Below are 57,671 nucleotides of genomic sequence, written 5' to 3'. Positions count from 1 at the left end.
CATCCAGTAGGTGCGGCCGGCAAACGCGCATGCCTGTTGAATTCATCACACACTCAAGTCTTGTTCGGTAATACCGTAACACCGGCATGGCCTTTGCTATGTCAAAGAACAGAAAACAGGACGGAGACACCGACATGAACACCCTGCACTTTCACTTCCAGTTGGGCACCGCGCTGCGGGCAATCCTGGCCTGGCTGGCCGATACGACCCAGGAGAGCCGTTCCGCGCGGCTTTCGACCATGGGCATGGCGGCCTGCCGGCGGGATGGCTACGGCTTCGAGCACCCGGGCGAGGACCACCGCTTCCGCTGAGGGATGCACCTGTATGGGGCGGCGGGCACTCGATATGGGCGCCGGCCTGCCCGGGTTCTCCCGTAGGTCGGACTTCAGTCCGACACCTGGCGGGCAGATCAACCCGTGAAGTCGGACTGAAGTCCGACCTACGGAATCCGAAAACGACAAAGCCGCCCGCGGGCAGCTTTGTCGTTGCTGGCGCGGGAGCGCTCAGTTGGCAGCGTCGTCCGCGGCAGCCGCCGCGTCGTCGGTGTTCTCGACCGGCAGGGTGACGGTGAAGGTCGTCCCCTTGCCCACCGTGCTGGCCACGTCGATGGTGCCGTGGTGCTTGCCGATGATGCCGTAGGCGATGGACAGCCCGAGCCCGGTGCCCTTGCCGATGGGCTTGGTGGTGAAGAAGGGCTCGAAGAGATGGGCGAAGTTCTCTTCGGGGATGCCCACCCCGTTGTCGCTCACGTGGATGCGCACGGTGCCGGTGGCGTCGTGCTCGGTGGTGATGACGATCTCGCCCTTCTCGGGGATGGCGTGGGCGGCGTTCACCAGCAGGTTCATGAACACCTGGTTGAGCTGTGACGCGATGCAATACACCTGGGGCAGCGCCGGGTCGTAGTTCTTGACCACGGTGCACTTGTACTTGATCTCGTTCCAGATGATGTTGAGGGTCGAGTCGATGCAGGCGTGCAGGTCGGCCCAGCCCCAGCCGGCGCCGCCGACGCGGGAGAAATCCTTGAGGTTCTGGACGATGTCCTGCACCCGGGTGAGGCCGTCCTTGGATTCGCTGAGGAGCTGGAAGATGTCCTCGTGCACGAAGTCGAAATCCTTCTGCTTCTTGAGGGCTGCCAGCTCGGCGGCGTCGGGAGCGGGCAGCGCGGCGGCGGCCTTGTCGTCGTAGGCCCGGAGGATCTCGAAGATGCCTTGGAGGTAGCCTTCGAGGGTGGTCACGTTGGAGCGCACGAAGCCGATCGGGTTGTTCAGCTCGTGGGCGACACCGGCGGCGAGCTGGCCCAGCGAGGCCATCTTCTCGGACTGCAGGAGCTGGTTCTGGGCGTCTTCGAGCTTGCGGTTGAGCTCGCGCTGGTGGGCCAGCGATTGCGCAAGCTGCTCGCGCTCACGGCGCAGCTCGATCTCGGCGGCCACCTTGTCGGTCACGTCGTTGGCGTAGACCACCACCCGCGGCGGGTTGCCCGGCACCGGATAGACGGTGACGTGGAAGATGCGCCCCCGGTTGGCGGCGTCGATCTCGGAGCTGTGGCCGGTGGCGAGCACCTCGGCGATCTGGTCGGCCAGGCGGATGCCGAACTCGGGCGGCAGCAGGTCGAACAGGTTCTGCCCCGACAGCCGGGCCGGGGTCGAGCCGAAGAACTCGGCGCCGATGCGGTTGATCGCCATCAGCGCGCCATCGGGGGTGATCATCGCGATGAGCTGGTCGGCGCTGTCGAGGATCGCGCCGAGGGTTTCGGTGCGCTCCATCACCCGCGATTCGAGGGTCTCGTTCTGGGTGCGCAGCTCGTCCTGGGCCTGCTTGAGCTTGAGGTGACTCTTCACCCGCGCCAGCAGGATCGCGGCGCGCAGGGGCTTGGTGATGTAGTCGGCGGCGCCCAGCGACAGCCCGTGCTGCTCGTCCTCGTCGTTGACCCGGGCGGTCACGAAGATCACCGGGATGTCCCGCGTCACCGGGTTGGCGCGCAGGCGCTGGATGACCTCGTAGCCGTCCATCTCCGGCATCATCACGTCGAGCAGGATCAGGTCGGGGCGCGGATGGGCGGCGGCGATGCCGAGGGCCACCGGGCCGGATTCGGCGGTGAGCACGTTGAAGTGCCCCTCCAGCATCCGGCTGACGCCTTTCAGGTTGATCCGGGAATCGTCCACCACCAGGATGGTGGGCGCCCCAGGCTCCACCGAGGGCTTCTGTCGTTCTGGGGTCGCCAGCATCTTGTCGTCTCCCGAGGTCTTGCGCGCACCGGCTCTCTCCGGGCACAGGCTTCGTCACATCCGGTCATTACGGAAGCCCGTCCACACGACTTGATAGCCCGCCAAAAATATCCTGCCTGCAAGCGCCGGGCCGTGGGGCGGCGCCGGTTTACCCGGATGGGCCGCTGTCATCCTTTTCTGGGATCATCCGGTCTTTGCCCATCCGGAGCCGCTTCCGATGCCTGACTCCTCCAGCACCCTGTTCACACCCTTTTCCCTCGGCAAGCTCAGCCTGCCCAACCGCATCGTCATCGCGCCCATGTGCCAGTACTCGGCCGACGGCGACGGCAACGCCACCGACTGGCACCTGATCCACCTGGGCAGTCTGGCCCTCTCGGGTGCCGGCATGCTGATCATCGAGGCCACCGCCGTGTCGCCGGAAGGCCGCATCACCCACGACTGCCTGGGCCTGTGGTCCGACGCCAACGCCGCCGCCCTGGGCCAGGTGCTCGACAGCGTGCGCCACCATTCGTCGATGCCGCTGGCGATCCAGCTCGCCCACGCCGGCCGCAAGGCCTCCAGCGCAGTGCCCTGGGCCGGCGGCCAGCTGCTGTCGGTCGAAGACGGCGGCTGGCCCTGCGTGGCCCCGTCGGCGGTGGCGTATTCGGATGCCGAGCCGGCCCCCACGACCCTCGACGCCGCCGGCCTCGTGCGCATCCGCGAGGCCTTCGTGGCCGCCGCCCGCCGCGCTGCGCGCATCGGCATCGACTGCGTCGAGCTGCACGGCGCCCACGGCTATCTGCTCCACGAGTTCCTGTCGCCGCTCTCCAACATCCGCGACGACGCCTACGGCGGCAACCTCGAAAACCGCATGCGCTTCCCCCTCGAGGTGTTCGACGCGGTGCGCGCGGCCTTCCCGGCCGACCGCCCGGTGGGCATGCGCATCTCCGCCACCGACTGGGTCGAGGGCGGCTGGGATCTGGAGCAGAGCGTGGCCTTCGCCCAGGCCCTCAAGGCCCGCGGCTGCGATTTCATCCACGTGTCCACCGGCGGGCTGTCGCCGCTGCAGAAGTTCGCGGTGGCGCCGGGCTTCCAGGTGCCGTTTGCCGAGCGCATCCGCGCCGCAACCGGCATGCCCACCATCGCGGTGGGCCTCGTCACCGAAGCCGAGCAGGCCGAGGAGATCGTCGCGAAGGGTCAGGCCGATCTGGTCGGCGTGGCCCGGGTGATGATGTACGAGCCCCACTGGCCGTGGCACGCCGCCGCCAGGCTCGGCGCCAAGGTGAATGCGCCGCGTCAGTACTGGCGCAGTGCCCCGCGCGGTGCCGGCGACCTCTTCACCGGCGCAAAGATCGGCATGCGCTGAAGCGGCGTCAGGCGCTGGCCGGGCGCCGGTGACGCAGGATCGAGCGCACCATCGCCTCCGGCTCGATGGGCTTGGCCAGGTGATCCACCATCCCGGCCGCCAGGCAGGCCGCCCGCTCCTCGTCGAGGGCGTGGGCGGTCTGGCCGATCACCGGCAGGTCGGGGGCGATCCCGCCCAGCAGGCGGGTCGCCGTGTGGCCGTCCATCACCGGCATCTGCACATCCATCAGCACCACGTCGAAGGCTGACGCGCCCCGCGCCTGCACGCAGTCGATGGCCGCCTGGCCGTTCTCGACCAGCGTCACCTCGGCGCCTTCGCTGCACAGGTGGTCTTCGAGCACCATCTGGTTCACCTCGTTGTCCTCGGCCACCAGCACGCGGATGCCCGCCAGGCGGGTGCCGGGCTCGCCGTCGGCGCCTTCCGGCACGGCCTCGGCGTGCGCGGCCACCAGCGGCACATAGGGCAGCCGCACCTCGAAAGTGCTGCCCTCGCCTTCCACGCTTGATGCCCGCAGGCTGCCGCCCATCAGCCCGACGATGCGGTGGGTGATGGTGAGCCCCAGCCCGGTGCCGCCAAACTTTCGGGTGGTGGAGTTGTCGGCCTGCTCGAAGGGCGCGAAGACCTTGTCGATGTCGGCCTGACGCATGCCGATGCCGGTGTCGCTGATGCGCAGCACCAGTTCGTCGCCCTCGGCCCCCGCGTAGAGCGTGACGCTGCCGTGCTCGGTGAACTTGATGGCGTTGGAGAGCAGGTTCACCAGGATCTGCCCGATCCGCAGCGGATCGCTGATGCACGCCGCCGGCAGCGACGGCGCCCGCTGCAGGCGGATGCTCAGGCCCTTGTCCTCGGCGCGCTCCTCCATCAGCGCCAGGGTGTCGCCGATCACCTTGACCAGATCCACCTCGATGGCCTCGATGCGCAGCTTGCCGGCCTCGATCTTCGAGAAATCCAGGATGTCGTTGATGATGCCCAGCAGCAACTGGCCCGACGACAGGATGCGCCCGAAGGTGTTCCGGGCCGCATCCCGCCCGACGCTCTCCCGATAGCCCATCCGCGCCAGCCCCAGCACGCCGTTGAGCGGGGTGCGGATCTCGTGGCTCATGTTGGCGAGGAACTCGCTCTTCACCCGGGCCAGGCGCTCGGCCTCGGCGCGGGCGGTTTCCAGATCGGCGGTGCGCGCGGCGACGAGCTCCTCGAGGCTGTCCCGGTAGCGGGCCAGCTCTTCATCCTTGCGGATCCGCTCGGTGACGTCCTGCAGGATGATGATGCCGCCCGTGATGTCGCCATCCGCATCCCGCAGCGGCGCGCAGGACACCGACACCAGCAACTCCTTGCCGGCGTAGGAGGTGCGATAGCCACCCTCGTATTCGCCCAGCTCGCCGGCCAGCGCCGCGCGCATGGCGGGCACGATGCGCTGGTCCTTCAGCGTCTTGCAGTCGAGGCTCAGCATGTACTCGTGGGGCACGGCCATGATGTTGGCGAACTGCAGGTTGCAATAGACCACCTTCAGATCGGTGCCGTACTGCAGGATGCCCACCGGCGAATACTGCAGCAGCAGGCGGTTGCGCTCCTCGCTCTCGCTGCGGGCCAGCTCGGCCAGCTTGCGGTCGGTGACGTCGGCCTGCACGCCCTCCCACAGCACCGCACCGTCGTCGAGCCGCGTCGGCCTGGCGATCACCCCGACCCAGCGGACCTCGCCTCTCACCCGGACGCGGCCCTCCCAGGTGAAATCGCGCTCGCTGTCGAAGCTGCCCGCCCGCGCATTCTTGAGCGCCGGGCGATCGTCCGGATGAACCTGGGAGAACACCTGCCGCGCGTCGGCCATCGCCGCCTCCACCGTCACCCCGAGCTGCGAGCAGAAGCGCGGGCTCACATAGGTGAAGCGCGAAAGCCCGTCGGGCTGCCAGCGGAAGCCGAACACGCCGGTGGGGATGCGCGCCACCAGCTTCTCGTAGTCGGCCACGGCGCTCTGCAGCGAGTCCTCGACCTGCTTGTATTCGGTGATGTCCTGCACCGCACCGTGGACGCTCAGCGGGTGGCCGGCGGCGTCGCGCTCCATCAGGCCAACCCCATGCACCCAGCGGATCGCCCCGTCGCGGCAGATGATGCGGTAGCTCTGGTCGAAGGGTTCGCCGTTCTGCACCAGCCCGACCATGAAGCGCTCGATCACCCGGCGGTCGTCCGGATGAACCAGCTCGATCCAGTCTTCCGGCACGAAGGGCCGCTCCCGCGGAACACGGAAGACATCACGCAGGGTGGGCGAAGAGGTCGTGACCTTGTTGCTCAGGTCGATGGAGTAGACGCCCAGCTTGCCGATGCCCTCGGCCGCGGCCAGGGCCCGGTCCCGCACGCGCAGCTCGCCCAGGGTGGCGGCCAGGCGCACGTTGGACTCCCTCACCTGGCTCGCATCGTCCTGCTGACGCCGGTAGAGATGGCCGATCAGCAGCGCCGAACCGCCCGAGACGATCAGGAAGGCCGTCAGCAGGATGCCGGTCTGCCAGGCTTCCCGATACCACTGCACGAGATAGTCGTGGCTCGACAGGCTCACCCCCACCACAAAGGGCAGGCCATCGACCCGCTGCACGGCCAGGAAGCGTTCGCTCCCGTCGCCACCATCGCCGCTGTCCGTGGCGCGGAACACCGCGGCGTTCTGGCCAGCGCCCAGGCGCTCGCGCACGCCCTCGGCCGACCACACCTCGCCGATCTCGCCGGCCGGGCCGGTGACGGGCGGGTAGCGGGTGATGAGGCTCAGATCCTGATAGCGCAGCATCGCGCTGCCGCCGGGCCCGAGGCTCGGGCGGGACAGCATCGCGGTGAGGTACTCGACCGGCACGATGGCCACCACCACCCCGGCGAAGCTCCCGTCGGCGCGGTTGTAGCGGCGGGCAAAGGGTACGATCCAGATCTTCACGACCCGCCCGATCACCGGCCGCGACACCGTAAGCCCGGCCGCGGGATTGGCCTTCAGCGTGCGGAAGTATTCCCGGTCGGAGATGTCGGCCTTCAGCACCGGACCAAGGGCCCCTTCCCAGCGCAGCGCGCCGTTGGCGTCGTAGACGCGCACGCCCTCGATCTCCGGCAACCAGCCCTTGTAGCGCATCAGCATTGCGCGGATCTCGTCGGCGGTGAGGTAGGACTGCCCTTCCGCCTCCTCCCGTTCGAGCTCGTCCGCCAGCGCCCGCAGCGCCAGATCGATGGTGCGACCGCTGTTGGCGAGGCCCTGATCAAGGGCGCCGGCCAGGTTGCGGGCGTTCTGGGCTACCAGGGCCTCCGTCTGGGCGCGGCTGCCGATGAGGCTGAACACCCCCAGCCCGATCGCCAGCAGGTTGCTCAGGACCACCGCCATGATCAGCACGACGACGAAACGTCGCTGTCGCTCCGGCGCGAGGAGGGTGGAGAGGAAACGGGACAACACGTTCATGGGCGGCGACGACCTGGATCGGCATGCGGACTCGACCTTTCGCAACCCGTTGCGAAGGCCTGTCGCTCTCTATCGGCATCCAGCTGCTGCCCTGAAGGCTGGACGCGGTGACGGGCCCTATCGGCGGGCGAAGATCGGGGCGCTGAGGATCACCTGGCGCTGGATTCCCACCAGCCGTTCGACGATCACCCGCCACGCCAGACTATCCACCCGGGCCCGCGCCGCCAGATGCAGGCTCGCGCGAAGGTCGGGAGATTCGGCCAGCGCCACCGCCCCGGCCACGAAGCCGGGCTCGTCGCCGGGCTCGGCCAGCCAGCCGTGCACCCGGTGGTCGATCAGTTCATGGGCAGCAGCATCCCGATAGGCTACCACCGGCAGGCCGCTGGCGAGCGCCTCCGCAACCACGTTGCCATAGGTTTCGGTAAGACTTGGAAACACGAACAGGTCGGCGCTGGCGTAATGCGCGGCCAGCAGCACGCCGGTCTGGGCGCCGACGCACACCGCCTCCGGCAGGCGCGCCCGCAGCTGCGGCAGGGCCGGGCCATCACCCACCAGCACCAGCCGCGCCCGGGGGTGACGGGCTCGGACGGCCACGAAGGCCTGCTCCAGCAGGGCCAGGTTCTTCTCGGGGGCGACGCGACCCACGTACAGCACCGCCAGATCATCGGGCGCCAGCCCCCACTGGCGGCGCAGGGCGTCGCTGCGCCGGGCGGGATCGAAGAGGGTCGTATCCACCCCGCGGGAGACCACATCCACCCGCGGGATGCCCTGCCCCGCCAGCTCGGCGCACAGGGCGCGGGTGGGCACCAGGGTCAGGTCGGCCCGGTTGTGGAACTTGCGCAGGTAGGCCGCGATGGGGCGCTTGAGCCAGCCCACGCCATAGTGGCCGGTGTAGCGATGGAAGTTGGTGTGGAACTCGCTGATCACCGGCAGGCGCAGCTTGCGCGCCGCGGTGAGCGCCGACCAGCCCAGCGGCCCTTCGGTGACCACCTGCACCACGTCCGGCCGCTGGTGCGACCAGCGCCGCAGCAGCACCTTCTGGGCCGGCAGGCCGAGCTGCAGGTTGGCGTATTTCGGGATCGGGATGCCCCGGGCGAGCATCTGCTCCACCCCGTCGGCGGCGATGACGGCCCCTTCGTGGGCCTGGCGCGGGCGGATCAGATCCACCCGGTGGCCGGCGGCGACGAGCCCCTCCACCATGCGGCCGGTGGTCATCGCCACCCCGTTGATTTCGGGCGGATAGGTTTCGGTCACCACGGCAACCCGCAGCGGGCCCTTGTGGCTGACGATTTCCTGGCAGACGAGTCCGGCGTTGTCCATCCGCGCAGTGTCGCCGGCGGATGCTGCACGGGCGTTACCGCCAGGTGATGGCCGGATGACGCCCGCGCCGGTCAACGAAAAATCGGCGAGTCTCCACCCGGCTGGCTGCCCCGGCCGGGTGGAAACTCGCCGATCTCTCAGGAGGGCGACCACTGCCGCCCTCCCCCTCCCAGCCCTTGCTGGCGCTTACTGGCCGCCCTGGTCGGTGGTGCCGATGACCACGGTGGTCACCTTGCCGCCGATGGTCAGCAGCAGGCGCACCGGCAGACCGCCCGGCGGCACGTTGGTGGCCGACACGCTCATGCTCTGCGGATCGTGCTTGATCCACGCCGGCACCGGGCTGCCGTTTTCCATGCGGATGGTGCTGGCGGCAAGGGCAGACTGCCCTTCGCCGGCATACACATCCTTCGGCACGTTGAACACGAAGGTGGACTCGCCGCGCGGGATGCTCACCCGCACGAGGCCCGTCTGCGTGGCCGCCGGTGCCTGCAGGAGCTGCACATTGACGCCGGACTGGCTGCCCTCGGAAGCCACCGCCGCCGACGCCCCCGAACCGCTGCCAGCGGCCGGCGCCGAAACCGCGCCGGACACACCGCCGCTTCCTGCGGTGGCCGGAGCCCCCGCCTGCACGCCGCCGCTGCCCGCCGTACCGGAACCGGAACCGATGCCGGCGCCCGAGGCGATGCCGCCCGAACCAACCGAGCCCAGGCCGGACGACGCGGTGCCACTGCCACCCAGACCTCCGCCCGCACCGCCAAGACCGCCTCCCGTGGCGCCGGTGAGGCCGCTGCTGGCGCTACCGCCAGCGAGACCGCCGGAAACGCCACCCGAGCCACCCACCACGCCGGTGGAGCCGCCCGTGCCCGGCAGGGCCGAATCGAACACCTGCGCCTGGGGTTGCACCGGCGTGTAGGTGGTGACCGGGGTGGCCGGAACCGGCGGCGGCGGGACGACGCTGTCCAGCGCCGAGATGTTGCCGGTGGTGCTGGCGGTGGTGGCAACGAGGCGGTAGTTGCCCGCGTCGGCACCGGCCAGGGCAATGCCCTGCACCTGGATCGGCTTGCCGAGGCCGACCTCTGCCGTATCGAAGCTGGCGCTGGTGTAGGACAGGTTCAGCAGATCGCCGGCCAGACGATTGTCGGACAGGCTGACCGGGGCGCTGGTGCTGCCGTCGTACAACTTGCCGGTGGTGCTGGCAGCAACCGTCAGGGCACGGGCGGCCACGTCGGCAGTGGCGCCGGAGAGGTCGCTGACCGTGTAGTTGCCGGCGTCGGCGCCGGTGAGGCCCAGGCCGGCGATGGTCACCGCCTTGGCATTGCCAGCCTGCTTGTTGGCAAAGCTGCCGGTGACGCCACTGGCGTCGATGCCCACCGTGTCGCCCATCACCACGCCGGCCAGCACCGCAGCGCCGGTGTCGAGGCTGGCCACGCGGGTGCCGTCGTACACCTTGTTGGCGGCAACGATGCCGCTGGCGGTGAGGGCCTTGGCGGTGATGTCGGCAAACGCCGCCGCATCGCCGATGGTGTAGTTGCCTGCATCGACGCCGCCCAGGGCCAGGCCGCTGACGGTGACCGCCTTGGCCACGCCCACGTGCTTGCTGGCGAAGCTGCCGGTGGCCCCGGTGGCCACCAGGCTCACGTCGTCGGCACCCTGCACGCCACTGGTGAGGCGGCCGGCAGCGGTGTCGAGGGTGGCCGCGGTGGTGCCGTCGTACACCTTGCTGGCGGCGCTGATGCCACCGGCGGTGAGGGCCCGCGGGGTGATGTCGGCAGTCGGTGCCGCGCGGGTCGTCACCGTGTAGTTGCCGGCGTCGGCGCCGTCGAGGACGAGGCTGGTGATCGCCACCGGCTTGGCCGTGCCGACGTTCTTGTCGGCGAACTGGCCGGTGCCGCTGACGCCCACGCTGTCGCTGCCCACCAGGCCGCTGAAGCTGGCGGCGCCGGTGTTGAGGGTGGCGGCGGTGGTGGCGTCGTACACCTTGTTGCTGGCGGTGATGCCGCTCACGGTGATCGCCTTCGGGGTGATGTCGGCGGTGGTGGTGGCCGTGCCGGTGAAGACGTAGTTGCTTGCGTCCGCACCGCCCAGCACCACGTTGCCGATGGTCACCGTCTTGCCGGTGCCGGCGTTCTTGTCGGCAAAAACGCCGCTGGCGCTGGCCACGCTCAGCACGTCGCCCGCCAGCTTGCCGCTGAAGCCCGCCGCGCCGGTGTTGAGGGCGGCCGCCACGTTGCCGTCGTACACCTTGCTGGCGGCGGTGATGCCGGTGACCGCCGTCAGGCTGGCCGGGGTGATGTCGGCGGTGAGGCCGACCGGCAGCTGCAGCGTGTAGGAGCCCGCGTTGGCGCCCGAGAGCGCGATGCCGGTAACGGTGACCGCCTTGCCGGTGCCGGCGTTCTTGTCGGCGAACACGCCGCTGCCGAGGCCCACGCTCACCACGTCACCGTCCAGCAGGCCGGACAGCACGGCACCGCCGGTGCCGAGCACAGCCGCGGTGGTGCCGTCATACACCTTGCCCAGGGCCTGCACGCCGGAGATGGTGAGCAGGCGGCCGAGGATGTCGGCGGTGGTGATGGCGGTGGTGTTGAAGGTGTAGTTGCCGATGTCGGCGCCGGTCACGCTGATGCCGTTCACCGTCACCGTCTTGCCCAGGCCGCCGTTGGCGTCGCTGAAGGCGGCGCCGGTGTAGCTGACGGCGAGGCTGTCGCCGCTGGCCCGGTTGTCGGACAGGGTGACGCTGGCGGCGGCGGTGCCGTCGTAGGCCTTGTTGATGCCGGCGGCCGACACGTTCAGCGTGGCCTTGCTGATGTTGGCGAAGGCGGCGGTGGTGGTGTTGGCGGTGTAGTTGCCTGCGTCGGTGCCCGACAGGCTGATGCCGGAAACCCCCACGTACTTGTTGAGGCCGACGTTCTTGTCGAGGAAGTTGGCGGTGTAGCCGAGGGTCAGCACGTCGCCGTTCACCCGGTTGTCCGCCAGGCTGACGGTGGCCGTGGTGGTGCCGTCGTACACCTTGTCGACGCCGGTGGCGGACACCGTCAGGGCACGCGGGGTGATGCTGGCGTGCATGCCGGTGGGCTGGATCAGGTTGTAGTTGCCGCCATCCGCGCCCGACAGCACGAAGGCGCTGCCGTTCACCAGCTTGTTGGTGCCGACGTTCTTGGTGTCGAAGCTGCCGGTGATGGTGCCGATGCTCACGTCGTCGGCGCCGATCACGCCGGTGAGGCCCGCCACGCTGGTGTTGATGGTGGCGGTGGTGGTGCCGTCGTACACCTTGTCCATGGCCACCACGCCAACCACGTTCACGTTGGCCCTGGCGATGCTGGCCGTGCCGGTGGCGGTGGAGGCCACCTGGTAGTTGGTGGCGACGCCACCGTTGATGCCGTCCAGCAGGCCGATGCCGGTGATGGTCACGGTCTTGCCGGTGCCGGCGCTCTTGTCGACAAAGCGGGGGGTGCCGGCGGAGACCGGGATCACCGTCTCGCTGCCCACCAGGCCGACGAGGCTCATGCCGTTGAGGGTGGCGTTGATGGTGCCGTCGTAGGTCCGGTCGGCCACGTCGGCCACCACCGTCAGCTGGGCGCGGTCGATGGTGCTGGTGGTGTTGCTGGCGTAGGTGACGGCGTAGTTGCCGCCGCTGGCGCCGTCATTCACCGTCACGCCGCCCACCGTCACCGTCTTGCCGCTGCCGGCGTTCTTGTCGGTGAAGGCGTAGGTGCCGCCCGACAGGCTGTCGAGCGCGCCGCCGTTGCTGGCGTTGCTGTAGAGCGTGCCGGACAGCACGACCGGGGTGCCGTTGGCCGACAGGCCGCCGTCGTAGGCCTTGGTCACGTCGCTGGTGCCGACGGTGATCGCCGCCTTGTTGATGGTGCTGGTGGTGTTGCTGGCGTAGGTGACGGTGTAGTTGCCGCCGCTGGCGCCGTCATTCACCGTCACGCCGCCCACGGTGACCGTCTTGTTGCCGGTGCCCGCGTTGGCGTTGGTGAAGGCGAAGCTGCCACCCGAGAGGTTGTCCAGCGCACCGCCGTTGCTGGCGTTGTTGAAGAGCGTGCCAGACGTGACCACGGCCGTGCCGGCGGCGCTCAGGGTGCCGTCGTAGGTCTTGGTGACGTTGCTGGTGCTGACGGTGATCGTCGCCTTGTCGATGGTGCTGGTGGTGTTGGCCACGTAGCTGACGGTGTAGTTGCCGCCGCTGTTGCCATCGTTCACCGTCACCGCGCTGGTGTTCACCGTCTTGTTGGTGCCGGCGTTGGCGTTGGTGAAGGCGAAGGTGCCGCCCGACAGCGTGTCGCCGCCGAAGAGCTGGGTGCCGCCCGCCGCGACCACCGCCGTGCCGGACGCCGCGAGGCTGCCGTCGTAGGTCTTGGTCACGTCGGAGGTGGTCACCGACAGATTGGCCTTCGTCACGTTCACCGTCTGGGTGCCGCCCACGAAGGTGTAGTTGCTGGCGAGGCCGGCGCCGGCGGTGCCGTCACCCACCAGGGAAAGGCCGCTCACGTCCACCGTCTTGCCGGTGCCCACGTGGCGGGTCGCCACGCTGCCGGCGCCCGACAGGGTGAGGGTTTCGCTGCCCACCAGCGTGCCAAGGGTCAGGTCGCCCGTGCCCACCACGGTGGTGCCGTTGTACACGCGGCTGCCGGTGAGGCTGACCGCGTAGGGGTTGATGGTGGCGGTGGTGCTGGCGGTGGTGTCGGCCAGGGCGTAGTTGCCGGCGTCGGTGCCCGTGAGGGTGATGCCGGTGATGTTCACCGTGCCCGAGGTGGCGCTGGCGTTCTTGCTGGCGAAGTGGCCGGTGGCGGTATCGACCGCCAGCACGTCGCCGGCGTACTTGCCGGTGAAGCCGGCCGAGCCGGTGGCGAGGGTGGCGCTGTCGTTGCCGTCGTAGGTCTTGTCGCTGGCGGTGATGCCGGTGACGGCGCTGAGGGTGGCCTTGGTGATCTTGCCGATGTTGGCGTCGATCGCGGTGGAGCCGCTGGCGAGCTTGTAGCCATACACCACGATGCTGCCGGCGCTGGCCGAGTCGATCACCGGGCTGACCGAAACCTTCTTGGCGCTGCCGACGTTCTTGTCGTCGAAGCTGCCGACGGTGCCGAAGACGACCGCGTCGCTGCCGACGAGCCCGGCGGTGACGTTGTAGTTGCCCTGGACGAGCGTGGCGGCGGTGGTCGAGTCATAGACCCGCTCGACGCTGCCGGTGAGGGCCACGGAGAGCTCCGGCGCCAGGGTGTAGAGCAGGCCGTTGCCGGTGCCCAGCACGCTGGTGGTGCCGTAGGTGGCGTCGTACTGCTTGAGGTCCGGCGCGAGGCCGCCGAGGGTGTCGGCTGCCGGGTCGGTGGACCACACCTGCCAGTGGCCGGCATCCACCGTCAGCGCGGCGGCGCCGGCGTGGTTGGTGAAGTTGGCGGCCGAGGCCAGGGTGATGTCGGACGCGCCGCTGACGGTGATGCCCTTGTCGAGCACGATGTCGCCGCTGGTGGTGCGCAGGGTGACCGGACCGCTGGCGGTGATGCCGTCGATGCCGCCGGCGGTGCCCACCGCCAGGGTCTGGGCGTTGGCGAGGGACAGCGCGCCGGAGACGCTGCTGGCAGCCACGGTGCCGATGCGGTTGGCGTTGTCGAGGGTGACCGACTGGGCGCCGGTGATCGCCAGCGTGCCCACGCGGACCGCGGTGTTGGCAGCCTGGGTGAGGTTGCCGGTGCTGCCCACCGCCAGGTTGGCGGCGGTCACCGAGCCGAGGGCCAGATCGCCGCTGGCGTTGAGGGTGGCGTTCATGCCCACCGCGGTGGCGGCCACGCTGCCGCTGAACTGGTTGCCGGCGTTGGCGAGGTTGAGGGCACCGGCGCCGCTCACGGCGGAACCGGCGTTGGCGGCGCTCTGCTGGACGATCAGGCTGACCGAGCCCAGATCCAGCGCGCCGGACTGGTTGATGCCGGTAATGCCCGACGAGCCGGAGTCGCTGAAGGTGCCCTTGGTGGTGATCTTCAGCAGGCCGCCGATGTTGTTGCTGTCGCCCAGCACGATGGCGTTGCCGCCGGCGACCGCCGAGATGGTCTTGCCACCGGCGTCCGACACCACCTGCAGGCCGCTGGCGAGCTTGGCGCCGGCGACGCTGGCGGTGGAGGTGGTCACCCCGTTGAAGGCCGAGGCCTGCAGGGTGGTGCCGCTCATGCTGAGGGTGATCACGCCGAACAGGCGGATCTCGTTGCCCGACACGGCTGCCGAGCCACCGCCGATGAGGTTCTTCGACGAATTGCCGGAGCTGAACTGGCCTGCGCCGACCAGATCGAAGCTGCCGCCCACCTGCAGGAAGGCATCCTCGGCCGGCGGGGTGCCGGCCTTCTGGGTGACGGCGCCGGTGCTGTCGAGGGTGAAGGCGCCGGCGATCAGGGAGTCGTCGAGCACGGTGCCGGCGGCGTGGACGTTCTTGACGGCAACGTCGGCGGCTTCGTATGCGGAGGTGTCGAGGGTCAGGTTGCCGCCGATCAGGATCGGGGAGCCCACGGCCTGGGTCAGCGGGCCGCCGAGGGTCAGGCTGACGTTGGAGCTGCCGGCGGTGTTGGTGATGCCGACGATCTGCAGCGCGGCGGTGTCGACGGTGCCGACCTCGACGCCGTCCTGATCCACGAAGGCCAGGCTGGCGCCGCCGGAGAGCAGTGCGGCGAGCACATCCACGTCGTTGCCGGTGTTGGTGAGGGTGACGTTGCCGGCCGACTTGATGGCCAGCTTGGCGGCCTTGATCGGCGCGCCACCGCTCTGGGTGATGACGCCGGCCGATTCGAGGCGCAGCTCGTCGAGGGCGTGGGTGCCACCCAGCGCGGCAACAAAGTTGAGGCCGCCGCTGCCGGTGGCGAGGCGCAGGGTGCGCGGGGTGCCGGCGGCGTCGCTATCGACCGTGCTGGCGAACTGGATGGTGCTGGTGCCGCCGCCGGTGTTGATGCTGACCGGGCCGGTCAGGGTGGTGGCGGACGCGAAGGTGACATCGGCGCCGTTGGTGATGATGTCGCCCGCGGTGCTGATGCCGCCACCGGCGGTGATGTGGACGGCCCCGTCGGCGTTGATGTCGCCGGACGCCGACAGCGCCGTGGTGCCACTTTGATTGAGGGTGACGCCGCCCGCGTTGGTGGTGGTGATGCCGGCGTTCACCGCGAGATGGGTGCCGGCGAGGCTGACCCCGGCGGCGGTGTCGGTATCGACGGCGCCGTTCAGGGTGGTGGTGCCGCTGCCGGCGGTCTGGACCAGCGCGCCGGCGCTGATCGCGTTGGCGGTCACGTCGTGGGCGCTGGTGACGGTGAGGGTGCCGAGGCGGCCATTGGCCGCGCCGCCTACCGCACCGGTGAAGCCCACGTCGCCGCTGCCCGCGACCACGGTGAGGTTGTTGCCCTCGCCGGCTTCGGAGTTCAGCGTGCCGCCGAAGCTGACCGCGCTGTTGGTGGTGGTGACGGTGACGCCCGTGAGGAGCTCGACCGCGTCGTTGTAGGTCTGGGCGCCGCTGGTGGTCACGTTGCCGCCGAGGCGGGTGGTGCCGCCGACGTTGGTGGTGACGCTGGCCGCGTGCACCGCGTCGGCGAACAGGGTGGTGCCGGTGCTATCCACCGCCAGGGCGCCGAGGGCGGTGGTGCCGCCGACCAGGCCGCTGAAGGTGACGTCGGCGCTGCCGCTGCCCACGGTGAGGGCCGCCGTCTGGCCGGCGGCCGAATCGACGGCCTTGTCGAAGGTGACCGCGCTGTTGGTGGTGGCGAGGCTGACGCCGGTGAGCACCTCCACGTCGTCCTGGAAGTGCTGGGCGCCGGTGGTGGTGATGTTGCCGCCGAGCTGGGTCTTGCCCGGGGCGTCGGTGGTGACGCTGGCTGCCGTGACGGCCGCGTTGAACAGGGTGGTGCCGCTGCTGTTCACCACGATCGCGCCCGGCGCGCCCTTCACGGCGCCGCCGACCACGCCCATGAAGCTCACGTCGCCGGAGCCGGCATTGACGGTGAGCGGGTTGGCTTCGCCCACGCCGCCGGTGACCTGGGAATCGACGGTGCCACCGAAGGTGACCGCGCTGTTGGTGGTGGCGAAGGCGAGCGGAGCCTGCAGCTCGACCGCGTCGTTGTAGGTCTGGGTGCCGGTGGTGGTGATGTTGCCGTTGATCTGGGTGGTGCCGCCGGCGTTGGTGGCCACGCTGGCCGCAGTCACCGCCGCGTTGAACTTGGTGGTGCCGGTGCTGTTGACCGTGACCGCGCCGAGGGCGGTGGTGCCGCCGACCACGTCGGTGAAGGTGACGTTGCCGCTGCCGGTGCTGACCGTGAGGGCGTTGGTCTCGCCGGTCTGGGAATCCACGGTCTTGTCGAAGGTGACGGCGCCGTTGGCGGTGCCGAGGGTGATGCCCGAGCGGACTTCGACGATGTCGTGATAGACCTGCGCGCCGCTGGTGGTGGTGACGTTGCCGTTCAGCAGGGTGGAGCCCGGCTCGTCGGTGGTGACGCTGGCGGCGCTCACCGCCCCGTCGAAGCGGGTGGTGCCGGCGCTGTTGACCACCAGCGCGCCGAGGGGGCTGGTGCCGCCAACCGCGCTGCTGAAGGTGGCGTTACCGGTGCCCACCGATACGGTGAGGCCGCGCGGGGTGCCGTCAGCGTCGAGGCTGCCGTTGAAGACCACGTCGCCACTGCCTGCGCCGGTGCTGAGCACGCGGTCGCCCCCGGTGACCTGGGCCGCGCCGGTGATGCTGATGTTGCCGCCGGCCGCTGCCGAGGCGGCCACGCCGCCGCTGGTGTCGATGGAGCCGGCCAGATGCACGCCGCTGCCGCCGGTGAGATCCACCGCGCCGCCGGTGCCGGTGCCCTGGCCCAGCGCGGTGATGGTGGAAGTGGTGAGCACGCCGTCGGCGTTGAGGGTGACGCTGCCCGCCGAAGCGCCGCTGGCACCGGCGCTGCCGCTGGTGATCAGGGTGCCGGTGTGGACGTTGCCGCCGCTGGCGGTGGTGGCGACGTGGATCGCCCCGCCGTTCTGGTAGGCGCCGGCGGCGTAGGTGATGTCGCCGAGGGTGGAGATGGCGACCGAGGACGAATCGAAGCTGCCCACGCCGGTGGCGCTGAAGCTGCCGCCGCGGGTGGTGACGGCTTCGCTGACGGTGACGGCCACCGGGCTGCTGCCCAGGTCGATGGCGCCGCCCTGGGTGCTGATGCCGGTGACGACACCGTCGCCGCCGCCCACGGCGTAATCGGCGCCGCTGCGGTAGGTGAAGCCTTCGCCGACGCCGGTGATCCTGGCTGCCACCAGATCGACGGCGTTGGTGGTGTCGAGCAGGCTGGAGGCCTTGGCGGCGTTCACCAGCAGCTTGCCGGCGTTGATCTCGTTGCTGCCGTCGGCCTGGCTGACTGCGCCGGCCGCGGCGTTGAGGCGCACCGTGCCGCTGTTGCCGATGGCCCCAGCGCCGTCGCCGGCACCGCCTCGGGCGGTGATGGTGCCCGCCACGGTGAGGGTGTCGCCGGCGGTGGTGAGGGTGATGTTGCCGGCATCGCCGCCGGCGCCGCCGAGGCCGATGTCGGCATCGGAACCCGAGGTGATGATGTTGCCGGTGCGCAGGTTGCCGGTGCTGCCAGTGGCGGTGGTGGTGAGGCTCACCGAACCGCCGGCAGTGCCCGGGGTGGCGCTGCGGGTGTCGATGGTCTGGCCGGCCGAGTCGATGCCCGGGGCCGACAGGCTGATGGACGCGCCGCCGGTGGTGATGCCGGTCGGATTGACCGAGCCGATGGTCAGCGCGAGCTTGCTGGACAGGTTGACCGCGCCGGTGGCGTCGGAGGCGAAGGTGCTGACCTCGTTGAGGGGCACGCCGGTGTTGGCGGCGTTGAGGGTGTAGCTGCCGCTGCCCTGCAGGCCGAGCTTGGCCGACAAGATCGCGCCAGTCTGGGTGACCGGGCCGGCGGAACTCAGCACGGTGCTGCCCAGGGTTTCGACGCTGGTCACCGAGAAGCCGTCGGCGTCGGTGAAGCGGATGGTGCCGCTGGGGGTGGACGTGCTGCCGGCGATGGCCGCGTCGGCGGCGTCGCGCACCTTGACGGTGAGGCTGTTCACGTCGTTGCCGGCGGCGTTGAGGATGATGTCGGCGCCGCTGTTGCTGAGGGACTTCACCGTGAGGGTGTCGGCCACGACGGTGCCGGGGAAGCCGCTGCTGTCGGTGGAGATCGCCCCGTGGGCGGTGAGCGTGGCGGCGCCGGTGGTCTCGATCTGGCGCACCGCGAAGCCGTTGGCGTCGTTGTAGGTGATGGTGCCGCTGCCAGCCGCCGCGCCCCCGGCGTTGCGGCTGCGGAGGCTCAGCTTGGCCACGTCGTTGGTGGCGTTGGTGAGGGTGATGCTGCCGTTGTTGGCGGTGGTGACGGCGAGGGAATCCGACGCAATGGTGGCGCCCGCCCCGACCTGCTGGACGAGGCCGACGGCATCCACCGTGACGGCACCGCTGGAGCTGATGTTGGCCAGATCCGCGGTGGAGCCGGAGGTGATGGAGATGGTGCCGGTGCCCGCCTGGTAGCTGTAGTACTGGCCCATCACGAAGCCGCCGGTGCCGGAGGCGGTGACGTCGATGGTGCCCGCGCCGCCGGTCTGGAGCATCAGCGGGGCGCCGGCCGAGCCGGTGGAGTGGGTGATGGTGTCGCCGGAGAGCAGCAGGTTGCCGCTGGTGGAGATCACGCTCTTGGAGAGGTTGACCTCCTTCTGGGCGACCACATTCACGCTGCCGCTGCCGGTGGTGATGGTCTGGTTGACCTGCACGTTGCCGTTGGTGGCGGAGCCCGGCGTGGAGGTGGTGGCGTACAGCGAGACGCTGCCCGAGCCGGTGGTGAGGGTGCCCGGGGTGGTCAGGTTGCCGTCGAGGGAGCGGAACTCGATGTTGCCGGTGGTGGTGGTGAGGTTTTCGGTGGCCAGCACGAGCTGGGTGCCGGCGATGGCGGTGATCGAGGTGCTCTGGGCCAGCTTGCCGGTGAGGGCGTTCATGCTCAGCTGGTTGGCGTCGCGGATCGACACCTGGCTGCCGGTGGAGGTGACGGTGACCTGGCCGGTGAAGTCGTTGAGGGCGCTGTCGAGGGTGATGTTGCCGGTGTTGCCGAAGATCGAGGCGGTGGTGGACTTGATCGACGAGCCGGTGGTCTGGGACACCGCGACGCCCTTCAGCACCATGTCGACACCGGTGGCGTCGACGCTGTGGGTGTCGAGGTCGAGGACGCCGTCGGTGGTCTCGATGCTGGAGGCCGCGCCGGCCACCACGTTGCCGGTGAGCTTGAGGCCGGCGGTGCCGGCGCCGCCCAGATCCTTCAGGGTGAGCGCGCCGGTGGTGATGAAGCTGCCGAGGTTGTCCAGATAGGTCTTGTTGAGGGTGACCACACCGGCCTTGCCCGCCAGCGTGGCGGCCGACAGGGTGCCGGTGTCGGCGACCTGGGCAACGGTGCCGGTGAGCTCCTTGCCGGTGACGCCGAGGGTCACCGTGCCGGCGGTGGCCGAAACCACGTTGAGGGTGGCGTTGGTGGCGCCGACGATCTCGATGGCGGTGCCGGCGGTGCTGGCGGTCTGGGTGGTGCCGAGCAGGCTGATGTTGAAGGCGTTGCTGCCGCCATCGACGCGGATGCTGCCGCTGTCGGCATCGATGACGGAGCCGAGGGACTGGGTCACGCTGTCGCCGCCCAGGAACACGTCGCCGTGGGCGGTGATGCTGCGCACGCCGATGGCCAGCGCGCCGCTGGCGCCGTCGCCGGTGGCGGTGCGCAGGCGCAGGCCGCCGGCGCTGGTGATGCTCTGCGTCAGCGAGAGGCCGGAGGTGGAATCGTAGGCGTCGAAGTCGTACTGGACGGCGGCGTTGTCGCCCACCGAGATCGCCCCCAGCTGGAAGATCTTGTTGCCGGTGTTGGCGAGCACCGCCGAGCTGCCGCCGGTGACGTTGAGGGTCTTGACATCCACCGAGGTGGTGGCGCTCTGGGTGATCGCGCCGGTGATGGCGCCGATGGTCGGGGTGCTGTCGCCGAGTACCAGGCCGCCGTTGGGGGCGCTGATGTTGGGCAGGGCCAGGGCGCTGGTGCCGCGGATGGTGACCGCGCTGGCGCTGGCGCTGGCGCTGGCGGTCTGCACCGTGCCGCTCAGCACGATGTCGCCAGCGGCGGTGCCGTCGTGGCCGGTGAGGGTGATGGTGCCGCCGCTGGTGCCGGTGGACGGGCCGGTGCCGACGCTGCCGCCGGTGGCGTTGATGCTGCCGGCGGCCTGGATGATGCCGCGGCCGGTGAGGGCGATGTTGGCGCCGCCGCTGGCGTATTCGCCGGCGGAGATGCCGTAGGTGGCCAGGTTGAGGGCACCGCCGTTGGTGGTGAGGGTGACGTTGCCGGTGGAGGTCTTGATCGGGCCGGTGAGGGTCAGGCCGCCGGTGGTGTCGTTCAGGCTGAAGGCGCCGCTGCTGGCGTTGTTCAGGTAGAAGGGGCCGACGCTGCCGATCACGTTGTTGCCGGTGAGGCTGATCGCGCCCAGGGCCGACGGGTTGGCGTAGGTGGGCGAGGTGCCGCCGCTCTGGTCGGGGCCGGACACCGCGCCGGGGGTGGTGAGGACGCCGGCGGTCTGGGTGATGGTGCCGCCCGAGGTGAGCTGGATGCCGTTGGCGCCGGCGCTGATGTCGCCGCCGAGGGTGAGGCTGCCGTACACCGAGCGCATCATCGCGCTGCCGCCGGTGGTGAGGGTGCCGGTGCTGTTGTTGGTGATGTTGCCGCCGCCGGTGAGGGCGATGCCGCCGGTGCCGGCGCTGATGGCGCCCTGGATGTTGACCCAGCCGTTGGTGTTGCCGCCGTAGCCGCCCACGCTGACCGACTTGGTGGCGGTGTTGGCGGTGAGGCTGCCGGCGCTGGCCAGGGTGATGCCGTAGTTGCCGTTGGAGATGCTGACGTTGCCGGTGGCCGACGAGACGGCACCGACCACCGTCAGGTTGCGATTGATGTCGTAGAGGTTGAAATTGCCGCCGGTGGCGAAGTAGCCGAGCCGGTAGATCTCGTTGTTTCCATTGAGATTGACGGAGCCGCTCACAGCGCCGCTGAGGTCGGTGGTGTCGGAATCGGAATAGATGCGGCTGGTCTGGGTGACGTTGCCGGTCAGCGGCACGTCGGCCCCGGCCACGCCGGTGCCGACGCCGCCGAGCACCAGCTTGCTGCCGCCGTGCAGCTCGATGTTGTTGAGCTGAACGTTGTTGGCGTTGCGGATGAAGATGTCGTTGCCCGAGCCGCTGATGTAGAGCCGGTTGTTGAGGGTGACGTTGCCACCCCCCGCGTCGAGGATCAGGTCGTCACCGCCGCCGTGGTGGGCCTGCAGATCGACGGAGTTGATGATTCCGGCAGCGCCGGAATAGATCTCGATACCCTTGGCGTACATCGTGCCGCCGGTCAGGTTGACGCCGCCGCTGGTGGTGATGGTGATCTTGCCGGCACCGCCGTGATGGCCTTCGATGGAGCCCGAGGCGCTGAAGCCACCGGCACCGGCGGTCAGCACCATGCCCTTGCCCCGGTTGGTGCCCGACAGCGTCATGGCGCCCTCGGTGGTTGCGGTGAGCAGGGTGTCGTAGCTGCCGTCGTAGATGTTGGTCAGCAGGAGCCCGTTGCCCTCGGCATCCTTGTCGTAAAGGGTGATCGCGCCGCCGCGGCGCACATAGCCGACCTGGCCGATCTCGTTGGTCACGTTGCTGAGGTTCAGCGGGCCGCCCAGCTGGAAGGCCTGGATGACGCCCACCTTGACCGCGGTGTTGGCCGCCTGGCTCACGGCGCCATTCGCGTACAGCCAGTGGCCGCCACTGCCGTTGAGGCTCTGGTAGGTGTTGCTGCCGAGCACCAGGCCGCCGCGGTTGCCGGCGACGCCCGCCGTGATGTCGCCCAGCTGCACGGCGGCGGTGTCGTCGATGGTCACCGCGGCGCTCGAGTTGCTGCCCGCATTGACGGTGCCCGCGAGGGTGACATCCCCGAGGGTGTTGGTGGCGTAGTCGCTGCCGTACAGCGTGACCGTGCCGGAGGTGGACGAGATGGTGGAGCCCGCCGACTGGGTGATGCCGCGGCCGCGCAGCACCACGTTGCCGGTGGTGGCGGTGATGTTGCGGGTGCCGACGGCCAGGGCGCCCACACCGGTGCGGATGTCCACCCCGGTGGCGGTGACGTCGCCGGTGAGGGCCATGCCGGTGACGCGGCCCTTGGCCTGGATGGTCAGGGCGCCGCCGAGGGTCACGCCGCCCAGCTCGTCGATGATGTTGGAGTTGTCGCCGACATTGATGGTGGTGGTGGACGCCACCTTCAGGGTCTTGATGTTGATGGTGTCGCTGTAGCTGGCGCCGGAGTCGTACTGGAGCACGTCGCCGCGCACGTCGGCGTTGCTGGCCGTCAAGCCACCCGAGAGCTGGCCGATCTCGAGGGTGCCGCCGGTGGCGGTGGCCGCGCGCACGACGACCGCGCCACTGCTGGCGCTGGCCACATAGGCGTTCTGCAGCAGGATCGCCGAGGTGCCGGCGGTGTCGGCGTCGGTGCTGGTGAGGGTGCCGTACGACTGGATGCGCCCGCCGCCGCCATTGACGCGGATCTTGCCGCTGCCGGCGTTCACGGTGGAGGCCATGCCGGCGGCGCCGGTGTTGCCGAAGGTCACGCCGACGCCCGAGAGGTTCACCTGCCCGCTGGTGGTGGTGATGTCCAGGTAGTCGCCGGTGAGGTTGAGTGCGCCGGCGCTGGAGCTGACCGTGATGGCGCCGCCGGTGCTGGTGAGGTCGGTGTCGTAGCCGTTGGAGATGTTGCCCGAGGCGCTGAGGGTGATCGCGCCGGCGGCGGTGGTGAGGTCGGCGTAGTTGGCGAGCGTGAGCGTGCCGTTGGGGGCCGCGATGCTGATCGGTGCGCCGCTGGCGGTGCTGGTGACCGAGCCATAGACGGTGACGTTCTCGTCGCCGGCCACGTTGTTGGCGCTGCCGGTGGTCTGCAGCTGCAGGCCGGAGGCGCCGTCGTAATACTGGGCGTAGATGTTGCTGCCATTGATGAGCAGGCGGCCGGTGCTGTTCACCGCCACCAGGCTCTTGGCCGAGACGTTGCGGTTGAGGCTCAGGTCGGTGCCGGTGCTGACCAGGATGTCGCCGAGGCTGTTGGCGCCGCCGACGCTGCCGCCGCCCACGTCCCAGCCCACCGAGATGGCGCCGCCGCCGGTGCCGTTGAAGGTCAGGTCGTTACGTTCGGCGGCCTTGCTGTAGAGGTTCTGGGCGACGCTGATGGCGCCGCTGCCGCGGGTGAAGGTGACGGCGTCGTCGAGCCAGGTGTTGATGGTGTTGAGGGTCACCGTGCCGTTGCCGGTACGGGTGTCCACGGTCATCGCGCCGCTGCCGTTGGCCACGGTGTCGTCGCCCAGGTGGATGTTGTAGCTGGCGTTGATGGTCACGCCGCCGGCGGCGTTGGTGGTGAGGTTCTTCTCGACGGTGGTGTTGGCCGACGAGGACACCGTGAAGCTGGACAGCGGCGCCGCGCCGCCGACCACGCCGCGCAGGCGCACGTCGCCGGTGCCGGCGGTGAGGGTCAGGCTGCGCGCGGTGCCATCCGAATCGATGGTGGACAGGGCGTAGATGTTGCCCGAGGTGGCGCCGGTGGAAACCAGCCGGTTGGCGGTGAGGATGGTCGGGGTCTGCAGCTCGATGTAGCCGCCCAGGCCCTGGGTGCTGGCGCCGGAGTAGCCGCCACCGATGGCGAGCAGGTCGCCGTTCAGGTAGATCTTCTTGCCCGTGCCGGGGGCGCCGATGATGATGTTGCCGGCATTGCCGCCGTTGCGGTTGGTGGGGTTCGAGGCCTCGGGGGTTGCGTCGCCACCGGAGGTGGTGATGGCGCCCACGTTCACGTCGCCGGTGGTGGCGGTGATGCCCACCGCCGCGGCGTTACTGCCCACGCCCAGCAGGTTGTTGGCGCCGGTGGTGGTGATGGCCTGCAGGGTCACGTTGCCCTGGGCGGTCACGCTGACCACGCCGGACGCCGTGCCGGTGTCGCCGTCGGCGGTGGTGACGATGTTGGCGCCGGCAAGGGCGGTCACGTCGCCGCTGGTGGCGGTGAGATTGACCCGGCCGCCCTTGGTGCGGATCGGGTCGTTCAGGGTGATCGAGGTGCCGGTGACCGACACGGTGCCGCTGGCCTGGCCGGCGCTGCCGGCGGTGCCGCTGATGACGTTGCCGCTGGCCGAATCGAGGGTGACGGCGCCGGTGCTGCTGTCGCCGAAGGTGATCGCCCCGCCGGCCGAGGCCGACACGACCTTCACCGCGCCGGTGATGTGGGCCAGGGAGATGGCGCCCAGGCCATCGGCCGACACGCTGGTGTCGCCGCCAGCATGCACGCTGCCGGTGTAGCTGATCGAGCCGTTGGAGCCGCTGGCGGTGGTCAGGGTCAGCGCACCGCTGCCACTATCGAGGCCGGTAGCCGAGCCGCCGGTGGTGATCGAGCCGCCCGAGGCGATGGACACGCCGCTGGTGGCGCTGGCGCCGTTGAGCACGGTGGCCACCGAATTGACGAGCTGCACGCTGCCGCTGGTGGTCGCCAGCGACATCGCACCGACAAAGCGGTTGGTGGCGGTGGTGAGGTCGATGTTGCCGCCCGCGGTGAAGCTGGCGGTGCCGGCCACGTCATACACACCGGCACCCGAGACCGCGCCGCCCGCGACGACGGTGAGGTTGCCGCCGTAGGTGCGCACGGTGCCGGCATTGCTGAGGGCACCGCCGGTGGCGGTGAGGATCATGTTGCCGTTGCCGGCGGCGATCATCGAGACGCCGCTGTTCACGGTGATGTTGTTGGCGGCGGTGAGGGTCAGCGAGTAGTTCGAGAACCAGCCCAGGGTGCTGGCGACGGTGATGTTGCCGGCCTGGCTGCCGCCGCTGCCGGTGGTGACGGTGACGTTGCCGTTGGCCAGCGCGTTCTGCAGGGTGGCGACATTGAGCACCGAGTCGTCGCCGTCGGCATCGAAGCCCGAGGCGATGGTGTCGGCGCCGCTGCTGATGGTGAGGTTGTACGGGTCGAGCAGCAGGGTGCCGGCGCGGCCGGCGCTGGCGAGCAGATCAACCTGGCCGCGGAAATCCAGCACGCCCTTGCCGGAGACTTCGGCAAAGCCGCCGTCGCCGCCATTCGCGCCGCCCCGGGCGCTGATCTGGCCGAGGAAGCGGGTGTTGCCGTCGGCCCACACGATGACCTTGCCGCCGTTGCCGGTGTCGGTGGCGTCGGCGCGGATCACCGCGCCATCGGCCACGAAGGTGGCCTGGGCGTTGGCGATGTCGGGGTTCTTGCCCTGATAGTCGCCGCCCACCAGCACGGTTCCGCCGCCGGTGGCACCGGAGGCATCCAGCTCGGTGCCTTCAAACAGGCCGACGTGATCGCCGGTCAGGGTGATGCTGCCGCCGCGGCCACGCCGGCTGCCGGCGCGCAGGCTGCTGCTGTCGAGGATGGCGGTGGTGGGCGGGGTGTTGTCGGCGGGCGCGGTGGGCGCCTTGCGCTGGCCGCCGACCAGGCGGATCTGCCCGCCGGCGAGGACGCCGGAGACATCCATGGTGGCGGCAGAGAGAGTGATGTTGTTGCCCGCCTCGACGTGGACAGCGCCGCCCTCGCCTGCTTCGGCGGTGGCGTCCACGGTGCCGGAGACGGCCACGTCCTGGGCCGCCTTGACGGTGACTTCGCCGCCCTTGTCGGCGCCGGAGACATCCAGCTTGCCGGTGGCGGTCTGGGTGACGGTGTCGGCGGTGACGGTGATGCGGCCGCCGCTGCGGCTGGCGCCGGCCACCACGGGTTCGGTGGCGGCGGCGCCCTTGGCGGAAATGGTGCCGCTGTTCACGACCACCGGCGCGGTGACGCTCACCTCGCCCGCCGGGCTGCCGTCGCGGCCGGCGTCGGCGCTGACGGTGCCGGTGTTCTCGACGCGATCCGAGGCTTCCAGGACGATCTTGCCGCCCTTCATGGCCATGCCGGTGGCTTCGAGCTTGCCGCTGTTGCGCACGATGCCGCCCTGCAGGCGGTCCACGGCCCGCGCGGACAGGATGATGACCCCGCCCGGCGCCACCACGGCGCCCTTGTTCTCGACGAGAGCCTTGATCTTGGAGGGCTCGACGACGATGCCGGCGAGGCTGTTGTTGCCGTCGAACTGCAGGGTGACGCGCTCGCCCGAGGCCAGCGCGACGGTGCCCATCCGGGCGACGATCACGCCTTCATTGCGCACTTCCGGCGCCAGCAGGGCGATGTAACCGCCCAGCGCGGCGCGCAGTTCGCCTTCATTGACGACGCTGCCGGTGCTGCCGTTGCGGGCGAAGCTGGACTTGCCGGCCATGAAGTCGGCGTTGGCGACGTCGTGGGTCGAGGCCACCAGGCCGCCCACATCCACGCTGGAGCCCTTGCCGAAGTACACGCCGTTCGGGTTGACCAGCACCACCTGGCCGTTGGCCGTGATCTTGCCGAGGATCTGCGAGGCCTGGGTGTCCATCACCCGGTTGAGGGTGGCCGACGCGGCGGACGGCTGGTTGTAGTTCACCTGGGCCGCGGCGCCCACGTTGTAGCTGCTCCAGTCGATCACCGCGCGGTTGGAGGCCTGGTTGATGTCCATCCGGGCGCCGCTCTGGCTGATCGCCGCCTGGCCGGCCACCACGTTGCCGCCGGTGGGCAGCTGGCCCGCTGCCGGCGGCGCCGCGAAGGCGTTCATCCCGAGGGTGAGCAGCGCCGCACCCAGCAATCGCTCACGCCAGCGCCCCGCGCCCTCCCCCGTCACCGTGGCGGCGGCGGCGCCGCCCACCCGGGCTTCCGAACCCGTCACGCCACTGGACTTGCCGCGGCCGCGCGCGATTTCCGCGACAACGACCCAGGCATCGTGGCGATGGCTCCAGACAAGACGGTAGATTCGGTTCATCGATGCATGCCCGTTCATGGGAGCGCTCCTTCAGGATTCAGATATCAGGTGACGTGGGGGTGCGGAGGGGTGCCGGATCAGTTGGCCAGGCCGGAGGGCGCGGGCTGACGGCGAAGGAGTTCGAGCAGGTTGCCCAGGGACAGCAGGTGGGCGTAGATCAGGCCCAGCTCGCCGGTGGCGAACCATGCCTTGAGGGTGTCTTCGGAGATTTCGCGCAGCTTGGCCTCATCGACCACCAGCAGGCCCTGCAGGGTGAAGTTGCGGCCGTCGTTGAGGGCGGCGCTGGCCTGGGCTTCCATCAGGATGCCGGCCTCTTCCAGGTGCTGGACGAACTGGCGGGTGAGGATGTTCTGGCGCTGGAACTCGGTGAGCATCTCGAGGGCGCCCTGGATCGGCGCGGCCGGCTCGCCGCCGGCGTCGAACAGGGGCTCGCCTTCGGCTTCGTTGAAGCCTTCGAAGTCGCGGTCGACGCACAGGGTCAGCTGGTCTTCACCGGTCTCGGCAAAGACGAAGGGGTAGCGGCGCACGAAGGCCGGGATGTACGGGGCGGTCCACTTGCCGTCGTCGTCCACGTAGAGGTTGCGGCCGCCGGGCAGGCCGGTGAGGGCCACCGGCACGAGGTCGCCGTTTTCGACGCGCAGAAAGGCGATCGGGCTCTGGCGGGCCACTTCGGCGAATTCGCCGATGACGATGGGCAGGCTGGTGGCGTGGCCGGCGAAGTCGAGGCTGTCGGCGGGCTTGAGCTTGAGGGCGGCGTGCTGGTTGCGGTCGAGGGCGACGACGTTCTTGTAGAAGAGCAGAGTGGTCATGGTGTTGTGGTCCGTAGGCTGGGAGGGAACGGGAAGTCGGAGGCGGATCGCGGGGCGGGTCAGAACGGGAGCGTGGCCATGAACCAGAAGCGGTTCAGGTCCTTGGTGCCGTCCTGGTCCTTGCCGGTGGCGGTCGGGTTGGGGTTGGTGCCGATGCGGTGGGCCCAGGTGAGCCGGAAGTTGGCGTAGAAGGGCGAGGCCCAGGCCATGCTCATGCCGGCGCCCTGGAGTTCCAGGCTGTTTTTGGCTGCGGCGCCGGTGAAGTCGTTGTTGTGATTGACCTTGACCCGGCCCCAGTCGTAGAAGCCGGTGAGGGACAGGTTGGCGGGCAGGCGGTAACGCAGCTCGAGGTTGATCAGGTCGCCTTCGGAGCCGCCGGCCTCGCTGGCCGGATAGGCGCGCACGCCGTTGGCGCCGCCCAGGTAGAAGCGCTCGCCGGAATCCAGGTTGCGGCTGGCCATCTGGCCGCTCCAGGCGGCGAAGAGGGTGAGGTCCGGGGTGATCGCCTGCAGGCGGTTGAGCGCATAGCGGTAGATCTGGTAGCTGCCCTGGGTGTTGGCGCCGGCGGCGTCGGACACCTGGTTGGGCGAACCGCCGAGATCGACCTTGCCCGACGAGAGGGTCAGCGCGCCGGTGGTGGCGCCGCCGCCACCGAGGCTGTCGAAGGCGTTGCCGGACAGGCCGACGCTGGCCACGTTGATGCCGTAGTCGCTGGTGGCCGCGTCGAGGGATTCGTTGTAGTAGCTCTTGCGATCCCACGCGATGCGCAGGTAGAGGTTCTTCATGCGGCTGCGCACGATGGGGTAGCTGGCATCCACCCCGGCGCTGCTGGAGCGGCCGCGCAGCTTGTAGCTGGAGAACTCCGGCGTCACCACGTCGTAGCGCAGGCCCGAGTAGTTGGCGCCGAGCCGCCAGCCCTGGTTGCCGACCGGCAGCGAATACACGCCGCGCACGTACTCGCTGCCTTCGCTCTTGATGAGGTTCACCCCGATCTGGTCGCCCAGGCGAAAGGGGCTGCCGGCGAACAGCGAGGCCGTGACGCGGTTGCCGCCGGTGGAGCGCGAGCCGGTGTTGTCCACGCCCACGTCGCCACTCAGAAAGGGCTCCGGCTCCATGTTGAGGAGCAGGTCGGTCTCGCCGTCGTTGGCGCCTTCCTTCAGGTTGCCCTGCACGGTAACGCCGGGCAGGTCATCCACCAGCAGCAGGGCGCGGTCGACGGCTTCGGCATTGAGCGGCTGGCCGGGCTGCTGGGCGGCGGACACCATGCGACGCGCCACCTCGGGGGACAGGCGCAGGCTCTCGGGGGCTTCGATCAGCACGCTGCCGAGCACGGCCTCGACGATCTGGATAGTGACCACCCCGTTCTCGATCTCCTGCTTGGGCAGGTAGGCGCGGACCACCCAGCCGGCTTCCCGATACACGGCGGCCACCGCGGCGGCGGCCTTCTGCAGCTCGCTGAAATCCAGCGGGCGGCCGACCCACGGGGCTACCGCCGGCTGCAGGCGGCTCTCGTCGAGCAGGGTGTTGCCGGCGAAACGGAAGCGGCTGACGGTGATGACCATCCCGCTGGTGGGCTTCATCTCGGGCTGGGGCGCAACGCTCGGGCGGCGGACCTGGGGCAGGTTGGGCTGCTGGCCGCGCTCGATCTGCTGCATCAGCGAGCCGGCGTCGGGGGCGGCGGTCTGGGCCTGGGCGGCGCCCATGCCGCTGGCGAGCGCCAGGGCAAGAACGGCAACGGTCGTCGGGTGGGTTTGGCTATGCAAGATGGACCTCGGCAATCTGTGGCTGACGGGCACCGGCAGGCCAAAAAGCGACCTGTCACCAACTTCATCGAGCCCTGAACGGACGCAAAAATACCATCTTTCTCGTTTTTTTCAAATTTGCATTTATTGATGATTGTCGACCCTTGCCTTGGAATGCCATCCCAAGGCCGCACTTTTAACATTTTTGTGTTTTATATCAACGATGTTTTGCTGATCAATGGCCACCTCGGCGATGCTCAAAATGGGAACCACGCCAGACCAAATACCTCAAATTCGTCAAATTAGACATAATCGATAGGGGTTTTGCCTACATGGTCGCGCGGGCGGACGGACAAGGGCACGGCGCACGCCGGCCGGGTGGGCATGCATCGACGCCAAACCCCTGAAACGGCAGCGGAAAAGGCATATCATTCGGCCCCTCATGCGCATCGAACATCTCCGCCAGCGCCTTGCCGATCTGGGCGCCAAACCCGTGCACATCCAGCGCGTCCTGCGCGCCTGGACGCACGCCCTGCCCCTTTCCGCCGGCCCGGCCCGGCGCGGCCCGAACCTGCCCCAGGCGGTGCTCGACGCCCTGCCGGCGCTCACCGCCGAGCTCGACGGCCTCGCCCGGCTGCATTCCGAGCACCCGGCCGAGGACGGCTCGGCGCGCCTGCTGGTGCAGCTGCCCGACGGCCAGACGGTGGAGAGCGTGCTGCTCCCCCGCGACGGCCTGTGCGTGTCGAGTCAGGTAGGGTGTGCGGTGGGTTGCGTGTTCTGCATGACCGGCCGGGACGGCCTGCTACGTCAGGTGGGCAGCGCGGAGATCGTCGCCCAGGTGGTGCTGGCGCGGCGCCAGCGGGCGGTGAAGAAGGTGGTTTTCATGGGCATGGGCGAGCCCGCCCACAACATGGAAAACGTGATCGAGGCGATCCAGCTCCTCGGCACCGAGGGCGGCATCGGCCACAAGAACCTGGTGTTCAGCACAGTGGGGGATCACCGCGTCTTCGAGCGCCTGCCCACGCTCACGGTCAAGCCGGCGCTGGCCCTGTCACTCCACACCAGCCGCGCGGATCTGCGCTTCGAGCTGCTCCCCAAGGCCCCGCGCATCAGCCCGGACGAGCTGGTGGAGCTGGGCGAAACCTACGCCCGCCGCACCGGCTACCCGATCCAGTACCAGTGGACGCTGATCGACGGGGTGAACGACACGCCGGAAGAGCTCGACGGCATCGTCCGCCTGCTCTCGGGCAAGTACGCGATCATGAACATGATCCCGTACAACGCGGTGCCCGACCTGCCCTTCCGCCGCCCGGCGTGGGACAAGGCCGCCGACATCGCCCGCCAGCTCCACCGCCGCGGCATCCTCACCAAGCTGCGCAACTCGGCCGGGCAGGATGTGGAAGGCGGATGCGGGCAGCTGCGGGCGCGGGTGCTGGGGGATGAAGCCCGGCCGGCAGAGGTGCCGGTGAAGTTCGTGCGCGGATCGTAGCTCGGGTTCGCGCAGCGCAAGCCGACGGAACCAACCGCGGCTGGCGATTGCTTCCGTAATGGCGCGATGATTCCGGAAAGCCCGTCTGAGCCGCCGAGCAGCGGAGAAGTGGGCGGGGAAGTCCGGCGCGGCGGTCTGAGCCGGCAACGCCGGCGAGTTCCGCGCCGGCCGCCCACTTCGAGCAGCGCAGGGGAGTCATTCGCGCAGCGAATGACCGGTGAAGCCGGGTCGCCTTCTTTGCTTCCTTTCTTGGCGACGCAAGAAAGGAAGTCGCCCGCCGGGGCGGAAGCGGGGTTTCGCGGAGCATTGCTCCGCGCCGCTGGAGCCGGCCGGGTGTGCAAACCCGGCCGTGGAACGAGTCCCGGCCAATCCATGCAAAACGAAGGCACCACCCACAATCGCCAGCTGCAAGTGGGTGAGCACGGGCGAACAAGTTAGCCCCTGCAAGCTCCCCGCTCCACCAGGGCATCTCGTCGGGTTACGCCCTGACGGGCTAACCCGACCTACGCCACTATAGCGAGTGCTGCCAGCCGGCGCCCTCACCCCTCCATCAACACCTTCCGCAACCCCTCCGGCACGTCGGTGAGGACCAGGGTGTTGTTGGCCGGGTCGTACTGGACGGTGCCGGAGCGCAGGCCGGCGCGTTCGAATTCCAGCTTCCAGTCCTGGGCCGCGGCCTTGAAGCGGATCAGCGGGCGCAGGGCGCGCTTGTCGGGGACGAAGCCGGTGGCGAGGTCGACCGCCTCGTCCTGGAGGCGTTCGACGAGCTTCTGGGGGGCGTCGGGGAAGACCTGCTCGGCCACGCTGGCGAGATCCAGCGGGGCGCCGCTCTCGTGCATCTCTTCGAGCACCAGGTGAGCGCGCTCCAGCAGTTCGTCGCGGGCCGGGGCTTCGAGCTGCTGGGTGTCGGCGAAGTGGGTGAGCGTCTCGACGAGCTTCTTGGTCTCCTTGAGGGCGATCACCACGTCGGTGCAGCCGAGAAAGCGCTTGAACCAGCCGGCCACGTCACCGCGGCCCTTGAGGAAGGCGATGTAGCGCTCTGCGCCGGCCTGCCAGGCGGTGAGGTCAATGCGCCCGGCCACCTGCAGGCCCGAGAAATCCAGGTGCGGGTTGTCGTGGATGGCGAGGCCGTCGTCGATCACCGAGCCGACGGTTTCCTGCAAGAGCGCGAAGTACAGGCAGTCCGCCCCGAAGATGGTGGCGCGGGCGATGACCAGGAAGCCGGCCTCCTCCACCCCGTCCTCATCCACTCGCTGCTGCAGGTGGGCCAGCGCCTCGGCGCTGAAGGCGGGGAAATCCAGGCTGCCGTCACGGGTGTAGCGGCGCACCAGGTTGATCATCGGGAAGTTGTGCTCGTCCCGCTCGAAGCAGCCGTAGCCCTTGCCCGGGCGCTCGGCGAAGTGGCGGCACAGGCGCTCCATCAGGCCCACCGCCGGCGCGTCGATGACGTTGGGCGCCGGCCGGGGCTGGACGCGGGACGGCCCTTCGCCGAGGCGGGCGAGGCGGTGGATGACGAGGGCGGAGATGGCGTGGGTCTGTTCCATGGCGGACGGGTGCTGCGGGTGATGATTTACGGGTGAGAAGCGGCGCGGGCGCGGTGGCCGCGGCCGCTCAGAAACGCATCTTCTTGCGGTTGCCGGGCAGCTGGCGGAGCTGCTCGCGGCGCAGTTCGGCGGCGGTGGGCTTCTTTGCCGGCGCAGCCGGCTGGGCGGCGGCGAGCTCCGGCGGGATGTTGGCGCCCACGCCCCGCGGGCAGAAGCCGGTGGTGGCGCAGGTGCAATTGACGCAGGGTTTGCGGGAGGGCTTCATGAGTGCTTAACCAAACAGGACGAGCCCCCAGACTACCACCGCATTCACCAGCGCCACGAAAACCGCGGCGCTGCCGATGTCCTTGGCGCGCTTGGCAAGGTGGTGCTGCTCGAAGGAGATGCGGTCCACCGCCGCCTCGACGGCGGAATTGACCAGCTCGACCAGGATCACCAGCAGCACGCTGGCGATCATCAGCGCCTTGCCGATGCCGCTGGCGGGCAGCCACAGGGCCAGCGGCACCAGCACCGCGGCCAGCCACACCTCCTGGCGGAAGGCGTCTTCGTTGCGATAGGCGGCGGCGAGGCCGGCCATCGAGTAGTGAAAGGCGTTCCACACCCGGGTGATGCCGGTCTTGCCTTTGAAGGGGCTCTCGTTCATGGCGATGGCAAAAATCGGCAAGCCTGCGGGGCTCAGGTGACAGGGATGTGATCGGCCAGGTAGCGCTGCACCTGGGCGGCAAACGCCTCGGGCACCTCGAAGGGCGCCAGATGCCCGGCATCCAGCGCCACAAAGCGCCGCTCGGGGATCATGTCGGCCATGCGGCGCACCACCTGCGGCTGGGAAACCTGATCGTGCAGCCCGGCCACCACCAGCGCCGGCACGTCGATGGACGCGAGCGACGCCCGCTGGTCGAAGCGCACCAGCGCCCGCATGGCGGCGCGGTAGCTGTCGGGCGGGATGTCGGCCATCACGTCGACGGCGGCATGCAGCACTTCGGGGTCGGCATCCGGCCCGACCATCGTCGGGATCAGGTCCACCGCGATGTCGCGCATGGTCGCGCCTTCGTCGAGCGGGCCGGTGCGCTTGGCCAGGAAGGCCTGCTGCAGCGGCCCCGCCGGCGCGCCGAAGGCCGGCGTGCAGCACGCCAGCACCAACCCGGACACGCGCTCCGGAAAGCGCGCAACCGTCTGCAGGGCGATCATCCCGCCCATGCTGTGGCCGACGAGCACCGCGCGATCGAGCCCCGCGGCGTCGAGCAGGTCGACCACCGCCGCCGCGTAGCCGTCGAAATCGACCGGGTCGATGGGCGCGCTGGCGCCGTAGCCCGGCATGTCCCACGCGAGGCCGCGCCAGCCCGGCGGGGTGATCGCCGGCAGGATCGACGCCGCGCCCTTCGCGCCGCCGCTCACCCCGTGGAGGAAGAGCAGCCCACGCGGGCCGGCGCCGGTCTCGATCCAGCGCGGGGCGGTCATCAGGCGAGGCGCTGGTAGGCGCCGCCCTGGAAGAGCAGCGGCTTCTTGTCGGCGTTGCGCTCGAAGCGGATCACCTCGTCGATGAAGACGATGTGGTCGCCGCCCGGATGCCGCGCGTGGGGCCGGCACACGAACTGGGCGCAGCAACCGGCGAGCAGCGGCACGCCGCCCTCGCCATCGGTGAACTCGACGCCGGCGAAGCGGTCTTCCACCCGGCTGGCGAAGCGGTTGGAGAGCTCCTGCTGGTCTTCGGCGAGCACGTTGATCGCGTACACTGGCGCGTTTTCAAGGGCCGGCACCAGCTGAAGGTGGCTGGACAGGCTCCACACCACGAGCTGCGGCACCAGCGACACCGAGTTGAAGGAGCTGACCGTGAGGCCCACCGGCCGGCCGGCGCCGTCGCGGGTGGTGACCACAGTCACGCCGGTAGGAAACATGCCCAGCGTGTCGCGGAAGGCGCGCACCGCCGGGTCGTTCTTGGGAGCATTCATGATGAAATCGGACTGGCCGGGCAAGTTTGCAGCCCGGCAACCTGTTTGGGGAGGCGCGATTATCACGCGCCGCCCGGCGAGCGTCGAGGGGATGCTGCGGTGAACAAATCCTGGCCCGCGGGCATCGCGCCCTTTCCCGGCACGCCCTTCGCCCGCCGCCTGATCGACTGGCAGCGCACCCACGGCCGCCACGACCTGCCCTGGCAGACCCGCGACGCCTACCGGGTGTGGCTGTCCGAGATCATGCTCCAGCAGACCCAGGTGGAGACGGTGATCCCGTATTACGCGCGCTTCCTGGAACGCTTCCCGACCCTCGAAAGCCTCGCCGCCGCGCCGGTGGAGGACGTGCTGGCCCGCTGGAGCGGCCTGGGCTACTACGCCCGCGCCCGCAACCTGCACAAGTGCGCCCAGGCGGTGATGGCGCGCCACGGCGGCGCCTTTCCGGCCGACCCGGCGCTGCTGGCCGAGCTGCCCGGCATCGGCCGCAGCACCGCCGCGGCGATCAGCGCCTTCAGCTACGGCACCCGCGCGGCGATCCTCGACGGCAACGTGAAGCGCGTGTTCGCCCGCGCCTTTGGCATCGACGGCTTTCCCGGCGCCAAGGCGGTGGAAAACGCCATGTGGGATCTGGCCGAGGCCCTGCTGCCCGAGCGCGACGTGGACATCTACACCCAGGCCCAGATGGACCTGGGCGCCACCCTCTGCACCCGCGGCAAGCCCCGCTGCGGGCAGTGCCCCCTCGCCGACGGGTGCGTGGCGCTGCGTGACGGCCGCGTGGCCGAGCTGCCCACGCCCCGCCCCAAAAAGGCCGTGCCCGAGCGCAACGGCCGCTTTGCGGTGATCGTCGCTGGCGGCGCGGTGCTGCTGGAGCGCCGCCCCCCGGCTGGCATCTGGGGCGGCCTGCAGAGCCTGCCGGAGCTGCCCGAGGACGCCGACACGGCCGAATGGGTCGCCCGGCGCTTCGGCCTGACGGTGACGCGGGTCGCACCGCTACCGGGGCTGCGCCACGTGTTCACCCACTTCGTGCTGCATCTGGCGCCGGAGCGGGTGGAGGTGACAGCCGGCGACGGCGTGAGGGACGCGGACGGGCTCGACTGGTGGCCCCTCGACGCGCTGGCCGAAGCGGCCCTGCCGACGCCGGTGAGGAAGGTGCTCGACGCACTGCCCCGCTGACGTGACGACGCCCCGTTGCCGGGGCGTCTTCGTTTCAGGCCGAGGCACTCAGTAGCGGGCGTCGGCGGGCTTCGGGTCCTTCGGCCAGTCCTTCACCTTGTCCGGGAAATCCGGTCGCGGCTGATGGGTGAAGTACTCGGCCACGTCCACCGCCTCCTGGTCCGACAGGCCGCCCTGCCCCAGCGGAAACTTGTCGTGGAAGCCGACGGGCATGTTGCGCTTCACGAAGGCCGCGGCGGTGTAGGTGCGGGCCATGCCGGCGCCGATGTTGAAGGATTCGTCGCCCCACAGCGGCGGATAGACCATCTTGCCGGCGGCGTTCTTCAAGCCTTCGCCGTTCTCGCCGTGGCAGACCGCGCACTGCTCGCCGTAGATGCGCTTGCCGTTCTCAGGGTTGGGCACGATCTTGCGATCCACCTTGCCCACGCCGCGCCCGGCCACCTTGTCTTCGGGGCGGGTCTCGCGCTTCATCCAGTCGAAGTAGGCCACCATCGCCTTCATGTCGTCGCCGTCCTTTGCCAGCGGCGTGCCGTTCATCGAGCGACGGAAGCAGCCGTTGATGCGGTCTTCCAGGGTAATCATCTTGCCGGCCCGCGGCGCATAGCTGGGGAAGAAGGCCGAGACGCCCACGTAGGGCGAGCCGTCGGCCACCGTGCCTGCGTTGAGGTGGCAGCTGGTGCAGTTGAGCTGGTCGCCCACGTGGTCGGGCAGCAGGGCCTTGGTTTCGAGGTTGAGGCGCATGCCGCGCACCAGCTGGGTAGCGTTGGGCGCCTTCAGCATGTCGGCCAGACGCGGCGTGACGAAGGCACTGGAATCGGTGGTCTTCGGATCGAGCTCGGCGCGCATCCGCGCCACGGTGGCGACGTCCACCGGCCCGGCGCCGTTGCCCCAACCAGCCCGCACGAAGCTGAGGATCTCGGCCAGCTCCGCGTCGCCCAGCCGCGCGAAGGCGGGCATCGTATAGACCCGCGGATGGGCCGCGGTGCGCGCCGTGGCGCCGCCGGTGAGGAGGATGTGGACCAGCGTCGAGGCGTCCTTCGAGGCGACCGTCGGGTTGCCCGCCAGCGGCGGGAAGACCTTGGGCACCCCGCCCCCGTCGGCCCGGTGGCAGTCGCCGCAGAACTGGAGATAGCCCAGCCCGCCGCGGGTGGTGTACAGATTGGCCGGCACCTGGGCGACCACCGCCGGCTTCGGGGCGGCGGCCGGCTGGGGCTTGTCGTGGGGGCCGGGCGGCAGGGCCTTCAGGTAGGTGGCCACCGCGCGCAGGTCATCGTCGCTGAAGTGCTGGGTGCTGTGGCTGATGACGTCGGTCATGTTGCCGGACGCAGTGGCGAAGCGGTTCTGGCCAGTCTTGAGAAAGAGCGCGGTGTCCTCCACCGTCCATAGGTTGCGCAGGCTGAGGGCGCGCCAGGATTCCACCGTCTCGCCGGCGAGGAAGTATTCGCCCTTCGGCCCGGCGTCGCTCATGGCCTTCTCCTGGAAGAGCAGGCCGCGCGGCGTGTGGCAGGCGCCGCAATGGCCGAGCCCCTGCACCAGATAGGCGCCGCGGTTCCACACCGCGTCCTGCTGGGGTTCGGGCTTGAACGGGGCGTCGTCGAGGAACAGCCAGTTCCAGATGGCAAGACCCCAGCGCATGTTGAACGGCCAGCGCATCTCGGTGGGGCGGTTGGCCTGGCGCACCGGCTGCTGGCCTTCCATCAGGTAGGCGTAGAGCGCCTGCATGTCGTCGGCGCTCATCTTGGCGTACGACGGGTAAGGCATCGCCGGGTAGAGGTTGTGCCCATCTGCCGCGACGCCCTTGCGCATCGCCCGCTCGAACTGGGCGAAGGTGTAGCGGCCGATGCCGGTCTCGGCGTCGGGGGTGATGTTGGTGGCGTAGAGCTTGCCGAAAGGCGTTTCCAGCGCGCGGCCGCCAGCCATCGGCGTACCCTGGGGCGCGGTGTGGCAGGCGACGCAGTCGCCCAGCTGGGCCAGATAGCGCCCGCGCTCGACAAGAGCGCTATCTGCAGCGGCGGTGGCAGAACCGAATGCAGCGGCGGCCAGTAGGCCCAGCACGCCGCGCACAAGTCCGATTTTCATGATGTGCTCCCTGTGACTCATTCCTGCCCGAGTCTAGAGAGCTGCGCCCGGCCCGACCATTCGGACATCGGGCTAGGGACATAGCCGAAACCGGTTATGCCTCAGTCGAGCCCGGCGGGGTCGGCGCGCAGGATCAGCCTCGCCAGATCGGCGGCGCTGCCGGTTTCGGTCTTCTCCATCACGTGCTGGCGATGCACATGCACGGTGTTGTCGCTGATGTTGAGGAGGCGAGCCACATCCTTGTTGGACATGCCCAGCGCCAGCAGGCGGGCCACCTCGCGCTCCCGGGCGGTGAGGCGGTCGAGGCTTGCGCGGGCCGACTGATGGCGCCGGGTGGCCGCGTAGCGTTCGAGGCTGATCTGCACCGCGCGCTCGACGGTGTCGAGGAAGAGCTGGTCCTTGAATGGCTTCTGCAAAAAATCGACCGCCCCGGCCTTCATGGCCTGCACCGCCAGCTCCACGTCGCCGTGGCCGGTCATGAAGACGATGGGGAACGGCGAACCGGCCGCCTGCAGGCGCCGCTGCAGCTCCAGCCCGCTGACCCGCGGCATTCGGATGTCCAGCACCAGGCACGCGCCGCCGGGCGGGAACGGCGGCTGCGCGGCCAGAAAGGCCTCGGCCGATTCGTGGCCAACCGCCGTCCAGCCCATGGATTCGAGCAGGAAGAGCAGCGAGCGGCGGAAGGGCGCCTCGTCGTCCACCACGTGGATCACCGGCTGGGCGGCGTCGATCTGGGTCATGGAGTTTCTCCCTCGGCCGCCGGTGCGGCCAGCGGCAACGTGAATGCGAAGACCATCCCCGGCCCGGGCTCGGCGGGCTGCGCCTGCAGGGCGCCGCCGTGGGCCTCGATGATCGTCTTGCAGATCGACAGGCCGAGGCCCAGGCCGTCGGGCTTGGTGGTGAAGAAGGGTTCGAACAGGCGCGCGCACTGGGCGGCGTCGAGGCCGATGCCGTGGTCGCGCACCGTCACCGCACAGCGGTCGCCGTCGCGCCGCAGGCTCACCTCGACAGGCGCCTGCGAGCCCGCGGCAAGCTGGGCGTCCCAGGCGTTCTTGAAGAGGTTGAGGAGCACCTGCTGGGTCTGCAGCGGGTCCACGTCCACCCGGCGGGCGGCGGGGTCGAGGGCGTCGTCGATTACCACGTCCGGCGCGCCGGCCAGCATGCCGCGCATCAGCGCCGCGGCATCGCCCACCAGCACGCGGATGTCGCACACCTCGCGCACCCGGCTGCGCTTGCGCGCAAAGGCGCGGATGCCGCCGAGGATGGCCGCGGCGCGTTCGGATTCGCCGGCGATCTCCGCGGCCGCCTGGCGCAGCGCCTCGGGCGACAGCTGGCCCCGGTCCTGCCGCCGCAGCAGGCTGCGGGCGTAGTTGCCGATGGCAGCCAGGGGCTGGTTGAGTTCGTGGGCGAGGGTGCCCGACAGCTCGCCGAGGATCGACAGCCGCGACAGGTGATCCATCTGCTGCTGACCGGCGCTGACCCGCGCCTCCAGGCGCTGCCGCTCGTCCAGCGCGGCGGTGAGCTCCCGCGTGCGTCGCTGCACCAGGTGCTCCACCCGCAAGGTGTAGACGCCCCCCGCCACCACCAGCAGCGCCAGGCCCGCCAGCCACGGCCAGTAGCTGCGGAACAGCGCCGCCCAGCGCGGCTCGCGCAGGAAGGCGTAGGGCCCGATCTGCAGCTCGCGCAGCAGCGCATGAACGGGGTGGTAATCGGCCGGCACGCTCCAGGATTCGCCATCGGCACCGGCCTCCAGCGACAGCAACGCAAACAGCACGTCCCGCGACAGGGCGGCGGAGGTGCCGCTGGCGGCAGCAAAGGCCCAGCCCGGATACAGCCGCGACGACACGTGGCACGGCGCGGCGCTGTCGCGGGGGGCCAGCACGCGCAGTTCGCCCGCCGGTACGAGGCCATCGCGCTCCAGCCGCTCCAGCAGGCAGGCGCGCAGCACGCCGGCGTCGGCACGGCCGCTGCGCACGGCATCCACCACCCGCATCATCGGAAAATCGGTAAACAGCGGAGTGAGCTCGCCCTGCTCCGGGTCGACGCCCGCCTCGCGCAGTTCGGCCCACATCACCTGATAGCCGCCAAAGGCCGCCGGCGACACCGCCGCCAGGTTGCGCCCGCGCAGATCGGCCAGCGCCTGCAGGTCGCCCCGCCCGCTGCGCACCACCACCGCCGAGCCCACCACGTGGGCGGGCTCACGATAGGCGTCGGCCACCTGGGTGGCGATACGGGTGATGCCGCTGCTGGCTTCCAGCGTCACGTAGTGGCCGGGGTTGGTCACCACGAAATCCAGCTCGCCATCGCGCAGCGCCGTGGCCATGCCTTCGAGGTTGAACGGGCGCAGCACGATGCGCCGGCCGGGCAGCTTGTCCTGCAGCCCGTGGGCGAGGGTCGACCAGCGAACTTCGGACTCCTCCAGCCCCTGCCAGGCCAGGATGCCGATACGCACCTCGCCGCCCGCCCGGGCCGGCGCGGCCGCCGGCGGCAGGAAGGCGAGGACGAGGCCGGCGAGAAACACCCTGAATCCGCGATGCATGCCCCGGATTCTAACTGCCGGCGGCGTCAGTCGGGCCGGCGCGCGGGGGCCTTGCTTTCGAGAAAGCTGCGCAGCGTCCAGATCAACTGCGGGGACAACACCGTTTTCCAGGCTGGCATGTGGCTCACCCCGACGCGGACCTTGCCGTTCTGCACGGAATCCAGAAAGTAGGCGTCGTTGTCGGCCAGGCAGTGGGCGCGCACCGCCGGGTCGGCGATGGGCCGGCAGGCCTTGTCGAGGCGGGTGAGATCGGGGCCCGGCATGTTCCGGCTCACCGCATCAACGCCGTGGCACCGGGCGCAGGTCTGGTTGAAGAGGGTCCGGCCGATCTCCGCCGCCCGGGCATTGCCCCGGTAGGGGTTGCCCTCGCCGGCCGGTGGCGGCGGCAGGCCGGTGGTGTCCACGTCGAAGGTCGCGACGGCGGGCTCGGCCACCTCGAAGGCCAGGGCGGGCTGGACGAGCAGCGCCAGCGCCCCCGCAACGACAAGTCGGAAGAAGGGATTCATGGCGTCACCAGTCGGTCGGACAGCCGACGCAGCCGTCGAAGGTCGAGTCGGGAAAGATCGTGTAGCGCAGCAGCGCGCCTTCCAGATTGGCGCCGCGCAGGTCGGTGGCGTTGAACTTGGTCTCCTGGAGGTTGGCGTTGGTGAGCCGGGCCTTGTTGAACCACGTGAAGGCGGCGCGGGCCGCTTCCATGTTGGCCGCGGTGAGATCGGCGCCGGTGAAGTCGGCGCGCATGATGCGGGCAAACTCCAGGTCGGCCCCGACGAGGCGGGCGTTGCGGAAGGAGGCGCCCGGCGCGTTGGCCTTGGACAGGCGTGCGCCGCTGAGATCGGCGCCGTCGAAGATCGCCCCGGCCAGATTGGCGGCGCGCAGGTCGGCCCGGGCGAGGTTGGCGCCGGTGAAGTCGGCGCCGGCGAGGTCGAGGGCCGACAGATCCTTGTGGCGCAGATCGGCGCCCCGGCAGCGGGCGTGGGGCCACATGCCGCAGGTGCCATGCACTTCGGGTTCGGCGGGATTCGCCCGCGCACCGGCCTCGGGGCCGGCAAGGAGCAGCCCGACGGCCATCGCCGCCAGCGCCGCACGCGGAAAGACGGACAGCATGAGGTGCCCTTTCTCGTTGGATGGAAAGACGACGGCCGGCGATGCGCACCGGGCGCACGCTGCCGTCGATGCCAGGCTGAAAGGGGGTGCCCGCGGGAGACGACACGGACACCCCCGCCGGACTCAGCGGCCGGACTTCGGCAGCTTGAAGACCCAGTACGAACCGCCCTGGGTGACCTGCTTGGTCAGGTCGGCCATGTCGCCGCCCCACAGGGGCACGGCGCCGCCGTAGCCGGAGGACAGGCCGATGTACTGCTCGCCGTCCTGTTCCCAGGTGATGGGCACGGAGACGATCCCGGAGCCGGTCTGGAATTTCCACAGCTCCTTGCCGGTCCTGGCGTCAAAGGCCTTGATGAAGCCATCCGAGGTGCCCGTAAAGAGCAGCCCGCCGGCGGTGGTCAGCGTGCCGGCCCACAGGGGGAACTTCTCCTTGTGTTCCCAGGCGATCTTGCCGCTCTTCGGGTCGATCGCGCGCAGGGTGCCCACGTGGTCGTCGAACAGGCGCTTGATGCGGAAGCCCTGGCCCAGGTAGGCAGAGCCGGCCTTGTAGGTCAGGTGCTCGGTCCAGTAGTCCATCGCCCAGTGGTTGGCGGGGATGTAGAACAGGCCGGTGTCCGGACTGTACGACATGGGCATCCAGTTGGTGCCACCCAGGAACGGCGGCGACACGAAGACGCTGTCACCCTTCTCGCTGCCGGCCTTCGGCTCGGGCGGACGGTTGCCGGTCTCGATGGGCTTGCCGGTGCTCAGGTCCCAGCCCTTGGCCCAGGTGATGCCCTCCACGAACGGCCAGGCGCCGATGAGCGAGGTGGGCTTGTTCGGGTAGCCGGCGCCGTTGGTGAGCTTTTCCCGGTCGGTCACGAAGAAGAAGCCATTGCGGTCGGCGTGGGCGGAGGCCTTCACGAGCTTGCCGGTCTTCGGATCCTTGTACTCGAAGAGCACCACCGAGTTGTTGCCGGAGAAGTCCCAGGCGTCGTTGGGGGTGTGCTGGAAGAAGCCCTTCAGCTCGCCGGTGCTGGCATCCACGTAGGCCTGACCGGAGGTGAACAGGCTGGGCCAGTTGCGCGGATCGTCGCCTTCCTGGGTGCGCTTCCAGGTGTTCCACGGCGCCGGGTTGCCGGTGCCGATCACGACCATGTTCTTCTCGAGGTCGAAGCTGGCGGTCTGCCACGGGGCGCCGCCGCCGTGATGCCAGGCCTCGGTGGGCTTGCCGTCCTTGTCCTTCGGCCAGGTGGGGGCGCTGGCGTCGCCGGTGGGGGTGCTCTCCTTGCCGTTCAGGCGGCCCATGTGGCCTTCGACCATCGGGCGGGCCCAGACTTCCTCGCCGGTCTCCGGGTCGCGGGCGAACAGCCAGCCCACCACGCCGAACTCGTCGCCCGACGAGCCATGCACCAGCAGCACCTTGCCGCTGTGCTGGTCCTGGATCACGAAGGGCGCGCCGGTCATGGTGTAGCCGACCTTGTGGTCGCCCCACTTCTTCTTCCAGACGACCTTGCCCGTGTCCTTGTTGAGGGCCACGATGCCGGCGTCCAGGGTGCCGAAGTAGATCTTGTCGCCGTAGATGGCGGCGCCGCGGTTGACCACGTCGCAGCACGGGCGGATGTCTTCCGGCAGGCGGGCCTCGTATTCCCACAGGCGCTTGCCGGTCTTGGCCTCGACGGCGTAGATCCGCGAGTAGGACGAGGTGACGTAGATCACGCCATCATGGACCAGCGCCTGGGCCTCCTGGCCGCGCTGCTTTTCGCCGCCGAACGAGAAGCTCCACACCGGCACCAGGCCGGCCACGTTCTTCGTGTTGACCGTCTTGAGCGGGCTATGCCGCTGGGCCTTCAGGCCAAGGCCGTAGGTGAGCACGTCGCCAGGGGTCTTGTCGTCGTTGCGGATGTCGTCCCAGGTGACGGCCTTGCCGGCGGCCTGGGCGCCACCTGCACACAGCGTGGCCAGCGCAAGCGCCAGCACGGCCGGCTTGAACCGACGGGCTTGATTGATTCCTTTCATGGGGACTCCTTGTCTCCGGATTGTTGTGATGTCCTGCGCGTGGCCATCGACCTCCCGTGATGCCAACGCCCTGCGCTAAATCCAGTATCCAAGGCGCGCTTTACCCCTGTCGCGGGAGATGCTCCCCGCAACGTCGGGAAACTTTCCCGGCCTGAAAACCGCCTCAGGCTGGCACGGGCGTTGCAAACTGTTCCGTTCGAGGACAGCAGAACCAAAGGAGCACGCGATGAAATGGCTTGGTGAGAATCGGAGCGCGCAAGGGGCGCAGGAGACCACACACGCCCTCACCGAAGCCCCGACGGGCCCGATGGCCCACGAGGCGGCGACGGCCGACCGGCATGCCGCCGCCGGGTGCGGACAGCACCGCCCGTGGAGACGTCCCGCCCTGCCGCAGACAGACCGCTCCAATGTGACGCAGCCGGCAGATACAGCGGAGCGCGGCACCGGCAGCGCTGCAGAGACGGGCCGCCAATGATCCGGATCATGCTCGTGGAAGACCACGCCGTAGTGCGCACCGGCTACCGCCGACTGATCGACGCAGAAACGGATCTGGTGGTGGTGGGCGAGGCGGCCACCGCCGATGATGCTTATGGGCGGTTGTGCGAAAGCGGCGGCGTCGACGTGGCAATGGTGGATCTGAGCCTGCGCGAGAGCAGCGGCATCGATGCCATCCGGCGCATGCTGGCGCGGGAACCGCAGCTGCGGGTGCTGGTGGTCAGCATGCACGACAACCCCAGCTTCGTCGTTCAGGCGATGCGCGCAGGCGCCCTTGGCTACCTCACCAAGAACAGCGAACCGGGCGAAGTCCTGACGGCGATCCGCGACGTTGCCGTGGGGCGCCGGGTGCTATCGGCCGAGGTGGCGCAGGGCGTGGCGAGCGCGGCCCTGGCCGAGGAAGCGCCCCTTTCACGGCTCACCCCGCGGGAGTTCGAGGTGCTGCGCATGGCGGTGAACGGTGAATCGGTGGATGCCATCGCCCAGCGCCTGCATCTGAGCCAGAAGACGGTGCACAACCACATGTCGTCGGTGCGTCAGAAACTCGGCGTCGACAACGACTTCCATCTCCTGCGGCTCGCCGTGCGACATGGGCTGACCGACCTGCCCGCAGGTGCCCCCCTGCGCATGGCGCCCACCTGACGACGGCCCCCGCGTCGCGCCCCGCCCCCATCAGCCAGTCTCTGCGCCGGAACGAGCTCAGCCCACCAGCTTGTGCTGCTTGAGGTAGGTGTGGAGGATCTCGAGCCGCGAGATCGTGTCGTCCAGTTCGAGCAGGCGCACGCGGGCTTCGGGCGGGATGGGCAGCACCTCTGCCAGGCGGTAGCCGACCCAGGTGGCGTCGTCGAAGCGGTGGGGCGGCGGGAAGACGGTCTCGCCGGCGTCGCTGACGATGGCCTGGAGCAACGGCAGCATGTCGGCCAGCGCAGCCGGCACCGGCTGGGGCGCGGGTTCGGGCAGCCATTCGACGCGGGCGGTCTGCAGCTTGTCGTGCTGGATGGTGCGCTCGACGATGCGGAAGCGCGGGCCCCCGCGGGTGGTGATGAAGAGCAGCCCCGGCTGGGACATGTCCCAATCGACGATGCTCGCCATGCAGCCGATGTTGTGGGGCACCGCGGCATCGCCCACCTCGGCGCCTTCGCGGATCAGGCACACGCCGAAGGGCGCGTTGGCCTTCATGCAGCGGGCCGCCATGTCGAGATAGCGCGCCTCGAACAGCTTGAGCTGCAGCAGGCCATCAGGAAACAGCACCACGCCCAAGGGAAAGAGCGGGATCTCGGCGGGCAGAGCTTGGGCGGTCATGGCGGGATGGGGAGTGGGTGGTGGGAAGTAGGTAATGGGTAATGGGTAATGGGTAATGGGTAATGGGAAGTGGGGAGTGGGGAGTGGGTGATGGCTGAATCGGCGGAGCCGCTGCGGGCACGTCAGTGACAGATCAGAAAACGGGAAAGGGGTTCAGCAGCTTCCGCCCATTTCCCACTACCCAATCCCCACTACCCAAAAAATCAATGCCGATGCACCACGCCGATGCCCTCATGGGCCACGCCGTGGGCGTCGGCGGCGTGGTGGCCGTGGCGAAGGCGGTCGTGCACACCGATGTCGTGGGGCACCCATTGCTTCACCAGCGATCCGACGATCATCCCGACCGCGCTGGCGATCAGCCCGGCCAGCTGGGCCGGCACAAAGGGGTCGTCGCCGCCGGCCAGATGCACGCCGAGCCACACCGCAACGCCGCAGAAGATCGAGGCCAGCGCGCCCTGGTTGGTGGCGCGCCGCCAGTACAGCCCGCACAGCAGCGGAATGAAGGCCGACACCAGGGTGATCTGGTAGGCGTTCTCGACCATCTTGAAGATCGTCGCCTTGGAGAACATCGCGTACAGCGTGACCAGCACGGTGAAGATCAGCGTCACCACACGCATCCAGAACAGCAGCTTTTTGTCGGTGAGGTGCGGCAGCGCCGGCTTGAGGATGTTCTCGGTGAAGGTGACCGACGGCGCCAGCAGCGTGGCCGAGGCGCAGCTCTTGATGGCCGACAGCAGCGCGCCGAAGAACATCACCTGGGCAAACAGCGGCGCCTTGGAGAGCACCAGCTCCGGCAGGATCATCTGGGAATCGGAATCGATGAGGCGGGCGACCATCTCCGGGTCGATCAGCGTGGCGGAATAGGCCAGGAACATCGGCACGAAGGCGAACAGGAAATACAAGCTGCCACCCAGCACCGAGCCCCACACCGCGATCTTCTCGGACTTGGCCGACTGCACCCGCTGGAAGACGTCCTGCTGGGGGATGGAGCCGAGCATCATGGTGATCGCCGCGGCGATGAAGGCGATCACCTCCTTCGGGTCGGGCGGCGGCAGCATGTTGAACTTGCCGGATTCCATCGCGTGGTTCACCACCACCCCCACCCCGCCCGCCATGCCGCTCACCTCGCCGCCGATCCACAGCATGCCGATCACGATGATGATCATCTGCAGGAAATCCGTGACCGCCACCGCCCACATGCCGCCAAACAGGGTGTAGACGAGGATGGTGCCGGAGCCGATCCACATGCCCATCGTCTTGCTGATCTCGCCGCCCGACACCACGTTGAACACCAGCCCCAGCGCCGAGATCTGCGCGCCCACCCAGCCCAGGTAGGAGATCACGATGGCGACGGTGGTGAGCACCTCGACGCCGCGCCCGTAGCGCTTCTTGTAGAAGTCGCCGATGGTGAGCAGGTTCATGCGGTACAGCGGCGCCGCGAAGAACAGGCCCACCAGGATCAGGCACATCGACGAGCCGAAGGGGTCGGCCACCACGCCGTGCAGCCCCTCGTTGAGGAAGGTGGCCGGCACCCCCAGCACGGTCTCGGAACCGAACCAGGTGGCGAACACCGTGGCGGTGACCATGTAGAAGGGCAGATGGCGGCCGGCCACCGCGAAGTCCTTGGTGTTATGGACCCGCGTGGCGGCGGCGAGGCCGATGGCCACCGAGATCAGCCAGTAGGCGATGACGAACCAGAGAAGCATGCGCAAAAACGGAAAAAACGTTGGCGAATCCGCGGATTATAGGGGCCCGGGGGCGGAAAGAGGGAAACCCGGAACAGCAGCCTGCGCGACGCACCAACTCGGGGCACAGCCACCCGCTTGCCCCCCGTTGACCCCCGTCAAGGTGCACCGGGCAGCGGGCGCCTATAGTCCCGCCGCGTCATTCCTGCCGCCCCACTGCCCATGACTTCAGCGCGCCAAATCGAACTGGTCTGCCCCGCCGGCAGCCTGCCCGCCCTCAAGACCGCCGTGGACCATGGCGCCGACTGTGTTTACCTCGGCTTCAAGGACGCCACCAACGCCCGCAACTTCAGCGGCCTCAACTTCGACGACAAGGCCCTGGGCGAAGGCGTGCGCTACGCCCACGACCGCGGCCGCAAGGTGCTGCTGGCCCTCAATACCTATCCCCAGACCGACAACTGGGAACGCTGGACCGGCGCCGTGGATCGAGCCGCGGCCTTCGGCATGGACGCGGTGATCCTCGCCGACCCGGGTCTGATGGCCTACGCCCGGCGCGTGCATCCGGATCTGCGCCTGCATCTGTCGGTGCAGGGCTCGGCCACCAGCTACGACGCAATCAACTTCTACCACCGCCATTTCGGCATCTCCCGGGCGGTGCTGCCGCGGGTGCTGTCGCTGGCGCAGGTCGAGCAGGTGATCGCCAACACGCCGGTCGAGATCGAGGTCTTCGGCTTTGGCGGACTTTGCGTGATGGTGGAAGGGCGCTGCGCCCTGTCGGCCTACGCCACCGGCGAATCGCCCAACTGCAACGGCGCCTGCTCGCCGGGCAAGCACGTGCGCTGGGAGCAGACCCCCAAGGGCATGGAGACGCGCCTGGGCGGCATCCTCATCGACCGCTTCGCCGACGGCGAACGGGCCGGCTACCCCACCCTGTGCAAGGGCCGCTTCGACGTGAATGGCGAGACCTACTACGCCATCGAGGAGCCCACCAGCCTCAACACCCTCGAGCTGCTGCCCGAACTCGCCCGCATCGGCGTGCGCGCCATCAAGATCGAAGGCCGCCAGCGCAGCCCGGCCTACGTGGCGCAAGTCACCGAGGTGTGGCGCGCCGCCATCGACCGCCTGCTGACCGCGAAGCAGCCCTTCCGCGTCGAGCCCGCCTGGATGAACGCCCTCAACAAGAACTCCGAAGGCCAGAGCCACACCCTCGGCGCCTATTACCGCCCGTGGAAATAAGCCGCCCACGCCCCGCCCGAAAGCCCGATCACCGATGAAACTCGCCCTCGGCCCCCTGCTCTACTACTGGCCCCGCCAGTCCACCCTCGCCTTCTACGCCGACATGGCGGATTCGCCGGTGGATGTCGTCTATCTCGGCGAGACCGTGTGCTCCCGCCGCCACGAGCTGCGCCTGCCCGACTGGATCGAGATCGCCGAGATGCTCGCCGGCGCCGGCAAGGACGTCGTGCTGTCGAGCCAGGTGCTGGTCGAATCCGAATCCGACCTGAAGACCCTGCGCCGGATCGTCGCCAACGGCACGTTCCGCGTCGAGGCCAACGACATGGGTGCGGTGGAGCTCCTCACCAGCGGCGATGCGCCGGTCACCAACTGGATCGCCGGCCCCACGCTCAACATCTTCAACCCGGTCACCCTCGGCATGTTCGCCGACCTGGGCGCGACCCGCTGGGTGGCCCCGCCCGAGATGTCGCGCAAGCAGATCGCCGAGCTGCGCCACGGCCTCGGCCGCGAGATGGAAACCGAGATCTTCGCCCACGGCCGCCTGCCGCTGGCCTACTCGGCGCGCTGCTTCACCGCCCGCCATTTCAACCTGCAGAAAGACACCTGCGAGTTCCGCTGCCTGCAGTTCGCCGACGGCATCCCCCTCAAGACCCGCGAGGGCGAGCCTTTCCTCACCCTCAACGGCATCCAGACCCAGTCGGCCCACGTGCACACCCTGCTGGCCGACCTCCCCGCGGTGGTCGCCGACGGCATCGACATCCTGCGCATCAGCCCCCAGGGCGAGCACACCGCCGAGATCGTCGATCTCTTCCGCCGCGCCGTGGATGGCCTGATCCCGCCCATGGATGCCCTCACCGATGCCCTGCCGCTCCTGCCGGACGAACCGTGCAACGGCTTCTGGCACGGCCGCCCGGGCGTCGAACAGTTCGTCACCCTCTGAGCCCAGAGCCCGCCGATGAAAATCCCCGCCTTCACCCTGCCCGGCCCCTTCGCCCGCGTGGGCGCCCGCCTGCCGCAGCTGCCGCCCACCCTGGCGCTGGTCACCGGCCTCAACCTGGCCCTCGACCGCCTTCTGCCCCGCGACACCCTGGAACCCCTCACCAGCAAGCGCCTGCTGCTCAAGGTAACCGACGCCGGCATGGCGCTGCGCTTCACCTTCGGGCCGCGGGGCTTCAGCCCGCTGTTCGACGGGCGCGACCCGGATCTCACCATCTCGGCCAAGACCCGCGACTACCTGGCCCTGGCGCTCCGCGAGGAAGACCCGGACACCCTGTTCTTCAGCCGCCGCCTGCTGATGGAAGGCGAAACCGACCTGGGCCTGCTGGTCAAGAACACACTGGATGCGGTGGATTGGGACGGCGTGATGGCCAAGCTCGCCGCCCTCAAACTGCCCGGCGCCGCCCAGTTCTTCGCCCGCGGGCACTAGGCCCGCCGTCGGCCCTTAGCCGACGATCTCGTCCAGCCGGTCCAGCACCTCGCCATCCACCGCCACGTCGAACTTGCGGGCGAAGTGGGCGGTGGATCGGGCGATCGCCGGCAGATCGGCGCAGCCCAGGGTGCGCGGATGGGGCTCGCCCGCCACCCAGTCGATGTAGCGCAGCGGGTCGTTCGCCACCTTCAGCCCGGGGTCGTTGGCGAGGATCGTCTGGATGTAGGACTCGTCCGGGCAGATCACCCGGTAGCGCTCCTGGCGCCGGTAGTGCTCTGCCAGGCCTCGCTGCTCCCGGTGAAAGCGCAGCAGATGCTCGGCCGCCTTGCCGTTGGCGCAGAACCACTGGCTGCCGAAATAACAGCGGAACGCCTCCGAAAACGGCGTGAAGTGGCGTGTCAGCAGCGGATGCTCCAGGGTGAAGAAGCGATCCGCCGGCGCGCCGCCAAACAGCGCCGCCACATGAAAGCGGAACGTCCGGTAGCGCCGGAAGTACATCTTGTCGGCTGGCTCCCGGCGGCGTTCGTAGCTGATCTCCCGATGCTCCACAAAGGCATCGAAGGGGCTCGCGGCCAGATCGGCGAGAATCTTCTCCGCCGGTTTCACCGGATAATCCGCCGCGCTCAGCAGCACGAACCAGTCGGGCGGATTGGGCCGGGCATACAGCGCCTCGATGCCGCGCAGGGTCGCCTCGACAATCGAGAAACGCCCCCAGCCGGTCACCTCATGGGGCCGCACGAATGAAAAATTTGCGCCAAAACCCCGGGCCGGCAGGTCAGATTTCGAAAAATCGTGGTGACAGACGATGGGCGGCGCGTCGAACATGCGGTCGAGCGTGCCGATCAGGCGGCGGACCTGCGGCGTGTTGGCGTGGGTCAGCAGAACAAAGCCGATTCGTTGGGGCATGGCGTGAAGCTTGATTGGCGGGCAGCAGGCCGCTCAAGCATAACCCGAGCGGCCGCCCGGCGGCACGCGCGCCAACGACCCGCTAGAATTGCGACAACCCGCCCAATCTCCGGCCCCATGCCCACCCACCCACGCCGAAGCTCGCCCCTCGCCGCCTGGTTCGCCGCCGTCATCGGCGTACTGATCGTCTACGCCTGCCTGCACCCCTTCACCGGCTGGCGTGACACCGGGCTGCCGGTGTTCGACTTCCTGTACCAACCCTGGCCGCGCTACTACGGCCGGGTCGACCTCATCGTGAACGTGCTCGGCATCATGCCCTTCAGCTTCGCGCTGGTGGCGGCCATGCCGTCGCGGCTACCCAAGGGATGGGCGGTGGTGGTGGCGATCCTGGTCACCTTCGCCCTCAGCCTGTCGGTCGAAACCCTGCAGAACTTCCTGCCCAGCCGGGTGCCGTCCAACGTCGATGTGGGCTGCAACACCCTGGGCGGCATCCTTGGGGCGCTGGCCGGCGGACGCTGGAGCGGCGCCCTGTTCGACCCCCGCAGCGGCCTCACCCGCTGGCGCCACCGGCGCATCGTGCCCGGCCACGTGGGCGAGATCGGGCTGGTGCTGCTGGGCCTGTGGCTGCTCACCCTGCTCACCCCCGAGAGCCTGCTGTTCGCCACTGGCGACCTGCGCCGGCTGCTCGATCTGCCCACCCCGCTGCAGTTCAACCCAACCCGCTTCATGAAGGTCGAGGCCGCCATCGCCGCCAGCCAGCTGGTGGCCGTGGGGCTCACCGCGCGCTGCGTGATGCGCCAGTTCTCCCCGTGGCCGCTGGTGCTGCTGGTGGTGCTCGGGCTGGGTGCGAAGACCCTCGCCTCGTCGGCCTTCTTCGCGCCGGGCGATCCGCTCCACTGGGCCACCCCCGGCGGGCAGATCGGGCTGGCCGCCGGCACCATGGTCCTCGCCGCCTGCCTGCTGCTGCCCGCCCGCAGCCACACCATGCTGGCCGGCATGGCCCTGCTGGTGGGCACTGCGCTGGTCAACCTGGCCCCGGAGAACCCCTTCCTGCCCACCGACGTGACCCTGATCCAGCGGGGCAACTTCCTCAACTTCCACGGGCTCACCCAGCTCACCGCCAGCCTGTGGCCCTTCGTCACCTTTGCCTACCTGGGCCTGCTGGGCGCCAGCACGCCCCGCGACCCTTATCGCGGGCGCTGAAATCCGCCGCCAGCGGAACGATTGACCGATAATCGCGTCATTTTCCAGAACACCCCCGATTTGCGGAGACGCCCGATGAGTTATTTCCAGCACCACGTTTTCTTCTGCTGCAACCAGCGCGCCGAGGGCGAAACCTGTTGCGCCAACCACGGCGCGGTCGAGCTGCAGACCTACGCCAAGGAGCGCATCAGCGCCCTGGGCCTCAACGGCAAGGGCCAGATCCGCGTGAACAAGGCCGGCTGCCTGGGCCGCTGCGACGACGGCCCGCTGCTCGTGGTCTACCCGGAAGAAACCTGGTACACCTTCGTCGATAAATCCGACATCGACGAGATCATCGCCGAGCACCTGCAGAACGGCCGCGTCGTCGAGCGCCTGAAGATCTGAACACCATGGCCGCCACCGAAACCGCCCTCATCAACGGCCCCGACGGCCCGATCGAGCTCATCATCGACACGCCGGCCCAGGTGCGCGGCATCGCGCTGATCTGCCATCCGCACCCGCTGTTCCACGGCAGCAACACCAACAAGGTCGCCCACACCCTGGCGCGGGTCTTCCGCGACCTGGGGTACGCGGCCCTGCGCCCCAACTTCCGCGGCGTGGGCAAGAGCGTCGGCGCCCACGACCACGGCGGCGCCGAGACCGAGGACATGCTGGCCGTCATCAGCTGGGCCCAGAGCCGCTGGGGCGGCCTGCCGCTCGCGCTCGGCGGCTTCTCCTTCGGCGCCTACGTGCAGACCCGCGTCGCCGCCCGGCTGGCCGAAGGCGTCACCCCGGCCGGCCGCATCGTGCTGGTGGGCACCGCCGCCGGCACCGTCACCGGCGCGCGCAGCTACACCACCGAGCCAGTCCCCGACGACACCCTGGTGATCCACGGCGAGGCCGACGAGACCGTGGCCCTCGCCAACGTGATGGAATGGGCCGCCCCCCAGGAGCTGCCGGTGGTGGTCGTGCCTGGCGCCGACCACTTCTTCCACGGCAAGCTGCACATCATCCGCAAGATCATCGAACGCGCCTGGAAACCCCTGTGATCCGTCGCGCCCGCCAACCCCGGCCTGCCCCGCAGGCCGCCACGCCGAGGTCCCACCGATGAAGCTCGTCGCATCGCTCACCAGCCCCTACGCGCGCAAGATCCGCGTCGCCCTCGCCGAGAAGGGCCTGCCCTTCACCCTCGAGGTGGACATCCCCTGGCTGCCCGAAACCGCCGTGCCCTCGTACAACCCGCTGGGCAAGGTGCCGGCGCTGGTCGCCGACGACGGCGAGGTGTGGTACGACTCGCCGGTGATCGCGCTGTATCTCGAAACCCTCGGCGGCGCCCCGCTGCTGCCCGCCGAGCGCCTCGCCAGCCTGCCGGTGCGCCAGACCGAAGCGCTCGCCGACGGCATCACCGACGCCGCCGTGGCGGCCTTCCTCGAAGGCAACCGCCCGCCCGAGAAGCAGGATCAGGCCGGCATCGAGCGCCAGCTCACCAAGATCCACCGCGGCCTCGCCGCGCTCGAAGAACGCCTGGTGCAGCGCAAGGGCTTTGGCGGCGCGGCCATCAACATCGCCGACATCGCCGTGGGCTGCATGCTGGGCTATCTGGACTTCCGCTTCGGCCACCTGCACTGGCGCAGCACCCACCCCAATCTCGCCGCCTGGGCCGCCGATCTGCTCGCCCGGCCGTCCTTCGTCGACACCGCCCCGCCGCCCGCCTGATGCCGCTCCAGATCGACGGCCTCGTCAAGCGCTTCGGCACCGGCGCCGACGCCCGGGAGGTGGTGCGCGGGATCGACCTGCACCTCGTCCCCGGCGAATGCTTCGCGCTGCTCGGCCCCAACGGCGCCGGCAAGACGACCACCCTGCGCTGCGCCCTGGGCCTCACCGGCGCCAGCGGCGGCAGCATCCGCCTGTGCGGCCTGCCGGTGCCCGAGCAAGCCCGCGAGGCCCGCGCGCGGGTCGGCGTGGTGCCCCAGATCGACAGCCTCGACCCGGACTTCACCTGCGCCGAGAACCTGCTGATCTTCGCCGGCTACTTCGGCATCCCCGAGCGCGACATCCGCCCGCGCGTCCCCGAGCTCCTCGCCTTCGCCGGCCTCGAGGGCAAGGAGAACGCCCGCATCCAGTCGCTGTCCGGCGGCATGAAGCGCCGTCTCACCCTGGCCCGGGCGCTGGTGAACAAGCCGGATCTGCTGATCCTCGACGAGCCCACCACCGGCCTCGACCCCCAGGCCCGCCACCTCATCTGGGAGCGCCTGCGCCGGCTCACCGCCGAAGGCACCACGATCCTTCTCACCACCCATTTCATGGACGAGGCCGAGCGCCTCGCCAACCGGCTGGCCATCCTCGACGGCGGGCGCATCCTCACCCAGGGCAGCCCGCGGGAGGTCATCGCCGAGCACATCGAGCCCCAGGTGGTCGAAGTCTTCGGAGAATGGAACGGCGGCGGCACCGGCGCAGCCGCCTGGGCCGCCGAGCACGCCGCCAGCCTCAGTAAGCGCTGCGAGATCAGCGGCGAGACCGCCTTCTGCTACACCGACGACGCCGCGCCGCTGCTCGCCCACCTGGCCCACCAGCCAGGCCTGCGCACCCTGCACCGGCCGGCCAACCTGGAAGACGTCTTCCTCAAGCTCACCGGACGCGAACTGCGCGACTGATCTCGAACATGCCGTCCATCTTCGCCCCGCCCCGGCTGTCATCCCGCCTCCTTGCCGTGTGGCGCCGCAATTTCCTGGTCTGGAAGAAGCTCGCCCTGCCGTCCATCGTCGGCAATCTGGCCGACCCGGTGATCTACATGCTGGGCCTCGGCTACGGGCTCGGGATGCTGGTGCCGGAGGTCGAGGGCGTGTCCTACATCGCCTTCCTGGCCGGCGGCACCCTGTGCTATTCCACGATGAACGCCGCCACCTTCGAGGCGCTTTACTCCGGCTTCTCGCGGATGCACGTCCAGAAGACCTGGGAAGCCATCATGAACGCCCCGGTGGCGCTCGACGACATCGTCGCCGCCGAACTGGTATGGGCCGCCAGCAAGGCCACCCTCGCCGGCACCGCCATCCTCGGGGTGATCGCCGCCTTCGGCTTTGCCGCCTCGCCGCTGGCCCTGGCGGCGATCCCGGTGGTCTTCCTCACCGGGCTGTGCTTCGCCGCCCTTGGCCTCATCATGACCGCCCTGGCGCCGAGCTACGATTTCTTCATGTACTACTTCACCCTGTTCATCACGCCGATGACCATGCTCTCCGGGGTGTTCTTCCCCCAGAGCCAGCTGCCCGACGCGGTGCTCGGGGTGGCCAACCAGCTGCCCCTGGCCCACGCGGTGGCGCTGGTGCGCCCGCTGCTGCTCGGCCAGATGCCCCAGCAGATCGGCTTTCATCTGGCCGTACTGGCCCTCATCACGGTGCTGGCCTTCTGGCTGGCCCTGGCGCTCACCCGGCGCCGCCTGCTCAACTGACGACGACGACCATGACCGCTCCTGCCGAAACCCTCCTCGTCCTCACCAACCTGCCCGACGCCGACAGCGCCAAGCAGGTCGCCCGCCAGCTGGTCGAGCAGCGCCTCGCCGCCTGCGTGAACATCCTGCCGGCGTGCACCTCGGTTTATCGCTGGAACGACGCCGTCGAATCCGCCACCGAAGTGCCGGTACTCATCAAGACCACCCTCGCCCGCTACCCGGCTCTCCAGGCCGCGCTCACCGAGGTCCACCCCTACGAACTTCCCGAAATCATCGCGGTCCCTCTTCACGAAGGCCTGCCCGCCTATCTGGCGTGGGTCGGCGCCGAAACCACCGAGCAGCACCCCTGATTTCTTGATCCATCCCCTGGCAGGGCCGCCGTCCTGCCGCCACACTGCCGGCCATGATCCGTCTTATCCGCCACCTCCTCGCCTTCGCCGCATTCCTGCTCGCCGCCTTCAGCGTACACGCCGCCGGTGAGCCGCTGCCCGTCGAACAGGCCTTCCGAGCCACCGCCCGCGCGATTGACGACCACACCGTCGAAGTTCGCTTCCAGATCGCCGACGGCTACTACCTCTACCGCCACCGCTTCAAGTTCGACGCCGAGGGCGTCAGCTTCGGCGAACCCGCGCTCCCCGCCGGCAAGCCCAAGAAGGACGACGCCTTCGGCGAAGTCGAGATCTACCGCAAGGAACTCGTCTTCACCCTGCCCGTCACCGCCGGCAAGCCGCCCTTCCCGCTCACCCTCGTCAGCCAGGGCTGCGCCGACATCGGCATCTGCTACCCGCCGCAAACCCACACCCTCAACGTGGCCCTTTCCAGTGGCGGCCCCGGCGAGAGCCTGCTCGCCCGGGCGCTGGGCAAGGGCGACGCCCCCGCCGCCACACCCGCCCCGGAGCCCGCCGCCGACGACCACGACGAATCCGGCCGCATCGCCCGCCTGCTGGCCGGCGGCAGCACGCTCGTCACCCTCGCCAGCTTCTTCGGCTTCGGCCTGCTGCTGGCCTTCACGCCCTGCGTGTTCCCGATGATCCCGATCCTCTCGGGCATCATCGTCGGCCACGGCCACGCCATCTCCAAGGGCCGCGCCTTCAGCCTGTCGGCGCTCTACGTGCTGGGCATGGCCGTCACCTACGCCGCCGCCGGCGTCGCGGCGGGGCTCTCCGGCACGCTGCTGTCGGCGGCGCTGCAGAACCCGTGGGTGCTGGGCGGCTTCGCGCTGGTGTTCGTGGTGCTGTCGTTCTCGATGTTCGGCTTCTACGAGCTGCAGATGCCCACCGCGCTGCAAAGCCGCCTGTCCGACACCGCCAGCCACCAGAAGGGCGGCTCGCCCGGCGGCGTGATCGCCATGGGCGCACTGTCCGCGCTGATCGTCGGCCCCTGCGTGGCCGCGCCGCTTGCCGGCGCCCTGCTCTACATCGCCAAGACCGGCGACGCCACCCTCGGCGGCATCGCCCTGTTCGTGATGGCGCTGGGCATGGGCGCGCCGCTCATCATCGTCGGCGTGCTCGCCCGCAGCGCCCTGCCCAAGACCGGGCCGTGGATGGAGAACGTCAAGCGCGCCTTCGGGGTGATGCTGCTGGCGGTGGCCGTTTGGCTCGTCTCGCCGGTGCTGCCGGGCATCGCCACCATGCTGGCCTGGGCGGCGATCCTGGTCGTCTCGGCGATCTACCTCCACGCCCTCGATCCCCTGCCGCCTCACGCCAGCGGCTGGCAGCGTTTCTGGAAGGGCTGGGGCGTGATCGCCCTGCTGGCCGGCGCGGCAATGTTCATCGGCGCCCTGGCCGGCTCCCGCGATCCGCTGCAGCCCCTCGCCATCCTGCGCGCCCAGGCGGCCACCGCCCCAGCAGCCGAAACCAAGTTCCAGCGCGTGCGCTCGGTGGCCGAGCTCGACCAGATCCTGAAAACCGCCACCCGCCCGGTGATGCTCGACTTCTATGCCGACTGGTGCATCTCGTGCAAGGAGATGGAGCGCTTCACCTTCGCCGACCCCGCCGTTGCCCGCCGCCTCGCCAGCTTCCAGCTGATCCAGGCCGACGTCACCGCCAACAACGACGACGACAAGGCGCTCCTCAAGCGCTTCAACCTCTTCGGCCCGCCGGGCATCATCTTCTTCGACGCCACCGGCGCCGAGCGCAAGGCGCTGCGCGTCGTCGGCTTCCAGGAAGCGGAGATTTTCGGCAAGGTGCTGGATTCAGCACTCAAAAATCCGCCACAAAACCCGTTATAATCCGCGACTTGCTTCGAGGAGCGCTGCAAGACCGCCGGGTGCAATGCCCGCCGTCCCAGGCTCGATGTCAGTGCCGCCGGGCTTGCCCGACGCACCAGAAACCGCGCTCACCCGTCCATGCTTTGTTTGCAAACCCGTGCCGGGCACGGGGAGA

General features: G+C 69.5%; 37 protein-coding genes and 1 riboswitch (1 of these 38 running past the window's edge). Of the genes, 17 read left to right on the top strand and 20 right to left on the bottom strand.

The annotated features are described in order from the left end of the window. Both fliL and Q0672_RS10365 read left to right on the top strand, forming a co-directional pair. On the top strand, window positions 1–10 hold the final stretch of the coding sequence (fliL, locus tag Q0672_RS10370) for a flagellar basal body-associated protein FliL (protein ID WP_298621966.1). 443 nt of this gene lie to the left of the window's left edge; the window shows 10 of its 453 coding nt (coding positions 444–453); its start codon lies beyond the left edge, outside the window; its stop codon occupies window positions 8–10. 124 nt (window positions 11–134) lie between these two features. Next, the gene (locus tag Q0672_RS10365; RefSeq protein WP_153161849.1) at window positions 135–311 is read left to right on the top strand and encodes a hypothetical protein; all 177 of its coding nucleotides are present in this window, start codon (window positions 135–137) and stop codon (window positions 309–311) included. A 192-nt stretch (window positions 312–503) separates the two neighbouring features. Here Q0672_RS10365 and Q0672_RS10360 read toward each other — a convergent pair whose 3' ends face one another. Beyond that, window positions 504–2,225, bottom strand: coding sequence for an ATP-binding protein (locus tag Q0672_RS10360; protein ID WP_298621964.1), 1,722 nt, complete (start codon window positions 2,223–2,225; stop codon window positions 504–506). Window positions 2,226–2,442: 217 nt separating this feature from the next. On the opposite strand from Q0672_RS10360, the gene Q0672_RS10355 reads away from it, so the two are divergent. Beyond that, window positions 2,443–3,570 (top strand): NADH:flavin oxidoreductase/NADH oxidase, encoded by a 1,128-nt coding sequence (locus tag Q0672_RS10355; RefSeq protein ID WP_298621963.1) that lies wholly within the window; start codon window positions 2,443–2,445, stop codon window positions 3,568–3,570. Between the two features lie 7 nt (window positions 3,571–3,577). Here Q0672_RS10355 and Q0672_RS10350 read toward each other — a convergent pair whose 3' ends face one another. The 5 genes from Q0672_RS10350 to Q0672_RS10330 all read right to left on the bottom strand — a co-directional run bounded on the left by Q0672_RS10350 (window position 3,578) and on the right by Q0672_RS10330 (window position 29,753). After that, on the bottom strand, window positions 3,578–6,991 hold the full coding sequence (locus Q0672_RS10350; RefSeq protein WP_298621962.1) for an ATP-binding protein: 3,414 nt from the start codon (window positions 6,989–6,991) through the stop codon (window positions 3,578–3,580). Between the two features lie 117 nt (window positions 6,992–7,108). Further along, the gene (locus tag Q0672_RS10345; RefSeq protein WP_298621960.1) at window positions 7,109–8,311 is read right to left on the bottom strand and encodes a glycosyltransferase family 1 protein; all 1,203 of its coding nucleotides are present in this window, start codon (window positions 8,309–8,311) and stop codon (window positions 7,109–7,111) included. Window positions 8,312–8,497: 186 nt separating this feature from the next. After that, the gene (locus tag Q0672_RS10340) at window positions 8,498–27,181 is read right to left on the bottom strand and encodes a YDG domain-containing protein (protein ID WP_298621958.1); all 18,684 of its coding nucleotides are present in this window, start codon (window positions 27,179–27,181) and stop codon (window positions 8,498–8,500) included. A 77-nt stretch (window positions 27,182–27,258) separates the two neighbouring features. After that, window positions 27,259–27,990: a SapC family protein gene (locus Q0672_RS10335; RefSeq protein WP_298621956.1), complete on the bottom strand. Its 732-nt coding sequence runs from the start codon at window positions 27,988–27,990 to the stop codon at window positions 27,259–27,261. A 59-nt stretch (window positions 27,991–28,049) separates the two neighbouring features. After that, window positions 28,050–29,753 (bottom strand): ShlB/FhaC/HecB family hemolysin secretion/activation protein, encoded by a 1,704-nt coding sequence (locus tag Q0672_RS10330; protein WP_298621955.1) that lies wholly within the window; start codon window positions 29,751–29,753, stop codon window positions 28,050–28,052. Window positions 29,754–30,174: 421 nt separating this feature from the next. On the opposite strand from Q0672_RS10330, the gene Q0672_RS10325 reads away from it, so the two are divergent. After that, on the top strand, window positions 30,175–31,221 hold the full coding sequence (locus tag Q0672_RS10325) for an RNA methyltransferase (protein ID WP_298621953.1): 1,047 nt from the start codon (window positions 30,175–30,177) through the stop codon (window positions 31,219–31,221). A gap of 539 nt (window positions 31,222–31,760) precedes the next feature. Here Q0672_RS10325 and Q0672_RS10320 read toward each other — a convergent pair. From Q0672_RS10320 to Q0672_RS10300, 5 genes are all read right to left on the bottom strand, one after another. Next, window positions 31,761–32,765 carry a nucleoid-associated protein gene (locus tag Q0672_RS10320; protein WP_298621951.1) on the bottom strand — a complete coding sequence of 335 codons (1,005 nt, stop codon included), beginning with the start codon at window positions 32,763–32,765 and terminating at the stop codon, window positions 31,761–31,763. 67 nt (window positions 32,766–32,832) lie between these two features. Next, window positions 32,833–33,030 carry a hypothetical protein gene (locus Q0672_RS10315; RefSeq protein ID WP_153161840.1) on the bottom strand — a complete coding sequence of 66 codons (198 nt, stop codon included), beginning with the start codon at window positions 33,028–33,030 and terminating at the stop codon, window positions 32,833–32,835. 6 nt (window positions 33,031–33,036) lie between these two features. Then, window positions 33,037–33,408, bottom strand: a complete 372-nt coding sequence (locus tag Q0672_RS10310) for a diacylglycerol kinase (RefSeq protein ID WP_284187847.1) — start codon at window positions 33,406–33,408, stop codon at window positions 33,037–33,039. A gap of 32 nt (window positions 33,409–33,440) precedes the next feature. Continuing rightward, the gene (locus tag Q0672_RS10305) at window positions 33,441–34,223 is read right to left on the bottom strand and encodes an alpha/beta hydrolase (RefSeq protein WP_298621948.1); all 783 of its coding nucleotides are present in this window, start codon (window positions 34,221–34,223) and stop codon (window positions 33,441–33,443) included. Beyond that, complete coding sequence (locus tag Q0672_RS10300) at window positions 34,223–34,714, bottom strand: flavin reductase family protein (RefSeq protein ID WP_298621946.1); 492 nt, start codon at window positions 34,712–34,714, stop codon at window positions 34,223–34,225. The genes Q0672_RS10305 and Q0672_RS10300 overlap by 1 nt, the downstream gene beginning before the upstream one ends. Before the next feature lie 99 nt (window positions 34,715–34,813). Between Q0672_RS10300 and mutY the strand changes: the two genes are divergently transcribed. Continuing rightward, entirely contained in the window at window positions 34,814–35,887 is a 1,074-nt protein-coding gene (gene mutY / locus Q0672_RS10295) for an A/G-specific adenine glycosylase (protein ID WP_298621945.1), read from the top strand. A gap of 48 nt (window positions 35,888–35,935) precedes the next feature. Here the strand turns inward: mutY and Q0672_RS10290 are convergent, their stop codons facing one another. The 6 genes from Q0672_RS10290 to Q0672_RS10265 all read right to left on the bottom strand — a co-directional run bounded on the left by Q0672_RS10290 (window position 35,936) and on the right by Q0672_RS10265 (window position 43,607). After that, window positions 35,936–37,966 (bottom strand): c-type cytochrome, encoded by a 2,031-nt coding sequence (locus tag Q0672_RS10290; protein WP_298621943.1) that lies wholly within the window; start codon window positions 37,964–37,966, stop codon window positions 35,936–35,938. 101 nt (window positions 37,967–38,067) lie between these two features. Further along, window positions 38,068–38,706 (bottom strand): response regulator, encoded by a 639-nt coding sequence (locus Q0672_RS10285; RefSeq protein ID WP_298621942.1) that lies wholly within the window; start codon window positions 38,704–38,706, stop codon window positions 38,068–38,070. Next, window positions 38,703–40,505, bottom strand: coding sequence for a sensor histidine kinase (locus Q0672_RS10280; protein WP_298621941.1), 1,803 nt, complete (start codon window positions 40,503–40,505; stop codon window positions 38,703–38,705). Before Q0672_RS10280 ends, Q0672_RS10285 begins: the two co-directional genes overlap by 4 nt. 26 nt (window positions 40,506–40,531) lie before the next feature. Continuing rightward, window positions 40,532–41,011: a c-type cytochrome gene (locus tag Q0672_RS10275; protein WP_298621939.1), complete on the bottom strand. Its 480-nt coding sequence runs from the start codon at window positions 41,009–41,011 to the stop codon at window positions 40,532–40,534. Between the two features lie 4 nt (window positions 41,012–41,015). Then, window positions 41,016–41,609: a pentapeptide repeat-containing protein gene (locus Q0672_RS10270; RefSeq protein ID WP_284187811.1), complete on the bottom strand. Its 594-nt coding sequence runs from the start codon at window positions 41,607–41,609 to the stop codon at window positions 41,016–41,018. Between the two features lie 123 nt (window positions 41,610–41,732). Then, on the bottom strand, window positions 41,733–43,607 hold the full coding sequence (locus tag Q0672_RS10265; RefSeq protein WP_298621938.1) for a methanol/ethanol family PQQ-dependent dehydrogenase: 1,875 nt from the start codon (window positions 43,605–43,607) through the stop codon (window positions 41,733–41,735). Between the two features lie 471 nt (window positions 43,608–44,078). Between Q0672_RS10265 and Q0672_RS10260 the strand changes: the two genes are divergently transcribed. Then, on the top strand, window positions 44,079–44,744 hold the full coding sequence (locus tag Q0672_RS10260) for a response regulator transcription factor (protein WP_298621937.1): 666 nt from the start codon (window positions 44,079–44,081) through the stop codon (window positions 44,742–44,744). A 57-nt stretch (window positions 44,745–44,801) separates the two neighbouring features. Here Q0672_RS10260 and Q0672_RS10255 read toward each other — a convergent pair whose 3' ends face one another. Together Q0672_RS10255 and Q0672_RS10250 are read right to left on the bottom strand one after the other, a co-directional pair. Beyond that, a complete protein-coding gene (locus Q0672_RS10255) occupies window positions 44,802–45,404 on the bottom strand; it encodes an LON peptidase substrate-binding domain-containing protein (RefSeq protein WP_298621936.1) in 603 nt (200 codons plus the stop codon). A 203-nt stretch (window positions 45,405–45,607) separates the two neighbouring features. Beyond that, window positions 45,608–47,110: a sodium:solute symporter family protein gene (locus tag Q0672_RS10250; RefSeq protein WP_298621935.1), complete on the bottom strand. Its 1,503-nt coding sequence runs from the start codon at window positions 47,108–47,110 to the stop codon at window positions 45,608–45,610. 201 nt (window positions 47,111–47,311) lie between these two features. Between Q0672_RS10250 and Q0672_RS10245 the strand changes: the two genes are divergently transcribed. From Q0672_RS10245 to Q0672_RS10235, 3 genes are read left to right on the top strand one after another with little or no spacing between them, the layout of a single operon-like run. After that, window positions 47,312–48,325 carry a peptidase U32 family protein gene (locus tag Q0672_RS10245; protein WP_298621934.1) on the top strand — a complete coding sequence of 338 codons (1,014 nt, stop codon included), beginning with the start codon at window positions 47,312–47,314 and terminating at the stop codon, window positions 48,323–48,325. Between the two features lie 34 nt (window positions 48,326–48,359). Further along, window positions 48,360–49,265 carry a U32 family peptidase gene (locus Q0672_RS10240; protein WP_298621933.1) on the top strand — a complete coding sequence of 302 codons (906 nt, stop codon included), beginning with the start codon at window positions 48,360–48,362 and terminating at the stop codon, window positions 49,263–49,265. A 15-nt stretch (window positions 49,266–49,280) separates the two neighbouring features. After that, window positions 49,281–49,751 (top strand): SCP2 sterol-binding domain-containing protein, encoded by a 471-nt coding sequence (locus Q0672_RS10235; protein ID WP_298621932.1) that lies wholly within the window; start codon window positions 49,281–49,283, stop codon window positions 49,749–49,751. Between the two features lie 15 nt (window positions 49,752–49,766). Here the strand turns inward: Q0672_RS10235 and Q0672_RS10230 are convergent, their stop codons facing one another. Continuing rightward, window positions 49,767–50,660 (bottom strand): beta-1,6-N-acetylglucosaminyltransferase, encoded by an 894-nt coding sequence (locus tag Q0672_RS10230; RefSeq protein ID WP_298621930.1) that lies wholly within the window; start codon window positions 50,658–50,660, stop codon window positions 49,767–49,769. A 117-nt stretch (window positions 50,661–50,777) separates the two neighbouring features. Between Q0672_RS10230 and Q0672_RS10225 the strand changes: the two genes are divergently transcribed. The 8 genes from Q0672_RS10225 to dsbD all read left to right on the top strand — a co-directional run bounded on the left by Q0672_RS10225 (window position 50,778) and on the right by dsbD (window position 57,517). After that, the gene (locus tag Q0672_RS10225; RefSeq protein WP_153161828.1) at window positions 50,778–51,863 is read left to right on the top strand and encodes a VanZ family protein; all 1,086 of its coding nucleotides are present in this window, start codon (window positions 50,778–50,780) and stop codon (window positions 51,861–51,863) included. 75 nt (window positions 51,864–51,938) lie between these two features. Continuing rightward, complete coding sequence (locus Q0672_RS10220; protein ID WP_284187821.1) at window positions 51,939–52,247, top strand: ferredoxin; 309 nt, start codon at window positions 51,939–51,941, stop codon at window positions 52,245–52,247. Between the two features lie 5 nt (window positions 52,248–52,252). After that, window positions 52,253–52,891 carry a CocE/NonD family hydrolase gene (locus Q0672_RS10215; RefSeq protein ID WP_153161826.1) on the top strand — a complete coding sequence of 213 codons (639 nt, stop codon included), beginning with the start codon at window positions 52,253–52,255 and terminating at the stop codon, window positions 52,889–52,891. 58 nt (window positions 52,892–52,949) lie between these two features. After that, complete coding sequence (locus Q0672_RS10210; protein ID WP_298621928.1) at window positions 52,950–53,558, top strand: glutathione S-transferase; 609 nt, start codon at window positions 52,950–52,952, stop codon at window positions 53,556–53,558. Continuing rightward, window positions 53,558–54,496 carry an ATP-binding cassette domain-containing protein gene (locus Q0672_RS10205; RefSeq protein ID WP_298621927.1) on the top strand — a complete coding sequence of 313 codons (939 nt, stop codon included), beginning with the start codon at window positions 53,558–53,560 and terminating at the stop codon, window positions 54,494–54,496. Before Q0672_RS10210 ends, Q0672_RS10205 begins: the two co-directional genes overlap by 1 nt. Window positions 54,497–54,504: 8 nt before the next feature. Next, a complete protein-coding gene (locus Q0672_RS10200) occupies window positions 54,505–55,287 on the top strand; it encodes an ABC transporter permease (protein WP_153161823.1) in 783 nt (260 codons plus the stop codon). A gap of 11 nt (window positions 55,288–55,298) precedes the next feature. Continuing rightward, on the top strand, window positions 55,299–55,637 hold the full coding sequence (gene cutA, locus Q0672_RS10195; protein WP_153161822.1) for a divalent-cation tolerance protein CutA: 339 nt from the start codon (window positions 55,299–55,301) through the stop codon (window positions 55,635–55,637). A gap of 53 nt (window positions 55,638–55,690) precedes the next feature. Continuing rightward, on the top strand, window positions 55,691–57,517 hold the full coding sequence (dsbD, locus tag Q0672_RS10190; protein ID WP_298621926.1) for a protein-disulfide reductase DsbD: 1,827 nt from the start codon (window positions 55,691–55,693) through the stop codon (window positions 57,515–57,517). A 9-nt stretch (window positions 57,518–57,526) separates the two neighbouring features. Beyond that, window positions 57,527–57,633, top strand: a riboswitch (S-adenosyl-L-homocysteine riboswitch). Window positions 57,634–57,671: the final 38 nt, after the last annotated feature.

Origin of the sequence: uncultured Zoogloea sp. (assembly GCF_937894855.1) — a bacterium.
Lineage (GTDB): Bacteria > Pseudomonadota > Gammaproteobacteria > Burkholderiales > Rhodocyclaceae > Zoogloea > Zoogloea oryzae.
The sequence above is the reverse complement of the archived record's forward strand: the minus strand, read 5'-3'. Positions and strand labels throughout refer to the sequence as shown.

What these genes read in the sequence shown, in the direction of transcription:
- Q0672_RS10225 (WP_153161828.1), top strand. Translation starts at nt 50,778, where the DNA reads ATGCCCACCCACCCACGCCGAAGCTCGCCCCTCGCCGCCTGGTTCGCC.
- Q0672_RS10310 (WP_284187847.1), bottom strand. Translation starts at nt 33,408, where the DNA reads ATGAACGAGAGCCCCTTCAAAGGCAAGACCGGCATCACCCGGGTGTGG.
- Q0672_RS10345 (WP_298621960.1), bottom strand. Translation starts at nt 8,311, where the DNA reads ATGGACAACGCCGGACTCGTCTGCCAGGAAATCGTCAGCCACAAGGGC.
- Q0672_RS10335 (WP_298621956.1), bottom strand. Translation starts at nt 27,990, where the DNA reads ATGACCACTCTGCTCTTCTACAAGAACGTCGTCGCCCTCGACCGCAAC.
- Q0672_RS10260 (WP_298621937.1), top strand. Translation starts at nt 44,079, where the DNA reads ATGATCCGGATCATGCTCGTGGAAGACCACGCCGTAGTGCGCACCGGC.
- Q0672_RS10200 (WP_153161823.1), top strand. Translation starts at nt 54,505, where the DNA reads ATGCCGTCCATCTTCGCCCCGCCCCGGCTGTCATCCCGCCTCCTTGCC.
- Q0672_RS10250 (WP_298621935.1), bottom strand. Translation starts at nt 47,110, where the DNA reads ATGCTTCTCTGGTTCGTCATCGCCTACTGGCTGATCTCGGTGGCCATC.
- Q0672_RS10285 (WP_298621942.1), bottom strand. Translation starts at nt 38,706, where the DNA reads ATGACCCAGATCGACGCCGCCCAGCCGGTGATCCACGTGGTGGACGAC.
- Q0672_RS10290 (WP_298621943.1), bottom strand. Translation starts at nt 37,966, where the DNA reads ATGAAAATCGGACTTGTGCGCGGCGTGCTGGGCCTACTGGCCGCCGCT.
- Q0672_RS10235 (WP_298621932.1), top strand. Translation starts at nt 49,281, where the DNA reads ATGAAAATCCCCGCCTTCACCCTGCCCGGCCCCTTCGCCCGCGTGGGC.
- Q0672_RS10280 (WP_298621941.1), bottom strand. Translation starts at nt 40,505, where the DNA reads ATGCATCGCGGATTCAGGGTGTTTCTCGCCGGCCTCGTCCTCGCCTTC.
- Q0672_RS10365 (WP_153161849.1), top strand. Translation starts at nt 135, where the DNA reads ATGAACACCCTGCACTTTCACTTCCAGTTGGGCACCGCGCTGCGGGCA.
- Q0672_RS10355 (WP_298621963.1), top strand. Translation starts at nt 2,443, where the DNA reads ATGCCTGACTCCTCCAGCACCCTGTTCACACCCTTTTCCCTCGGCAAG.
- Q0672_RS10240 (WP_298621933.1), top strand. Translation starts at nt 48,360, where the DNA reads ATGAAACTCGCCCTCGGCCCCCTGCTCTACTACTGGCCCCGCCAGTCC.
- Q0672_RS10255 (WP_298621936.1), bottom strand. Translation starts at nt 45,404, where the DNA reads ATGACCGCCCAAGCTCTGCCCGCCGAGATCCCGCTCTTTCCCTTGGGC.
- Q0672_RS10205 (WP_298621927.1), top strand. Translation starts at nt 53,558, where the DNA reads ATGCCGCTCCAGATCGACGGCCTCGTCAAGCGCTTCGGCACCGGCGCC.
- Q0672_RS10270 (WP_284187811.1), bottom strand. Translation starts at nt 41,609, where the DNA reads ATGCTGTCCGTCTTTCCGCGTGCGGCGCTGGCGGCGATGGCCGTCGGG.
- Q0672_RS10275 (WP_298621939.1), bottom strand. Translation starts at nt 41,011, where the DNA reads ATGAATCCCTTCTTCCGACTTGTCGTTGCGGGGGCGCTGGCGCTGCTC.
- Q0672_RS10360 (WP_298621964.1), bottom strand. Translation starts at nt 2,225, where the DNA reads ATGCTGGCGACCCCAGAACGACAGAAGCCCTCGGTGGAGCCTGGGGCG.
- Q0672_RS10265 (WP_298621938.1), bottom strand. Translation starts at nt 43,607, where the DNA reads ATGAAAGGAATCAATCAAGCCCGTCGGTTCAAGCCGGCCGTGCTGGCG.
- cutA (WP_153161822.1), top strand. Translation starts at nt 55,299, where the DNA reads ATGACCGCTCCTGCCGAAACCCTCCTCGTCCTCACCAACCTGCCCGAC.
- Q0672_RS10210 (WP_298621928.1), top strand. Translation starts at nt 52,950, where the DNA reads ATGAAGCTCGTCGCATCGCTCACCAGCCCCTACGCGCGCAAGATCCGC.
- Q0672_RS10350 (WP_298621962.1), bottom strand. Translation starts at nt 6,991, where the DNA reads ATGAACGTGTTGTCCCGTTTCCTCTCCACCCTCCTCGCGCCGGAGCGA.
- Q0672_RS10305 (WP_298621948.1), bottom strand. Translation starts at nt 34,223, where the DNA reads ATGACCGCCCCGCGCTGGATCGAGACCGGCGCCGGCCCGCGTGGGCTG.
- Q0672_RS10315 (WP_153161840.1), bottom strand. Translation starts at nt 33,030, where the DNA reads ATGAAGCCCTCCCGCAAACCCTGCGTCAATTGCACCTGCGCCACCACC.
- Q0672_RS10325 (WP_298621953.1), top strand. Translation starts at nt 30,175, where the DNA reads ATGCGCATCGAACATCTCCGCCAGCGCCTTGCCGATCTGGGCGCCAAA.
- Q0672_RS10320 (WP_298621951.1), bottom strand. Translation starts at nt 32,765, where the DNA reads ATGGAACAGACCCACGCCATCTCCGCCCTCGTCATCCACCGCCTCGCC.
- Q0672_RS10340 (WP_298621958.1), bottom strand. Translation starts at nt 27,181, where the DNA reads ATGAACCGAATCTACCGTCTTGTCTGGAGCCATCGCCACGATGCCTGG.
- Q0672_RS10245 (WP_298621934.1), top strand. Translation starts at nt 47,312, where the DNA reads ATGACTTCAGCGCGCCAAATCGAACTGGTCTGCCCCGCCGGCAGCCTG.
- dsbD (WP_298621926.1), top strand. Translation starts at nt 55,691, where the DNA reads ATGATCCGTCTTATCCGCCACCTCCTCGCCTTCGCCGCATTCCTGCTC.
- Q0672_RS10220 (WP_284187821.1), top strand. Translation starts at nt 51,939, where the DNA reads ATGAGTTATTTCCAGCACCACGTTTTCTTCTGCTGCAACCAGCGCGCC.
- Q0672_RS10230 (WP_298621930.1), bottom strand. Translation starts at nt 50,660, where the DNA reads ATGCCCCAACGAATCGGCTTTGTTCTGCTGACCCACGCCAACACGCCG.
- Q0672_RS10300 (WP_298621946.1), bottom strand. Translation starts at nt 34,714, where the DNA reads ATGAATGCTCCCAAGAACGACCCGGCGGTGCGCGCCTTCCGCGACACG.
- Q0672_RS10215 (WP_153161826.1), top strand. Translation starts at nt 52,253, where the DNA reads ATGGCCGCCACCGAAACCGCCCTCATCAACGGCCCCGACGGCCCGATC.